Below are 57671 nucleotides of genomic sequence, written 5' to 3'. Positions count from 1 at the left end.
CCCTTGACGTTGAAGGAGAACCGGCCCGGCTGGTAGCCGCGCACCTTCGCCTCGGTGGTGGACGCGAACAGGGTACGGATCTTGTCGAACACCCCTGTGTAGGTAGCCGGGTTGGAACGCGGCGTGCGGCCGATCGGCGACTGGTCGACCTGGACGAGCTTGTCGAGCTGGTCGAGTCCGTTGATGCGGGTGTGCCGTCCCGGCACCTGTCGCGCGCCGTTGAGCTTGTTGGCCATCACGGTGGCGAGGATGTCGTTGACGAGCGTCGACTTCCCGGAGCCGGAGACACCGGTGATGCAGGTGAGCACGCCGAGCGGGAACGACACGTCGATCTCGCGCAGGTTGTTCTCGCGGGCACCGACGACGGTGACCTGCCGCCCCTTGTCGACGGGCCGGCGAACCGCCGGAATCTCGATCTCCTCACGCCCGGACAGATAGGCCCCGGTGAGCGAGTCGGGATTGTCGAGCAGCTCCTTGTAGGTGCCGCTGTGCACGACCTTGCCACCGTGCTCACCCGCGCGGGGGCCGATGTCGACGACCCAGTCGGAGGCGCGGACGGTGTCCTCGTCGTGTTCGACGACGATGAGAGTGTTGCCGAGATCGCGCAGCCGGGTGAGGGTGTCGATGAGGCGACGGTTGTCGCGCTGGTGCAGACCGATGGACGGCTCGTCGAGCACGTACAGCACGCCGACGAGACCGGAGCCGATCTGGGTGGCGAGACGGATACGTTGCGCTTCACCGCCGGAGAGGGTGCCCGCCGCGCGCGACAGGGTGAGGTAGTCGAGTCCGACGTCGAGCAGGAAGCCGAGCCGGGCCTGGATCTCCTTGAGGACCTGCCCGGCGATGGCTGCCTCCCGCGTGCCCAGGACGAGACCGTCGAGGAAGCGCGCGCACTCGGCGATCGACAAATCGCTCACCTCGGCGATGGACATCGCGCCGAAGTCGCCCGCGCTGACCGTCACGGCCAGGATCTCGGGGCGCAACCGCGCACCGGCGCAGGCCGGACACGGGATCTCCCGCATATAGCCTTCGTAGCGTTCCTTGGCCTGGTCGGATTCGGATTGTTCGAGGCGGCGGTGCAGGAACGGCATGACGCCTTCGAATTCGGCGTAGTACGAGCGGACGCGGCCGTAGCGGTTCTTGTATCGCACGTGCACCTGCTCGGTGCTGCCTTCCAGCACGGCCTTGCGCACCTTGGCGGGCAGCTTCCGCCACGGGGTGTCGATGTCGAATCCGAGCGCATCGGCCAGACCGGACAGCAACCGGCCGAAGTACTCGGCGCTCTGGCCCATCGACCACGGGGCGATCGCGCCGTCGGCCAGGCTCAGATCCGGGTCGGGAACGACGAGATCGGGGTCGACCTCCTTGCGCACGCCCAGGCCGGCGCACTCGGGGCACGCACCGTACGGCGAGTTGAACGAGAACGACCGTGGTTCGAGTTCGTCGATGGACAGCGGGTGCGAGTTGGGGCACGCGAGCGTCTCGGAGAACCGGCGTTCGCGGTCGGGTGCGTCCTCCTCGCGATCGACGAAGTCGAGCACGACGACCCCTTCGGCGAGCCGGAGCGCGGTCTCGATGGAGTCGGTGAGGCGCTGCTGCGCGCTGGGCTTGACGGCGAGGCGGTCGACGACGACCTCGATGTCGTGCTTCTCCTGCTTCTTGAGCTTCGGCGGATCGGACAGGGTGTGGACCACCCCGTCGACACGCACGCGGGAGTAACCCTGGATGGTGAGCTGCTCGAACAGGTCGACGAACTCGCCCTTGCGGGTACGCACGACGGGCGCGAGGACCTGGAAGCGGGCACCGGGCTCCATCTCGAGCACCTGGTCGACGATCTGCTGCGGCGTCTGCCGGGAGATCTGCTCACCGCACACCGGACAGTGCGGGGTTCCGGCGCGGGCGTAGAGCAGACGCAGGTAGTCGTAGACCTCGGTGATGGTGCCGACGGTGGACCGCGGGTTGCGGTTGGTGGACTTCTGGTCGATCGACACCGCGGGCGAAAGACCCTCGATGAAATCGACGTCCGGCTTGTCCATCTGCCCGAGGAACTGACGGGCATAGGCCGACAGAGACTCGACATAGCGCCGTTGCCCCTCGGCGAAGATGGTGTCGAACGCGAGGCTCGACTTGCCCGAACCCGACAGTCCGGTGAACACGATCAGACTGTCGCGCGGCAGATCCAGGTCGACACCACGCAGGTTGTGTTCCCTGGCTCCTCGCACGATCAGGCGGTCTGCCACGCCACATCCTTCCTGTAGACAAGGCCGCAGTTCGGCCCTCAGCCATGGTAGGCGCGGGTACCGACACGTTTCCGTGCCGAAGAACCACGCCCCGTCGACGAACCACGCGTCCGGTGCTCATGCGCGCGCACGCGAAGGTAGGTTGACTGCATGACGCAGCAGCCCGTGATCATCGAGGACACCTACACCGGCGACGTCACTCCCGGCGGACCCGCGCAACGCCGAAGGATTCCCGGAGCGAGCATCGTCAAACTCGCCGTCGGCGAGATGAACAACAACACCTATCTCGTCACCGACGACACGACCGGCAAGTCCGTGTTCATCGATGCCGCAAACGAACCCGAACGACTCGTGCAGTTCCTCCGCGACAACGCACCGGAACTCGAGCTGATCGTCACCACCCACCAGCACTGGGATCACTGGCAGGGCCTCGAGCGGGTGGCCGCGGCGACCGGTGTGCCGACGGCGGCGCACGAGCTCGATGCCGCTCCCCTGCCGGTGACGCCCGAGCGGATCCTGACCGAGGGCGACACCGTGCAGATCGGTGAGCTGAATCTCGAGGTGATCCACCTCTCAGGACACACCCCGGGGTCGGTCGCACTGGTCCTCACGGAACAGGGCACGGGCCGCGCGCACATCTTCACCGGCGACTCCCTGTTCCCCGGCGGGGTCGGCAAGACCCCGGACGACGATGCATTCCGCTCTCTGCTCGGCGACGTCGAGGCGAAGATCTTCGACCGGTTCGACGACGAGACGATCTTCTATCCCGGGCACGGCAAGGACTCGACCCTCGGAGCCGAGCGTCCGCATCTCGGAGAGTGGCGTGAGCGCGGCTGGTGATCTGTTCTGCATACAGGAACTCTCCGATGACGGACACCCCAGCCGACGCCGTCTGGCACGGGGGGTCGAAGCCGCCCTGAGCCCGGAGGTGTGCAACCGCCTCGACCGAGACAAGACAACACTGCTCGACGAGCAGCCGGCCCGCTCGATCGAGGCACGCATCCGGCCTGAATCGTCAAGGGGATTGCGCCATCCCAGTACCGAGATCCTGTCGGAGATCCCGACCGGCATCCTGCGGTACCCGATCCCCGGTATGTACGGAGGCTTCTCGATCGAGCCGATGCGCGGTTGTTTGTTCGTCGGAAGTTCCAGTCGTACGGGAGCCGATTCGGGCGAATCACATGTGGTGACCACCTCCGGATTCCTGCTGGTGGAGGAATCCGAGTGAAGCGATGGACGCTACGGTCACCCAGGAGCATGCGTACCGGTCATTGAGGCAATTCACTCGCGTGCGCGTTCCGTACCCGGAGCCGATGCACCGTTCTCCGCCTCGACCTCCTCGGTCCTGCCCGGGTGTTCGTCGGCCATGTCTGCGAAGGCCGTTCCCGAGACCATCCCGTTCGTCCCCGGCACGACCGTGGTCGGCCGAACCCCCGGCTCGTACATCCGGTCGATCTCCTCGGCCTTCTCCCGTGCCTGTCGTTTCTCTTCGTCGTCGAGCGTGTCCCAGCGGGTCGGCTCCTCTGCGTCGGTCATGTCCGGTCCCCCTTTCCACTACGCGGCACCGACCCGCGCGGGTCGATTCGGGTGCGTCCGTTCCAGGGTGCTCCCCGTCGCGGCATCCCGGAGGGCGAACCGGTATCGAAGTTCGCCGGAACCATCCTGGACAGGAGCGCTGCGAGTACGCTCGAAACCCATGACGAGCTCGCTCGCTCGAGCACGAAGGCGCTGACACCGTGGCGAATCTCGTACTCGGGCCGGTACTCCGGCACATCGGCGACACGGACGCCACGATCTGGGTGGAGACGTCCGCACCCTGCACGGTCGAGGTGCTCGGCAGTGCGGAGCGTACGTGGACCGTCGCGGGCCATCACTACGCGCTCGTCGTCGTCCGAGAGCTCGAACCCGGATCGGAGACGCCCTACGAGGTGCGGGTGGACGGACACCTCGTGTGGCCGCCGGCCGGTGACGCGCCCCCCTCGATCCGGACCTCGGGGGACGACACCGACACCTTCGTGCTCGCCTTCGGTTCGTGCCGCGTGGCGTCGGAGAGCGCGGAACCGACGGCCGTCCTGGGGAAGGACGCGCTCGTCGCGTACGCGCAGCGCATGCGTTCTCTGCCCACCGACGAATGGCCCGATGCCCTCTTGCTGCTCGGCGATCAGGTGTACGCCGACGAGTTGTCACAGGAGATGAAGCAGCGGGTCGGTGAGCGGCACGATCTGTCGGAACCACCTGGGGCGCAGGTACGCGACTTCGAGGAGTACACCTGGCTGTACCACCGGTCGTGGTCCGAAGACGACGTCCGGTGGCTGTTGTCGAACGTGCCGACGTCGATGATCTTCGACGACCACGACGTGCACGACGACTGGAACACCTCCTACTCGTGGCGCAGGGAAATGGAATCGTCCGCGTGGTGGGAGGAACGCATCGTCGGGGCACTCGCGTCGTACTGGATCCATCAGCATCTCGGGAACCTCTCCCCCGACGAGCTGGACGAGGAGCCGCTCTACGGGCGGGTGCGGAACTGTACCGGTGACGCCGAGCCCATTCTGCGCGCCTTCGCATCCGGTGCCGACGAAGAAGCGGACGGGGCTCCGGGTGCGCGGTGGTCCTACCGCCGTGATTTCGGGTCGGTGCGTCTGCTGGTGATCGACTCGCGGTGCGGGCGGGTGCTCGCGCCCGAGCGGCGGGACATGGTGTCCGATCCGGAGTTCGACTGGATCGAGCAGCAGACCGACGGCGACTACGACCATCTGCTGGTCGGCACGTCGCTGCCGTGGCTGCTCCCCCGCGCGATGCACGACCTCGAGGCGTGGGACGAGAAACTCGCGTCCGGTGTGCGAGGTGACCACTGGGCTCGCTGGGCCGAGAAACTTCGTCGTGCTGCGGACCTCGAACACTGGTCGGCCTTCCGCGACTCTTTCGAGCGACTCGGACGCCTGCTGCGGGACGTCGCCGCCGGACGGCGCGCCGGGACGTCCGGTCGTGCGCCCGCGACGATCTGTGTCCTCTCGGGCGACGTGCACCATGCGTATGCCGCCCGTGTCCGGTTCGGGACACCGACCGCCGGTGCGGTCTACCAGCTGACCTGTTCACCGTTGCACAACCATGTCCCCGCAGCCGTCCGGGTCGCCTTCCGCGCTGCATGGAGCCGCACGGCGGAGCATGTCGTGCGGCTACTGCTGGGTCGCGTGACGGCCGTTCCCGTCGCGTCGTTCTCGTGGTCGAGGGTGTCGGGTCCGACTTTCGGAAACCAGATCGCCACGCTCCGGACGCACGGTCGCGTCGCACATCTGACCGTCGAGCGAAGCATCGACACCGCAGCAGGTACGCATCTGTTCGAGAAGGTCGCGGAGTTGCTGTTGACCTCCGAGGATCGGCCGCCCCGGATCTCGCCGGCAGGCGCGGCGGGCCGGCTGTCGAAGTGAGACGTGAGAACGGCATCCCACCGGTGAGGAATTCCGTTATTCAATGCTTTCCGTACCATCCGAAATATCGGCCGGTGCCCTTCGTCCCTGCTTCGCGCATATTCCCGTGACTCCCGGGGTACCTGTGTCAAGGTTTGGAAACACAGCCGACCACGGGAGGAACCACATGCTCGTCCGGAGAATCGCGCGGCCCATGCTCGCGTCCATCTTCATCGCAGGGGGCATCGACGCCCTGCGGAAGCCCGAGCCGAAGGCAGGGGCTGCGCAGCCCGGGCTCGATCAGGCTGTGAACGCGCTGCCGGCATCGATCACCGACCGGCTCCCCAGCAATCCCGAGACTCTCGTACAGATCAACGCCGCCGTCCAGATCGGCGCCGGCACCCTGTTCGCCCTCGGCAAGGCACCGCGTCTGTCCGCTCTCGCCCTGATCGGCAGCCTCGTGCCGACCACCGTTGCGGGCCACGACTTCTGGAACGCCGAGAACCCGGAGGCCCGCGCCCAGCAGCGCACTCAGCTCATCAAGAACGTGAGCCTGATGGGCGGACTGCTCATCGCGGCCGTCGACACCGAGGGCAAGCCGTCGCTCGGCTGGCGAGGCCGCCGTGCCGCGCGAGCCGCGCAGAAGTCGGTGGCCGCCGCCCTGCCGGGCCACTCCTCGGACGGGCACACGGCGGAGGCGCTGCACACGGTCGCCGAACGGGTGAAGGCACTGACAGAGGAGGCCGGCGAGCAAGGTGGCCATCTCCTGGAGATCGCCAAGGAGCGTGGGCCGGAAATCGCGGAGGTGGCGCGCGAACGCGGCAGCGGACTGCTCGAGGTCGCCCGCGACCGCGGTCCGGTGCTGACCGAGCGGGCGCGCGATCGCAGCGCCGAGATCCTCGGTGTGGCCCGCGAACGCGCTCCCGAACTCGCCGAAGGCGCCCGTGAACGCGGCACCGAGCTGCTCGAGCTTGCGCGGGAGCGTACCCCCGAGATCGCCGACGCCGCCCGCAAGCGCGGCTCGAAGCTGTGGGACACGACGGTCGATCGCAGCTCGGAGTGGGCGAAGCTCGCCGAGGAACAGTCCGCGATCCTCAACGCCCGGGCGCACGTCGCCGCGGAGAAGGCGCGCTTGCGTGCCGAGGCTGCGCGCAAGCAGGGCACGAAGGCGGAGAAGAAGCTGGCGAAGAACATCAGGGCGCTCGAGAAGAACATCGAGAAGAAGAAGTAATCGAGTACGGCACAGCAGTGGGGGGGGGGGGGGGGGGGGGGCGCCCCCCCCCCCCGGGGGGGCCCGCGCCCGCGTGCATGTCTAGGTAGTCAGATCCTGGTAGTCGGGGTGTTCGGTGACGAACTTGTCGACGTACGAGCAGATCGCGACGATGCGCTTGCCGCGTTCGCGGACGTCGTCGAGAGCGAAACCGACGAGTGTGCCCCCGAGTCCCTGCCCGGAGTAGCCCTTGTCGATCTCGGTGTGGTCGAAGACGAGGCGACCGTCGTCGTCGGGGTGGTACTGCGTGTACCCGATGACGGCGTCGTCGTCCCGGACTTCGTAACGTTGCTTCTCGGCGTTGTGCACCACGGTCACGGACGAATCGCTCATGGTCTTCCTCTCCACCGACGACGGGCTGGTGTGTCCCACAGCATAGAGAAACGGGCCGCGGCGCAGTGCCGCGGCCCGTTCCGTCGTGCCGGGTTATTCCGGCGGAGAGATGTGCTGAGCGAGGTACAACGGCTCACCGAGCTGCTCGATCAGATCGAGCTGGGTTTCGAGGTAGTCGATGTGTTCCTCCTCGTCGGCGAGGATCTCCTCGAAGATGTTGGCCGAGGTGATGTCGCTGACCGAGCGCATGTACTCCGATCCCTTCCGGAGCCGGTCGCGGGCCTCGATCTCCACCTGCAGGTCGGCCTCGAGCATCTCCTTGACGGTCTGGCCCAGACGCAACGCCCCGAGGCGCTGGTAGTTGGGGAGCCCGTCGAGATACAGGATCCGATCGGTGAGTCTCTCGGCGTGACGCATCTCGTCGAACGACTCGTCGCGGGTGTGCTTCGCGAGTTTCGCCCATCCGCGGTTGTCCTGCATCTTCGAATGCAGGAAGTACTGGTTGATCGCGGTGAGCTCGGCAGTGAGTTGTTCGTTGAGCAACTCGATGACCTTCTTGTCGCCCTTCATGGCACCTCCCGGGGTGAACCATCAGGTTTACCGCCGGGTAGGGGCTGGCTACACGGCGGTCTCGAGTTCGATGGTCTCATTCCGCCGGCGTGCCTGCCGGATGATCGCCGAGATGTTCCGGACGCAGCTGCCGCAATCGGTGCCGGCGCGGCACTTGGCACTCACCTCGCGGGTGCATCGTGCGCCCGCGGCCACCTCGGCCTCGATGTGGTGGTGGGTAAGAGCGTGGCAACTGCAGACGATCATCAGAGCCACCTTTCTGCGACCGAGGGAACACTCACTTAGGTAGTCCAAACCTTACACCGGCTTAGGCTAGCCTAGCTTGTGAGCGTAGTCACAGAACGAGGGGTGCGGATCGGTGTTGTGCCCAGTTCCCCGCCAGGGTGTGTCACAGCGGTTGCTGTTGTTGCATCTGTTGCGACACCACCTGGTTGATCCGCTGTAGTCCCGGCGACGTGAGGCCCGGGATCTGGTTCTCGATCGTGCGCACCAGCGGTGAATCGTCGAGGACCTTCTCGCTGGACTGGATCAGGACGGTGCCCGCACCGGTGAAATCGAACTGCCGCTCCTCGCCCGACTGCACCCCGAAACGGCGCGCCCCGGCAGAGACGAAGCCTGTGATCCACGATTCGTCGTAGTGGTGGCTGGGGGACGGACAGTCGGCCCATCCGACCAGCGCCTCCGGATCCACCCGCAGTGGCGGTTCGGCGAACATCACCGGGCCGTTCGACGACGCGAGGAACCGGCCCGTGCCGATCAGGGTGAGGAAGCCCGGCACGATCGACTGGTTCAACGACAGGCCCGGCTCGAACGCGAGCAGGTTCGCCTGACGGATGGTGAGGTTGCCGTCGTCGAGGTCGTAGGAGTTGATGTCGTAACCGCGGTCGCCGAGGATCAGCTTCCCGGAGCCCTCGGCGACGACGTAATCGCCGAGGTAGAGCGGCGCCGAGAACTGCTGCGCCACCATCTGCAGCAGGCCGCCCTGCAAACCGTGGGTGAGCGCCGAGAACTGCATCTGCCCGTAGTAGGCGATCATCGCGCCCTTCGACAGGAACCACGGCGACTGCAGGTCGATGCAGTAGGCGTACGAGTTACCGGGCACGTTGTCGCTGCCCGTGAAGCTCGAGGGATTCAGGACGGTACTCACAGTTTCTCCTCCGATGCCTGCACGTAGACGATTCCCTGACCGGTGCACTCGAGTTGCATGGCCTCCCCGCCGGTGCGCCCGACGTTCCGCCAGCTCATCGAGGACTTCAGCTCGGTGCGGACCGGGCCGTAGGACGCCACGAACGCCTGCGGGTCGACGACCACCGGAGTCGGGCCCCCCACCTGCAGCTCGAACACTCCGCCGTGGGCGAGCAGCACCGCCGCACCCTGGCCGGTCAGCTGGGTGGTGAACATGCCCGTGCCGGTCATCGCGCCGGTGGCCGCGCCCCGCAGCGCACCGAACAGACCCCCACCGCCACCGCCGCCACCGGAAGCCGCGGCCACCGAGACGACGGCGGACTGCAGTCCGGGTGTGTGAGCGAGCAGGCGGGAGGCCTCCACGCGCAGTTCCCCGCCGGCGGACATGTCGACGATGTGCGTCTCTAGTCCGCGGAAGCCGTAGTGCACGACACCGTCGCCCTGCGCGAGCATCGTGGCCTCGTGCTCGCCTTGCAGCATGCGCCCCGCCATGCCGGCGAGTCCGCCGAGGCCGGGCGCACCCCCGGCCCCGCCGGGAACGCCGTGAGGGGAGAACCGCACGTTGCCGGTGTAGAACAGCATCGCGCCGCGCCGCGCCACGACGGGACCGGACTGCCGCAGGTCGACACGGACGACCTTGCCGTTGATCTTCGTGAAGCTCATCTGTTCCTACCGTTCCGCCGGCTGGATGGAGACGACGCCCACGCCGTCCCATTTCAGGGAGAACGCCTCGCCGCTGCCCTGACCGATGGCCGAGCGCCACGACACGTCGGTGACGAACGACTGCGAGAGTTGGCCTTTCGCACACACGAAGGCGTCGGGATCGACGACGAGCGGATACTGTGGCGACACCTCGAGATGGATGAGCGGACCCCCGGCCGACAGCAACGCGACCTGTCCGGTGCCGGTGACGGTGGTGGTGAACAGCCCCTGCCCGCTCATGCCGCCACGCAGGCCTGCGAAGGTGACGTTGGTGTTCAGGTTTCCGCTCAGGGCGAGCAGCTGCTCGGATTCGACCTGCAGGGTCTCGTTGTTCAACTCCAGGATCGTGACGTCCTGCGCCTGGTGCGCGAGATACACGACGCCCGTGCCGGCGCATTCCATGAGGGACAGGCCCTCGCCGGTCGCGCGTTGCCGCAGACCGGCGAGAACGCCTTCGCCACCGCCGAACCCGGCGGACTTGAAAGTGATCTGTCCCTCGTAGGCCACCATCGACCCGGACAGTGCCCGGACCGCGGAACTACTGAGCCGAGCCTCGATGACCCGTTTCGATTTCACGAGCAGTTGCATGGGGCAAGACGATAGCCGGAAAAGACTTCGGTGGAGTGGACCCCGGGTCGCGGGTCCACTCCACCGAAATGGTTCAGCAGACCTACAGGCCGAGATCCTTGGCGATGATCGTCTTCATGACCTCGCTGGTGCCGCCGTAGATGCGGCTGACACGGGTGTCCGCGTACAGGCGCGCGATGGGGTATTCGGTGATGTATCCGTACCCACCGTGCAGTTGCAGGCACTTGTCGATGATGCGGCCGGCCGCCTCGGTCGAGAACAGCTTCGCGCGGGCCGCGTCGGCCACCGACAGCTCACCGCGGTCGTTGAGTTCGATCGCGTTGTCGACCATGATCTGCATCGCCTGCAGTTCCGTCGAGCACTCGGCGAGCACGAACTTGGAATTCTGGAACGAGGCGACGGGCTTGCCGAAAACCTTGCGCTCCTTGGTGTATGCGATCGCGTGCTGGATGGCGGCCGCGGCGGTGGCGGCAGCACCGAACGCGATCGTCAGGCGTTCCTGGGCGAGGTTCTGCGTCAGGTACGAGAAGGCCTCACCCTCCTTGCCGAGCAGATCGGTGACGGGCACCTTCACGTCGTCGAACGACAGTTCGGCGGTGTCGGAGGCCTTGAGGCCGATCTTGTCGAGCTTGCGTCCGACGGAGAAACCTTCGGAGGTGGTGTCGACGACCAGGATCGACAGGCCACCGCGACGGTTGTCGGGATCGAACGGAGTCGTCCGGCACACCACGAGGATGCGATCGGCGAGGGCCCCGCCCGTGATGAACGTCTTCGCGCCGTTGACGACGTAGTGGCTGCCGTCCTCCGACAGCTTCGCGGTGGTCGCGATGTTGGCGAGGTCGGAACCGGTGCCGGGCTCGGTCATTGCGATCGCGAACATCAGCTCGCCCGAAGCGAATCCGGGGATCCACCGTTGCTTCTGTTCGTCGGTGGCGTTCTCCATGAGGTACGGCAGGATCAGGTTCGAGTGCACCGAGTACGAGCCGAACGTCACACCGGCAGCGGAGGTTTCCTCGGCGACGACAACGTTGAACTTGAGTGACGACTCGCCGCCGCCACCGAACTCCTCGGGCGCCTGGATTCCGAGGATGCCCAGTTCGCCGAGGCGGTTGTAGAACGTGCGCGGCGGGTGGCCGGCGTCTTCCCACTCGTGGTAGACGGGAGTGACTTCCTTGGCGATGAAGTCGCGCACCGTCTGCCGGAACGCCTCGTGATCCTCGTCGAATACCGTACGCTTCACGCGTTGTCCTTCCGGATGTATAGGTATGGAAACCGATCCAATTGCGGCGCAATCTATTACAGTGCGTAGCTGCGGAGGATGCCCTTGCCGATGATGGTCTTCTGGATCTCGCTGGTGCCCTCACCGATCAGCAGGAAGGGAGCCTCGCGCATGAGACGTTCGATCTCGTACTCCTTGGAGTAGCCGTAGCCGCCGTGGATGCGGAAACTGGCCTGGGTGACCTCGGAGCAGTACTCGCTGGTGAGGTACTTCGCCATGCCGGCGGCGACGTCGTTGCGCTCACCCGAGTCCTTCAGGCGGGCGGCGTTGACCATCATCAGGTGGGCCGCCTCGACCTTGGTGGCCATCTCCGCGAGGGAGAACGAGATCGCCTGGTGCTGGGCGATGGGTTTGCCGAAGGTGGTGCGCTGCTGGGCGTACCGCGCGGCGAGCTCGAAGGCGCGGATCGCGACACCGCAGGCACGCGCCGAGACGTTGACGCGGCCGATCTCGACGCCGTCCATCATCTGGAAGAAGCCCTTGCCGGGCTCACCGCCGAGGATCGAATCGGCCGATGCCTTGTAGTTGTCGAAGACGAGTTCGGTGGTGTCGATGCCCTTGTAGCCCATCTTGTCGATCTTGCCGGGGATGGTGACGCCCGGGACGACCTCACCGAAGCCGGCGGGCTTCTCGACCAGGAAGGTGGTCAGGTTCTGGTGCGGCTTGTCGGAACCTTCCTCGGTCTTCACCAGGACGGCGACGAGGGTGGAGCTGCCGCCGTTGGTCAGCCACATCTTCTGGCCGTTGATGACGTAATCGCCGTCGGCGTCGCGCTCGGCCTTGGTGCGGATGGCAGCGACGTCGGAGCCGAGTTCGGGCTCGGACATCGAGAACGCGCCGCGGACCTCGCCGGTGGCCATGCGCGGCAGGTAGTACCGCTTCTGCGCTTCGGTGCCGTGCCGGCGGATCATGTACGCGACGATGAAGTGCGTGTTGACGACACCCGAGACGCTCATCCAGCCGCGGGCGAGTTCTTCGACGCACAGCGCGTAGGTCAGCAGCGACTCGCCGAGTCCGCCGTACTCTTCGGGGATCATCAGCCCGAACAGGCCCATCTCGCGCATCTGGTCGACGATGGCCTGCGGGTAGGTGTCCGAGTGCTCGAGTTCCTGAGCGTTCGGGATGATCTCGCGGTCGACGAAGGTGCGGACCGTGTCGAGGATCTCGGACTGGAATTCCGTCAGACCGAGGGTCTGGGCGAGGCGGGTCATGCGTGCTCTTTCGGGGAGATGCGGATGGTGCCGGATGCTGCGAGGGCGTCGACCTCGTCGTCGGTCAGCCCGAGATGTTCGGTGAGCACCTCGGCGGTGTCGTCGCCGTTGGCCGGCGCGGGACGGACCTCGGGGTACCGGCCGTCGAAGGACATCGGGGTGCTCGGTGCGTGGTAGCTGCCGATGCGCGGCTGGTCGAGCTTGTGGAACATCGGGTTGTCGGTCACGCGCGGGTCGGCGGCGAGCTCGGCGAAGGTGCGGTAGCGCTCGTGCAGGATCGAGGTGCCGGCCAGGGTCTTCTCGACCTCGTCGGCGGTGTGGCGGGAGAACCAGGCGCCGAACAGGCTGTTCAGCACGTGGCGGTGTTCGAACCGGGTGCCCTCGTCGCGGAAGTCCACGCCCAGTGCGGATTCGAGGGCTGCCACGGCGTCGGCGGTGCCGGTGAGCCCGGTGAGATCGCGGAAATGTCGCGGCGTGAGCGCGACGATCATGAAGCGTGCGCCGTCGCTGGTGGCGAAGTCGCCGCCGTAGGTGCCGTAGACGGAGTTGCCGACCTTCTCCCGGACGGGACGGCCGAGCTGGGCCTCGGCGATGTAGCCGAGATTGCCGACGGTCGCGAACGCGACGTCCTCGAGCGGAAGCACGACCTTCGTTCCGGCACCGGTGATCTCGCGGCGATAGACGGCCGAGGCGACCGACAGGGCGGCGTACAGGCCGCACGAGACGTCCCAGGCGGGCAGCACGTGGTTGACCGGGGTCGAGACGTTCTCGGCGCCGGTGACCTGCGGGAAGCCCGCGGCGGCGTTGACGGTGTAGTCGACGGCACCGGTGCCGTCGGCGCGACCGAGGACCTGCACGTGGATCAGGTCGGGGCGGATCGCGGCGAGCTCGTCGTAGTCGAGCCACGAGCGACCGGCAGCGTTGGTGACCAGCACGCCGGCATCGATGATCAGGTCACGGATCAGCTTCTGCGCGTCCGCATTACGGAAATCCGCTGCGAACGACCGCTTGCCCTTGTTCAGGCCGGCCCAGTAGATCGACTCGTTGTCGTCGGTGACCGGCCAGCGACGGTAGTCGGCGGCACCGCCGATCGGGTCGACCCGGATCACGTCGGCGCCGAGCGCGGCCAGGGTCATGCCGCACAGGGGTGCGGCCACGAAGCTGGACACCTCGACCACGCGCACTCCCGCGAGGGGTGCAGTGGACGAGGGCAGCTCGTCGGTGGAAGCGGTGGAATTCATGCTGGGCTCACTCGTCGTCGCAGATTGTTTCGGGCACAGTCAGCATGCCCAGGTTCTGCCGCCGGGAACAGCGCCGATCGGCTATCGCTCGGTTAGCGCAGACCAATACTCGATGCGGACCGAACCCGCCCGGTGAGGGGTCATAGGTTTCAGTGATCGATTCGTTCATCTTCCGCTCTTTGTGTCGGGTGACCTGGCTCACGTTCAATACATGCAGACGCCAGGCGTGACGTTCTTCCGACAGCGACATGCAGATTGTTCGCAAGTCGGCCATCCCGCTCGAGTTCTGAAGGGACTCTCAGTGACCACAGGCGAAATCGCGCACGACAAGTCGGCCACCGCCGACGGACCCGGCCGGCCGGTGACCGGCTCGACACCTCTCGTGACCCCGGGCCGCGCGTGGAGCATGACCGGCCTGGTCATCTTCCTCTACGTCGTCAACTACGCCGACAAGGCCGTCCTCGGCATCATCGCCCAGCCTCTGGCGCGTGAGCTCGGCATGAGCTCCTCCCAGATCGGCCTGGTCGGTTCGCTGTTCTTCGTCACATTCACCGTCGGCGGATTCTTCGCCGGGCCGCTGAACAAGTACATGACCCTCCGCTGGGCCCTGCTGGCCCTCGGCCTGATCTGGTCGGTGGTCATGCTGCCGCTCGTCGTCAGCGCGAGCTTCGCGATGCTGGTGGTCACCCGCATGCTGCTCGGTCTCGCCGAAGGACCGAGTTCGGCACTCATGCACACCGCCGCGTACTCGTGGCACCCGCCGGCCAAGCGTGGCCTGCCCGGCGCCTTCCTGGCCGGTTCCGCCTCGGTTGCCAAGATCGCCCTCGCTCCCGTCCTGACCTTCATCACCGTCGAGTGGGGATGGCGTGCCGCGCTGATCTCGCTGTCGATCCTCGGTGCGGTCTGGATGGGCTGCTGGCTCCTCGGCTGGAAGGAAGGCCCCTACACCAGCAAGGCCGTCAAGGGCGCCGCGACCGCCGCCTCCGCCGTGCAGACCGAACCGTCCGTGCCGTGGCGCAGGATCTTCCTCACCCGCACCTTCCTCAGCTGTGCGATCCTGATCATGGTCGTCTACGCGTTGACCACCGTCGTCCTGACCTGGCTGCCGTCCTACTTCGAGGTCGGTCTCGGCTACAGCGCTCTGCAGGCCGGCTCGATGTTCGCCCTGCCGTCCATCATCGGACTGTTCCTCATGATCAGCTCGGGCACGGTCACCGACCGTCTCAGCGCCAAGGGTTACCGTTCGCGGGTCGTCCGCATCATCGTGCCCGCCGTCGGCGTGCTCATCTGCGGTGCCATCCTGGTCTTCCTCCCCTCCATCGGCACGCCGGGTCTCGCCGTCGCAGTCGTCTCCATCGGTTACGGATTCGGTGCCATCGCGTTCCCGCTCATCAACGCCGCGATCTCCGAGCTGTGCCCGCCGCAGCAGACCGCGGGCACGATGGGGGTCTTCCTCGCGCTGATGGCCGTCGGCGGTCTGGTCGCCCCCTACGGCACGGGTGTCCTCGTCGACAACGCCGCCACTGCGGCGGAGGGTTACGCAACGGCCTTCCAGGTCATCGGTGCACTCGGTGCGCTCGCCGCGGTCCTGGTCCTGTTCCTCGCGAACCCGGAGCGCGATCGCAAGATCATCCGGGCCGCGGCCTGACCAGTTCGGCATAGCTTCCACCTAACGGAAGCTTCCGCCGAAAGACTTTCCCCTACCGGCCGGGTGCATGGTCTCCTCGACTGTGAGGACCACCACCCGGCCGGTCGTCGTTTCCCATCACGGTTGCCCGGCAGCCGTGTCCCGCAACAGCAAAGGACCGATTCGCATGCGCGATGCCGTGATCGTCGACGCCGTCCGTTCTCCCATCGGACGTCGCGGTGGTGCACTGTCCGAGATCCACCCCGTCAACCTGTCCGCACACGTGCTGACCGTGCTGGCCGAGCGGACCGGCCTCGACCCCGCCACGATCGACGACGTCCAGTGGGGTTGCGTGAGCCAGGTCGGCGACCAGGCCGGAATCGTCTCGCGCAGCGCCGTGTTCGCGGCCGGATGGCCGGTCACCGTGCCCGCCACCACGATCAACCGCGCGTGCGGATCGAGCCAGCAGGCCGTGTCCTTCGCCGCCGCGACCGTCATCTCCGGACAGAACGACGTCGTGATCGCCGGTGGTGTCGAGTCCATGAGCCGCGTGCCGATGGGCAGCGCCGGCAAGGACGGCCGGCCCTTCCCGCAGAACGTGCTCGACCGCTTCGAGGTCGCGGGCTTCAGCCAGGGCATCGGGGCGGAGATGATCGCGGAGAAGTGGGGTTTCTCCCGCACGCAGCTCGACGAATTCTCGCTGCGCTCGCACGAACTGTCCGCGGCCGCCACCGACGCGGGCGCGTTCACCGGACAGATCGCCCCGGTCGGCGACTTCGCCACCGACGAGGGCATCCGCCGCGGCGGAAGCCTCGAGTCACTCGCCGAGCTCAGGACCGTCTTCAAGGAGGACGGGGTGATCCACGCCGGCAACTCCTCGCAGATCTCCGACGGCGCCGGCGCCCTGCTCATCACCACCAGCGAATACGCTGCGGCACAAGGCTGGACCCCGCTCGCCCGCATCCACACCGCCGTCGTCGCCGCCGACGACCCGGTCGTCATGCTCACCGGCCCGATCCCCGCCACCGAGAAGGCACTGAAGCGTTCCGGCCTGTCCATCGACGACATCGGCGCCTTCGAGATCAACGAGGCGTTCGCACCGGTGCCGCTCGCATGGCAGGTCGAGACCGGCGCGAAGCCCGACCGCCTCAACCCACTCGGCGGCGCGATCGGTGTCGGTCACCCGCTCGGCGGATCCGGTGCCATCCTCATGACCCGCCTCGTGCACCACATGCGCGACAACGGCATCCGTTACGGACTGCAGTCGATGTGCGAAGCCGGCGGCATGGCCAACGCCACCATCCTCGAAGTGCTCTGATTCGAAAGCTCTCCGAGCCGTCCTGATTCCACTTCGTCACCCAGCTGCTACGAACTCGAAGGAAGCACAATGGAACTCAAAGGTCTGTCCGTCGCCGTCACCGGCGGAGCATCCGGTCTCGGCCTCGCCACCGCACGTCGCGTCCTGGCGACCGGTGGCAACGTCACTCTCATCGACCTCCCCGGCTCGAACGGTGAGGAGATCGCGAAGGAACTCGGCGACGGCGCCGTCTTCGCCCCCGGCGACGTGACCGATTCGGAGCAGTTCGCGGCAGCACTGGATGTCGCGCACGAGCGCGGCGGTCTGCGCGGTGTCGTGCACTGCGCCGGCGCCGGACGCAAGATGCGTGTCCTCGACAAGGAGGGCAAGGCCGGTTCGCTCGAGGATTTCGAGTTCGTGATCCGCCTCAACCTCATCGGCTCGTTCAACGCGCTGCGTCTCGGCGCCGAGCGCATGGCCGAGCTCGACCTCATCGAGGACGAGCGCGGCGCCGTCGTCATGACCGCCTCCGTCGCGGCCTTCGAGGGCCAGATCGGCCAGATCAACTACTCGGCATCCAAGGCCGGCATCGTCGGCATGACGATCGTCGCCGCACGCGACCTCGCCAGCAAGGGCATCCGCGTCAACACCATCGCCCCGGGCATCATGGACACCCCGCTGCTCGCCCGTCTACGCGACGACGTCCGCAAGTCGCTCGAGGCGACGGTGCCCAACCCGTCCCGTCTGGGCAGACCCGACGAGTTCGGCCGCCTCGCGACCGACATCCTCGAGAACGGCTACCTCAACGGTGAGACCGTCCGCCTCGACGGCGCCATCCGTATGGCACCGCGTTGAGCCGGGCGTCGACCATGACTTCGGCTTCCGATCTCGCACAGCGAAGGCTGTCGTACCCGGCGACGACGATGGCGGTGTGGGCGCCGAGCCTCGCCGCCGTCTACGGCGACCGGCCGGCAGTGATCGACGGCGACCGGGTCCTCACCTACAACGACCTCGACGCACGGTCGGCGCAGTTCGCGAGCGTGCTCCACGAGGCCGGGGTGCGAGCCCGCGACGTCGTTCTCCTGCACCTGGGCAACTGCGTCGAGTTCCACATCGCCTACTACGGCGCGCTCCGGGTGGGGGCGGCGGTCACGCTGGTCAATCCGCTCCAGCCCGAACCCGGTCTGCGGCGCCAGATCGAGGAGACCTCCGCGGTCGCGGCGGTCACCGGTGCCGCGCAACTCGACACCTTGCTCCGAGCCGCGGAGGGGACGAGTGTGCGCTTGATCGCAGTCGTCTCCGACGAGGCGGTGAACGGCTCCCGTGCCGTGCATTTCGGTGATGCACTGGAAGAACGCCCCACGACATTCGAGCCGGTCGTCACCGGCCCGGACGACATTGCGCACATCGCGTATACCGGTGGCACGACCGGCGTTTCGAAGGGAGTGCGGGTACTGCAGCGCAACGTCGTCGGAAACGTCACCCAGATGTGTGCGTGGCGAGCCGGCCATCAGCTGGTCGCCGACGTCGACGGGCGGATCTCGCTCGAACCGATCGACGATCTGGACGTTGCCGGCGTCGTCCCGGCCCACGGGGCCACGATCGTGGTATCCCCGCTGTTCCATGCACACGCGTTGATCAACACGTCGTTCCTCCTCGCCTGCGGCCTGACCCAGGTACTTGCCGGACGGTTCGAGCCGGGGCACATGCTCGCTCTGATCGAGCAGTACGAAGCCAGTTACATCACGGGCAGTCCCGCCATGTGGCATGCGCTCGCCGAGCACCCCGATGGCGCTGTCCGGGATCTGTCGACCGTGCGGGTTGTCGCGTCCGGTGCGGCGCCGATCGACCACGTGACCCTCGAAAGTCTCGAGCGCGCATTCCCCAATGCGCGTATCGCCGAGGGGTACGGGCTGACCGAGGGCACGTGTGTGGTCACGGCGATGCCGCTCGTCGTCGGCACCGAATACCGCCTCGGCAGCGTCGGACTGCCGATCTTCGACACCGAGGTGCAGATTCGCGCGCAGGGCGACCCGTCGGTCGTCCTCGGGCCGGACGAGCGGGGAGAACTGTGGGTGCGTGGCCCCCAGGTCACCGGCGGTTACCTCGGGCATCCGGACATCACAGCCGAGCAGTACGTCGACGGCTGGCTCGCGACCGGCGACATCGCCTATGTGGACGCCGACGGTTACGTGTTCATCGCCGACCGGGCGAAGGACATGTTGATCTACAAGGGCTACAACGTGTATCCACGTGAGCTCGAGGAGATTCTGGTGACGCACCCGAAGGTGTCCACCGCCGCGGTGGTGGGTCGTGACGTCGGTGCCGTGGGCCAGGAGCCCGTCGCCTTCGTCGTCCCGATTGCCGGCGAGGATGTCGACGAGGAGGAGCTGAAGGCGTTCGTCGCCGAACGTGTCGTGCCCTACAAGAAGATTCGCGAGGTAGTGATGGTCGAGGCCCTTCCGACCTCCGCTGCGGGCAAGATCCTCAAGACGGATCTGCGTTCGCGCCTGACGGTTTCCTGACACCGCCCGAACACGCCCCCGGCATCGAATGCCGGGGGCGTGTTCGTATCTGCGTCAGGAGTTCTTCTTCTGCTCCTGCTTCACGAGGCCGCCTCCGATGATCAGGCGCTGGATCTCGCTGGTGCCCTCGTACAGACGCAGCAGACGCACGTCGCGATAGATCCGCTCGACCGGCACCTCACGCATGTAACCGGTGCCACCGTGGATCTGCACCGCCAGATCGGCGACCTTGCCGACCATCTCGGTGCAGTACAGCTTCGCCACCGACGGCGCGATACGGCGGTCGGTCTCCTCGACCCACGCCTTGGCAGCGTCGCGGACGAGGGCGCGGCCGGCCATGACGCCGGTCTGCTGGTCGGCGATCATCGCCTGCACCAACTGGAAGTTGCCGATGGGGTTGCCGCCCTGCGTGGCGGTCGCGGCGTAGGTGACGGACTCGTCGAGGGCGCGCTGGGCCTGCCCGACAGACAGCGCGGCGATGTGCACGCGGCCGCGGGCGAGGGAGACCATCGCGGCCTTGTACCCGACGTCCTCGCTGCCCCCGACGAGCGCGGAGTTCGGCACGCGTACGTCGTCGAAGTGCACGTCTGCGGTCCAGGCACCTTCCTGGCCCATCTTGGCGTCCTTGTTGCCCACCCGAACGCCGGGGGTGTCGGCGGGGACGAGGAAGACGGCGATGCCGGTGCCGTTCTCGTCGGCCGGTCGGGTGCGGGCGAACACGACGAACAGGTTCGCAAGCGGAGCGTTGGTGATGAACCGCTTCTCACCGGTGATCACCCAGTCGTCGCCGTCGCGCACGGCCTTGGTGCGCAGACCCGACGGGTTCGAACCGGCGCCCGGTTCCGTCAGGGCGAAGGAGGCCACGACGTCGCCGGACGCGATGCCCTCGAGCCACTGCTCCTTCTGCTCGTCGGTGCCGAAGTTGACGAGCACCTGACCGGCGATGCCGTTGTTGGTGCCGAACATCGAGCGCAGCGACAAGGTGGTGTAGCCCAGCTCCATCGCGAGTTCCGCGTCCTGCTGCAGATTCAGACCGAGGCCGCCCCACTGCTGCGGGATGGCGTAGCCGAACAGACCCATGTCCTTCGCGGCCTGGCGGATGTCCTCGGGAACCGCATCGGTCTCGGCGATCTCCTGCTCGCGCGGCACGACCACGTTGCGCACGAACGCGCGGGTCTGCGCGAGGATCTCGCGGAAGTCGTCTTCGTCGACCTCGGGGGACGGGATGGAGAGTGTCATGTCTACAACCTTCGTGTGGTCGCCGGGAGGTGTCCAATACGAATGGCGCCATTCCCGTATAGGCATTCTCGATGGATGAGGGCCGCTCTACCGGCCGGTTCGCCGTTATATTCGGAAACATCGACATATTCGGGGGCCGTCGCGTGCCCCATCGAAAGGAATCTCGGATGTCTCTGTTGGAGAACCGTACCGCCGTGATCACCGGTGGCGCTCAGGGAATCGGCTTCGCCATCGCGCAGGAGTTCGTCGACGCCGGCGCTCGTGTCGTGATCGGCGACCTCGATCTCGACGCCGCGAACGCCGCTGCGGAGAAACTCGGCGGCCGCGACGTGGCCCGCGCGGTGCGCGCCGACGTCGTCGAGTCCGCCGACTGGGACACCCTCCTCGCCGAGGCCGTCGACGGTTTCGGTTCGCTCGACGTGGTGGTCAACAACGCCGGTATCACCCGCGACGCCACGATGCGCACGATGACCGAAGAAGACTTCGACCTGGTCGTCTCGGTACACCTGAAGGGCACCTGGCACGGCACCCGCAAGGCCTCCGCGATCATGCGTGAGGCCAAGCGCGGCGCGATCGTCAACATCTCCTCGCTGTCCGGCAAGGTCGGCATGGTCGGCCAGACCAACTACTCCGCCGCCAAGGCGGGCATCGTCGGCCTGACCAAGGCCGCCGCCAAGGAGATGGCGCACCACGGCGTGCGGGTCAACGCGATCCAGCCCGGCCTGATCCGATCGGCGATGACCGAGGCGATGCCGCAGAAGGCATGGGATCAGAAGATGAGCGAGATCCCGATGGGCCGTCCCGGCGAGGTCGACGAGATTGCCTCCGTCGCACTGTTCCTCGCATCCGATATGTCCTCCTACATGACCGGCACCGTCCTCGAGGTCACCGGCGGCCGCTTCATGTGACGGTCCACCCCGTCACCCGTTCACTTTCGAAAGGTCATCATGCGCGAAGTTGTCATCTGCGAGCCGGTCCGTACCCCGATCGGCCGCTACGGTGGAATGTTCAAGTCCCTCACCGCAGTCGACCTCGGTGTCGCGGCGCTGAAGGGCCTGCTCGAGCGCACCGGTGTTGCCCCCGAACAGGTTCAGGACGTCATCCTCGGTCACTGCAACGGCAACAGCGAGGCCCCGGCCATCGGCCGCGTCGTGGCCCTCGACGCCGGTCTGCCGATCACGGTGCCCGGCATGCACATCGATCGTCGTTGCGGTTCGGGGCTGCAGGCCGTCGTCCAGGCCGCCTTCCAGGTCGGTAACGGCGACCACGATCTCGTCGTCGCCGGTGGTACCGAGTCGATGAGCAACGCGGCGTTCTACTCCACCGACATCCGCTGGGGTGGCGCCCGCACCGGTGTGCAGATGCACGACGGTCTGGTCCGTGCCCGCTCGACCGCCGGCGGCCGCTTCTACCCGGTGCCCGGCGGCATGATCGAGACCGCCGAGAACTTGCGTCGCGAGTACTCGATCTCCCGCGACGAACAGGACGAGCTGGCCCTGAACTCACACCTGCGTGCCGTCCACGCCCAGAAGAACGGGATCCTCGCCGAGGAGATCATCCCCGTCACGGTCAGCAGCCGTAGGGGCGACGAGGTCATCGACACCGACGAGCACCCGCGCCCGGACATCAGCCTGGAGACCCTGGCCCAGCTGAAGCCGATCATGGGTAAGCAGGACCCCGAGGCCACCGTCACCGCCGGCAACGCCAGCGGCCAGAACGACGCCGCCTCCATGGCGATCGTCACCACCCCGGAGAAGGCCGCCGAGCTGGGCCTGACCCCGCTGGTGCGGTTCGTCTCCTGGGGTGTCGCCGGTGTCGAGCCCAAGGTCATGGGCATCGGACCCGTACCGGCCACCGAGGTCGCCCTCGCCAAGGCCGGGATCACCCTCGCGGATGTCGATCTCATCGAGCTCAACGAGGCATTCGCCGCGCAGGCCCTCGCCGTGACCCGCGAGTGGAAATTCGGCAAGGCCGACTTCGAGCGCACCAACGTCCACGGCTCCGGCATCTCGCTCGGCCACCCGGTGGGCGCGACCGGCGGACGCATGCTCGCCACCCTCGCCCGCGAGCTGCAGCGTCGCGAGGCCCGCTACGGCCTCGAAACCATGTGCATCGGTGGCGGCCAGGGGCTGGCCGCGATCTTCGAGCGCGTCGCGTAAGCAGTCGGTTCCCGGTTCGGGGAGGTTGCGTCCGGTTCTCTCGAAGAACCCGGACCCAGCCTCCCCGAACTTCTTTCGTCGCAGATGACCGGACTGGGGAGGACGTCGAGTTGTCCACAACCGACCCTCGACGCGGCGTCCGGAGGCGAGTCGCGCCCGGCATGCTCGGCGCGTGATCGGCTTCGACGAACCGTTCTCGGGACGAGTGGCATTCGCTGCCGGCGTTCCGGCGGGCGCTGCTATCCGGTGCGGAGGAGATAGAAGCGGAAGAACCCGAAGTCCTCGATGGGCAGCACGTCGACCTCCGTGAAACCGGCGTCGAGCGCATAGCGGCGCAGGGTATCGGGCCGCATGACCGTGCCCGTCGCGGCGCTCGGTGTGTGGCTCATGCCGTCGGGGAGGCAGATGGTGAGGCTGTAGCCGTACATGAGCCGTTCGACGTCGTCGCCGGGTGCGGTGAAGGTGTCGGCGACTGCTTCGTCCATGACGATCATGATGCCGCCGGGTGCGAGTGAACGCCGTACGGCAGCCAGCACCTCGACCGGCCGCGGCATGTCGTGGACGCACTCGAATGCGAAGGCCGCACGGAAGTTTCCTTCCGGGAGTTCGGACGCATCGCACTGCGTGAACGTGACCCGTTGCGCCACATCGTCGTTCTCCGCGAGATTCGATCGGGCGAGTTCGACCGACGGCGCATCGATGTCGAAGCCGAACACCTTCGCATCCGGATAGGTCCGCGCGATCGTGATCGTGGACCATCCTCCGCCGCATCCGATGTCGGCGATCCGCGCACCGGTTTCACCGAGCACCCGGTCGATCTCGGGCACCGAGCGTAGAACGTCGGGCAACACCTGCTCGAACAACGGTCTGTTCGCGTCGGCCTGCGATTCGCACACGTCGCGGCCGAACCGGCTCCAACTCACCCCACCGCCGTCCCGGTACGCCTCGAGCAGGCCGGGCAGTTGCATCGTCGCACCGACGATCATCCGGGCGAGCGGCGCCATGTACGTGAGGCTGTGCGGATCGGTGAGTACGTCGCGGCCGGCCGGAGAGAGACCGAAACGCGGTGGATCACCGTCGTCGACGTCGAGCAGACCGGTGACGGCCTGCTGTTCGAGCCACTCACGGGCGTACCGCGGATGGGTTCCGGTGCGTGCGGCCAGTTCGTCGGCGGTGGCAGGTCCGTCGTCGACGAGGCTGCGATACCAGCCGAGACGGTCGCCGATCAGGATCGACAGGGTGTCCATGGTGCCGAGGACGGAATCGAGGACGCGCTGCGCGAAGCCGTCGGCGGAGTCGAGGTGGAGCGGCGAACTCGTCGAAGTGGACATACGGATCATCTCCCGAGGACGGAAATGGGCGTCGTACCCACTTATCGTCGCGCCCCGATCCCCGGATGTCACCGCCCGGCGGACTCACTCGTCCGGGACGGTCTCCCCGGACGCTCCCACGAAGTCGACGAATGCGCGTCCCGCCCTCGACAGTGACACCGGGTCGAACACCATTCCGTACGACTGCGCGAAGGTCGGCTCACACGGGCGGACCACCGCGATGTCCTGCACCGACTCGGCGAGAGAACGTTCGACGAACGACCCGCCCAGGCCTGCGAGCACCATCGGCAGGCGGGCTTCGCGATGGTCGGTGAGCACCGAGATGGGTCGCCGTACCTCGGCCCGTCGCATCGCGTAGTCGATCGCGTCGCTCACCGAACCGCCGCCGCGCGGCACGAACACCATCGGAATGTCGGGGAGTTCGGCCAACGACAGCGGTCCGGGTGGCAGATCGGTGCCGGGCGGATAGGCGAGCCAGTATTCGGTCTGGCCGAGTTCGATGATCTCGAGCCCCACCTCGTCCTCGACGGGCAGGTGGGTGACGACGAATTCGCAGTGACCGTCGTGGATGACCGACGCGGTGGATTCCTCGGTCCGCAGGTCGCCGAGTCGCGCGGTGACCTTGGGGTGGCGGCGCCGGAACTCGGAGACCAGGTCGACGATCGGTCCGGTCGCGAGGGCGGGGAACACCATGAGATCCAGGCGGCCGGTCACTTCCGTCGTGGACACGGTGAGCAGTTCTTCGACGGCGTTCACATCGCGCAGGATCTGCCGGCTCGGACCGATGAGAGCCTTACCCGCTGCGGTGAGCACCATGCCGCGTCCGATGCGATGGAACAGCCGCACTCCGAGCTCGCGTTCGAGACTGCGCAGCGCCTGGGAAACGGTGGGCTGGGCGACCCCGAGCTCGGCGGCCGCGCCGTTGATGCCGTCGTTCTCCACGACGGCGAGGAAATACTCGACCTGACGGAACTCCATGTCGTCACGCTTCCCACGGGGCGGCGGTAGTGGTCTCCACGAACGCGGCGGCAGCGGGGGAGAGATCCCCGGGGCGCACCACCAACCCGATGGGCCGCCGGAGGGGCGGGTCCAGCGATCGGACGACCGCACCGGGGATCTGCTTCTCGGCGACGCGACGCGGAACGACCGTTCCGGCGGTGCCCCGCTCGACGAACTGCCACAGAGCTGCCTGGTTGGCGCAGTCGACGACGACGTTCTGTGCCCCCAGCAGTTCGCCGGTGCGCGCCGCGCTCGCACGGGAGCCGAGGTCGAGGACGAGTGGGAAGTCGCGGACCTGGGCTCGGGTGACCGGGTCGGGCACATCGGTGGCGAGGTCGGGATGCAGGGCGAGCACCATCTCCTGCTCGAGAATCGGGATGGTGATCATGCCGGCGTGCTCGACCGACAGATCGGTGATGCCGATCTCCGCCTCGCCGCGGCGCAACGCCGCGTGCACCCCGGGCGGTCCTTCCGCGTCGTTCACCCGCACGGTCAGGTTGGGATAGCGCGTGCGGAAGCGCTGGACGAATTCGATGACCGGATGGATCGAGAACGTGGCGTAGGTGACGATCTCGACGCGGCCCGCTTCGAGATCGCGCACCGCCGCGACCTTCTGTTTCGCCCGTTCGACGTCGGCGAGGATCCGGCGCGCGGCGACGTCGAGGACGCGACCGTCCTCGGTCAGGGTGAGCCGCCGACCGGTGCGGTCGAACAGGGTGGTGTCGAGGCGCCGTTCGAGGGTGCGGATGGCCTGCGACAACGACGGCTGCGAAATATAAAGAGCCTGAGCAGCCTTCGTGATCCCGCCGTGGTCGACGACGGCCACGAAATAGGTCACGAGGTGCAAGTCCACCCGATTATCGTAGGCGACGGCCTCAATCGCCCCGGACCGAACCGTCAGGAAGGGGTGTCACCGGCACCCGCCATCCTCCGGTGGCCCTGCTCGAGCATCCGCGCCGACATGTTCACCGGGAGCGCGTCGGGTTCGACGACTTCGGTCACCGGCCCCGGGCGTAGGCATCCTCGGCGCGCGCGGACGGAGTCGTCGTTCCGGGTCGCTCCGAACGTCGGTGCGACCAGCACGTCCGACATGTCTACTCGCCCTTCCAGACCGGAGCGCGCTTCTCGGCGAACGCCCGGGCGCCTTCCTTGGCGTCGGCCGAGGCGAAGACCGGATCGATGAACGTGCGTTGCGCGACGAAGGCGTCGGGGTCGGTGTAGCCGGCGGCCATCGCGACGACCTGTTTGGTCGCCTTCACCGCGAGGGGGCCGTTCGCTGCGACGCGAGCGGCGAGTTCCTTTGCCACCGTCAGTGCTTCGCCGGGTTCGGTGACGCGGTTGACCAGACCGTGGTGATGGGCGACCTCGGCGGTGAGCGGATCACCGGTGATGGCCAGCTCCATCGCGAGGGGGTAGGGCAGGATCTTGGGCAGACGCAGCAGGCCACCGGCCGCCGCGGCGAGTCCGCGCTTGACCTCGGGGATGCCGAATTTCGCGTCGCGCGACGCGACGATCAGGTCGGCGGAGAGCGCGAGTTCGCATCCACCGGCCAGGGCCCAGCCTTCGACGGCGGCGATGAGCGGCTTGCTCGGCGGTGCCTCGGTGATGCCGCCGAAGCCGCGGCCGGGGATCGACGGCTTCTCGCCGCGCGCGAACGCCTTCAGGTCCATCCCGGCGCAGAATGTTCCGCCGGCACCGGTGAGGATGCCGATGGTCAGGTCGGGGCGTGCCTCGAACTCGTCGATGGCCGCGGCCAGTGCCTCCGACACCTCGAGGTTCACGGCGTTCTTGGCCTCGGGGCGGTTGAGAGTGAACACCGCGACGCCGTCGGCGAATTCGGTGAGGACAACGCTCATGTCAGTTTTCCTTCGTACGGGTCGGAGCGGAGAGAGTCCAGCGGGCGGGAGTTCCACCGTCGGAACGGATGTCGCCTCGGTCGGCGAGGACGATGAGATGAGCCTGTGTTTCGCGGACGGCGAGTCGCTGCAGTCGCGGGGTCATCACGTCGATGGGGCGCGACCATGTGACGCGGGTCGTGATCTCCCATGCGGTCGATTCGGGACGGGCCGCGACGGCCTCGCGGATCTCGTCGAGGCGGACCTCGTGGTGATCCATGAGTTGGCGTGCGCGCTCGGTGATTCCGCGGAACCGGTACTCGTGGGCGGGCAGTACCTCGCAGTCGGGCAGTGCCGTCGTCGCGTGCAACGACAACAGGTAGCGGTGCAACGGGTCGACCAGTTCGCCGGGGCCCGAGGAGATGTTGGGACTGATGCGCGGAAGCATGTGGTCGCCGCTGAACAGCAGGTCGCGGTCGCGGTCGACGAACGCGAGGTGTCCGGGCGTGTGGCCGGGGGTCCACACCGCCTCGATGTTCCATCCGGGAACATCCAGCCGATCACCTTGTGCGAGAACAATATCTGCGCTCTTCCCTTCCGGGAAACGTACGAGTTCGAAGCGGGCCGCCTCGACGACCTCGGGTGGGGCACCCAGCCCGGTGAGATCCACGCGCCACGCTTCCTCGTCGGCGGCGACGTCCTCCGGTGTGAAGTGCCCGAGGGCGGCGGCGTCGGCGGCGTGCATCGCGATGACGGCGCCGGTCGTCTCCTTCAACCGGGGTGCCAGGCCGAAATGGTCGGGATGCAGGTGGGTGATCGCGGCGTAGCGCACGTCGGTGATGTGATGGCCGGTCCCGGCGACACCGGCCACGAGGGCATCCCACGACTCCTCGGTGTCCATACCGAGGTCGATCAGGGCGAGGCCGTCGTCGAGGGCGAGCGCGTAGGACAGCACGTACCGCAGCGGGTTCTTCGGCATCGGGACCGGGATCGACCACAGTCCGGGCCGTACCTCTTCGACCGGTGGCAGTACGCCGGCCGCCCACGCTTCACGCTGGACGGTACCGAGATCCTCGGTGACGATCATGGCGTCGTTCCTTCCCGTGCGGGAGCGAACTCGTCGCGCAGTGTGCGCTTGAGGACCTTGCCGCTCGCGTTGCGGGGCAGCTCGTCGACGAAGTGGATGTGCCGGGGCTTCTTGTACGACGCCAGACGTTCGAGGGTGAACTCGAGGAGTTCGGCCTCGGTCGGTGCCTCGGCTCCGGGCGCGACCCGCACGACGGCGGTCACGGCTTCGCCCCAGCGGTCGTCCGGGACTCCCACCACCGCGACCTCGGCGACGGAAGGGTGTTCGGAGATGACCGATTCGACCTCGATCGGGTAGACGTTCTCCCCGCCGGAGATGATCATGTCCTTCACGCGGTCGGTGACGAACAGGTAGCCGTCCTCGTCGATGTGCCCGGCATCTCCTGTGCGCAGGAAACCGTCCTCGGTGAACAGCTCGGCGTTCTCGGCCTCGCGCCGCCAATAACCCGGCGTGTTGTTGCGTGACCGGCTCACGATCTCGCCGGTTTCGCCCTGGGGGAGCGGTTCACCGGTGGCGAGGTCGCGGATCTGGACCTCCATGCCCGGCAGTCCGGTGCCGGCCGAGCGAAGGAGGTAGGAGCGCGGACCGTGCGGGTCGTGGTCGTCGGCACGCAGCGCGGTGAGAGCGCCCATCGTCTCGGTCATTCCGTAGCGTTGCACGAACCGGCAACCGAGGGTGTCCATGGCGCGGGCGAGGTGCGTGGGCGTGATGGGGGAGGCGCCGTAGGCGACGAGGTGCAGGCTCGACAGATCGTAGTCCGGCAGGTCGGGCATCTCGACGAGCATGTTGATCACCGATGGCACGAGGAAGGCATGGGTGATGCCGTGTTCGGAGATGGCGGCCGCCACCGCATCCGGGCGCATCTCGCCGAGCAGCACCAGATGCAGTCCGGCGGAGAGCGACGTGCTCATCCACCCGACGCCGGCGATGTGGAACAGAGGTAGCGCGTCGAGTGAGACCGAGTCCTCGGTGAATTCGTACAGCGCGAAGCTCTGTGGTTCGTTGAACAGGTTGTGATGCGTCGCCACAACGCCTTTGGGGCGTCCGGTGGTGCCCGAAGTGTAGAGCTGCAGCACTTCGGTCCGCGGGTCGTCACCGAAACCGGGGTCGATGCCGTCGCCTGAGGCGACGAAGTCGTCCCACGACCGTGCGCCGGGAACGGAGGACGCGTCACCGACCACGACGATCTGCACACCGGGCAGCCCCTCGCCGGCGGCGCGCGCGGAGACGGCGAACTCGTCCTCGACGATCAACACGTCGAGCTGCGCGTCGCCGGCGATGTCGGCGATCTCGCCTGGATTCAGGCGCCAGTTGAGCGGAGTGAACACCAGACCGGCCTTGGCGCAACCGACGAACGAGGCCGCACCGGGAAGGCCCATGCGCAGCAGTGCGCCCACGCGCCTGGAGGTGACCGGAACCGTCGTGAGCGCCGAGGCGACCCGGTTGGTGAGGGCGTCGAACTCGGAACAGGTGAGTGTCGTGCTGCCGGAGCTGACCGCCGCGCGATCCGGATGCTCTACTGCCAGCTGCCGAATTCGGTTGGGAAGGTGCAACCTGCTCACATCACGCTCCTGATCGACACGGCCGACGCGCGGACATGCCGCCCGCGCCGGTCCAGTCGATCACGAGAGTGACTACTGCCACAAAGACCTGCGGCCGCACGAAACGTTAGGACAAACCTATGGTCCGGAACGATCGAACTCGGGGACCGCCGATCACTCCTGCAGAGAGTTTCCGCCCAGCGCGCCGCGCAGATGCTCGGTCTCTGCGGGCAGGCTGTCGGGTGTGAACGCCCAACGGCCTTCCGTCCACGGATCGGTCAGTTGTCCGTCCGCGGGCAGGTGCTGGGCTTCGCCCCGAAGGATCTGCACGACCGGATCGTCGTCGTCCGGTGGATCGCCCGCGAGGACGATCGAGATACGGCCGTCACCACCGGCTCTCGTGATCCGGACGATCTGCAGCAGGTCGTCGTGCTCGTAGCCGTACGGGAACCCGGCGAGGACGACGAGCACCGGCGACACCGGCAGCCCTCCGTCGACCTGTTGCGCGAGCGCGTCCAACTCTGCGGCATCGGCCAGGCCCCGGAGCTTCGCCGGGACCTGTGCCCGCTCGTGAACGGGCGGCCCGGCGAATCTCGCTGCGGTGAGAGGTTCGAGTTCGGGCAGGGTCCGCCCGGGATCGACGAGGTGCAACAGTGTGCCGGGCCGAGCGGCGAGCAGCCGCACGACCAGAGACGAGACGACGGGAGCGAGTTCGGTGGGTTCGCCCTCGAGCCACAAGGGACGGACGAGCGGCGCCGGCAGGCACAACGGAATATGCAACAGCCCGCGATCCGCCGCCACATCACCTACGCGCACACCGTCGCTCGGCGTGAGGGATCGGATCCAGGCGGGAGAGCTCCAGGAGGCGAGAGCCGGCGGCAGGGCCGCATCGACGGCGAGCAGTTCCGCGGCCAGCACTGCACTGTCGTTCCGGTAGCGTGTTTCGGCGGCGTCCACGAGTTCGTCGTAGCGCTGTTGCGCACGTTGTCTCGACCGTTCGGCCTCGGGGCCGGTACGGCGGGCGGGGTCGGTTACCGCCGCCGAGAGTTCGTCGTCGAGTCGCAGCCGGGCGAACTCGAGGCTCGACGTGCATGCGGCCGCCGAACGCGCGGCGTCCTCGAAGATCCGCCACAGCAGTTCGAGCGGCTCGAGTCCGACGGCCGGGGCGGGCGCCGTTTCCGAGTCGGAGGTCTTCTCCGGGGAGTCGTCCGCGTCGACCCCGTGGGCGGTGAACATCTCGACGAGTCCGCCGGTGTAACCCTGGCCGAGGGCGCGCACCTTCCACACGCCGTTACGGCGGTAGATCTCCCAGCACAGCAAAGCCGTCTCGCCGGCGGCCCCCGGTTCCACGTGAAACGTCGCGAGTACCGTGCCGGCCGCATCGGACAGGGAGGTCGACACCGCAGCGGGTCGTTCGCAGCCGACCGCGCACAGCACACGTGCGCCGGGACGGACGGCGTCGACGTCGACGACGATCACCCCGTCCTCGAGCCGGACGCCTGTCGTCCTCGATCGGTTGCAGAACACGACGTCGTCGGAGGAACCGACCTGCAGGTGGTCGTCCACGACGAACGCGCACACGTCCAGCGGGACGGCGGCGGACGCCATGACACGGACCGTGCTGGTCGCCAGCGGGGCATTCTGTCCCGCTGTGAAACGCTCGCCCACGGGCTACGAGACCAGGAACCGGCCCAGTTGCGGCGCGGCCTCACCGGGATGCTTCGCCTGTATGCCCTCACCGATGGCCTGCAGCTTCCACTCGCTGCCCTGGCGGTAGACCTTCGCCATCACCATCCCCGTGAACGGCATGCCGCCCTGCAGCGTGTAGCGGGCGAGCTCGGTGTCGATCGTGCCGTCGACGAGGCGGCAGAATGCGTTCTGCACCTGCTCGAAGGTGTGGCCCTTGTAGGAGGTCACGATGAACATCACCGTGGTGACGTGGACGGGGACGCGGGTGAGGTCGACGAGCATGACCTCGTCGTCGCCCTCGCCGGCACCGGTGAGATTGTCGCCCTGGTGCCGGACCGATCCGTCCTTCGACTGCAGCTGGCCGTAGTACACGACGTCGGCGATCTGGTTGTCGGCGAACATCACGGCCGAGGCGTCGAGGTCGATGTCGGCGGAGCGATTGCCGAACAGGCCGCGCTTCTCGACCGGATCCCAGCCGAGACCCATGCGCAGGAAGGTCAGCGCGACGCCGCCGTCCTTGCGCAGGGTGACTTTCTGACCCTTCACCAGGCTCACCGGACGGTTCTTCGTCAGACTGACCTCGGCGGGCTGTGCAGGCTGTGCCGGAGGCGGGGTGTGTGCCGGAGGCGGGGTCGGCTGCACCGGCGGAGGGGGCGTGGCAGCGACGGGCTGCGGTGCGGCCGCCGGCTGACCGGGAGCGTCGTCGACGCTGACGCCGTGGTCGGTCACCAGCGCCGCGAATCCGCCCGCATATCCCTGCCCCACGGCGCGGACCTTCCACGCACCCTGACGCCGGTACAGCTCCAGCGCGATGACGATGGATTCGCTGCTCAGTCCGTCGATCCGGTACTCGTACAGCACGGTTCCACTGCTGTCGGACACCCGCGCGGTGGGCGGCGCGAACCGGCCGAAGTTGCTCGACGCGTCGTCGAGAGTGATCACGGCGCGCACCTGATCGATGTCGGCGGGCACCTGCGCGAGCGACACGGCGAGCGACGCGGCCTGACCGGGCGCCCCGGAAACGAGGCGCACGCCCGGTCCCGTGGGCTGGTTGAAGAAGACGAAGTCGGCGTCGGAACGCACCTTGCCGTCGGCCTTGACGAGCAGTGCGGACAGATCGGCAGGGGTGGTCAGCTCGAGCGAGACGACGACGTCGGACGCGGTGATCGGTCCGTTCTGACCCTTGGAGAGCGGAGTCGGCAAGAGATGTGTCCTCACTGTGTCGGTGACCGGGCGCCTTCTACTCTACGAAGCGGCCGGAAGACGAGCGGATCGGGCGAACCAGGCGAGGATCTCCTCCCCGGCCGTGACGCCCGCAGCGCCGGTCACCGACACCGTCGGGTGGCACCAGTCCATCAGTTCGAGTTCGCCGTGACGAGGCCGGATCGCGGCATCCGCGGCCTTGAGCATCTCCGCGTCGAGCGCGCCGTCGCCCGCGGCCAGGACGGGCGCATCGTCCGTGAGCACCCCCCGATCTCGGAGCCTGCGGCGCACCTCCGCCACCGCGCGGCTCTTGCACACGCTGTTCGGCATCGTGTAGATCTTGCGGCCCTGCTGCGACGCGTTCCAGCCCCGCGCCGAACACCAGTCGTGCCAGTCGTCGAGGAATCCGGCAGGTTGCGCTGCGACGTCGACGACGAGATAGCAGAACAACTCGTCCGCGATGCGGAACTTCGACACCCAGTCCTCGGAGATGCGACTGCGCAGTTCGGTCGTGATCTCGTCGAGGCTCGCACCCCCCTCACGTACCGCCGACTCCACGGTTCTGCGCCAGAGTGGGTCGAGATGTCCGTCCTCGAGGATCGACCCACCGTTGCTCGCGATGGCGTACCGCCACGGGCCGCCGGGGAGGTCGATGCGGCGGAACTGTTCGGGTGTGCGCGTGGTCGTCGGTACCACCGCCGCCTCGTCGGCGAGGGCACGTAGTTGTCGGGCTGCGCCGTCGGTGACGTACGACAGCGGTGCACCCTCGTAGTACTCGACACACAGCAGGTCCTGCGTGGCGAACTGGTCGCCGGTCATCGCGGCGCGCGAATAGATGAGGGTGCGGTCGAGGTCGGTGGCGACCAGTGCAGGCACAGGGGTGTTCACGGCAGGTCCTTGATCAGTCCCATACAGGAGTAGGCGAGGTCCGGGACCTCCTCGACGGGGACGTTCCGGGCAGCCGCGAGCATGCGGATGTGGGCGTGTTCGTCCGACGTGATGTCGCGCACCAGAACCTTCCAGGGAACGCGGCGCAACAGCACACGAGTCGTCTCCCCGACACCGGGTTTGACGAAGTTGACGCTCGAGATTCCGTACTGTGCCCGTACTCGTTCGACGGACTCCCAGCCGGCCCAGGTGGGCGTGCGGTCGGAATCGAGCACCGCCCGTGCGGCCGAGTCGACGTCCCCGCACGTGTCGAACTCCGCGGTCACAGCGTCGAGCAAGTGATTCGACACGTCGTCGGAAGCCAGCTCGGAGTAGAACTTCGCCCCGTGGAACTCGCCGGGGCCGATCAGCGTGTCGTTGAGGACCGTCCGTGACACCAAGCCGGAGACGGTGGAGTTCAGGCAGGCCGAGGCGATGAGGAAGTCGTCGCGCGTGCCGTAGGTGCGTACGCAGTGGCCGGGGTCCGCGAGCACGGCGAGATCGTCGGACAGGCCGGGGCCGCCGCGCGCGGCGTATTCGGCGAGGGCGGCGGACAGTTCGCGTGCGATCGCGCCCTTACCGGTCCAGCCGTCGACGAAGACGACGGATTCGGGGTCGTGTCGCTCGGTAACGTAATCCAGGGCAGCGCAGTCGATTCCGCGCCCGCGAACGATCGATGCCGTGTAGTGCGGCAGCGACAGGCCGTGCCGACGCAACGCCCACCGGCGGATCAGGATGCCGATGGGGGTGCCCGCCCGCGCGAGCGACACGAGGGTCAGGTCCGTCCCGCGTTCGGCGAGAAGCAGTTCGGTGACCGTGCCCACCGCATGCGCCAACCGGCCGGCTGTCGTGGCCAGTGCCTTGTCGAACAGTTCGCGATAGGCGGCGTCGGGCTGGTACTCGATCGGCAGGGACTCGGCGTAGTGCGCGAGACCCGCCTGGATCCGTGCCTCGCGTTCGGCGATGTCGCCCTCGAGGTCGACGTGGGAGAGGTCCTCGAGCAGCCACGTCACCTCGTCGGGTGCGTAGGAGCCGAACTCGGGTCCGGTGAGCGGCACGGTCATGAAATCTCCCTGTGGGTGCGCAGCACCGTCGGATCGGTTGCGGGCACGACCGCGACGAGGACGTCCTCGCCGGCTGCGGTGAGCACGTCGAGAACACCTCCCGGTGCGTGGAGGCGGTCGGTGTCGGCGGGCGAATCGATCACGAGGATCAGCTCGGGCCGGACCTCGGTCGGGGTGGGCCACTGCGCGTTGTAGAGATAGCGCGGCACCTCGTTCTCGAACTCGGTGTCGATGTGTTCGGGTGCGGTGAAGCGGAATCCGCGACGCAGCGGATATCCGTCGATGTCCATCACGTAGGCGGGGGATCGGGTCGTGGTCTGGAACCGCGTGGGCGTGCCGCGTTCGGTGAGTGTGTCGGCCAGCCGGAGCGGAAGGTACATCAGTTCCTCGTGTCCGATGACGACGGCAGGTCGCTGTGCGTCCCGCACATCGGTGATCGTGTCGGCGAGCGTTGCCAGAGCCGTGTCGAATCCCTCTGCGTCGGTTCGCAACATCCCGTGCCGGCCACCGTCCGGCACGTGCGAGGGCCAGGGCGCACGAACGAACCGGACGTCGCCGCGTCGATCACCCTCCGGATTGAGGGCAGGTTCGGGCAACGACGCGACCCGCGCGACGAGATCGTCGGGCACGACGGAGTATCCACTCACCAGGCTCACGTGTTCGATGGTCGCGCCGAGTTCCGCTGCGACCTCCTCGGTCCGGAGGCGGTCCTGCTCCGAACGCATGTCGACGAGGGAGGCGAGCACGTACCGACCGCGAGGACGGTCGCGGTGCAGTGCGCGGATCGCGTCGAGAGCCGTTGCTCCCGTCGAGATCTCGTCGTCCACGAGAACGAGCGGCGCAGGGTTGGCGAACAGCGCGCCGGAGGTCGGTTGGAGCAGGTGGAAGGTGGCGTGCGAGTGCCCTTCCTCGAAACCGGTGAGCACCTCCGCTCCGGGGACACGCCGCCGCGTCGAATGCAGGTAACACGCCGCGGCGAGGGCGTCGGCCACGCAGTGTCCCAGACCCGTTGCCGTCTCGGCGAACCCGAGAACGACCGCATCGGACGACGCGTCGCCCAGCAGCTCGGCGACGAGCTCACCGAGACGGTGGCCGGCACCGCGGACCACCGCGGGCTCCGTGGGGATGTGCTTACCGAGCACCGTGGAGACCAGCAGGTGTGCTCGACGCGGATTGCGTCGCAGTCCCGGCCGGACGAGTTCGGGCACGGTGTATCCGCACGACGAGTCGACGTGTTGGAACGCAAGGCCGAGCTCTGCTGTGGCCCAAGGAGTATCGAGCAGGTAGGTCATCGGTCCACCAGCGCCGTCAGCAGGTCGACGAAGGTGATCCCCTTGCGCGTGACACCGAACACCGACGCGCGCACCAGGGTCTGCTCGGCCCAGGTGCGGTGCGGGCGGCGTTCGTTCATCTTGTTGCCGTATCCCGATGCCTGCACACCCCCGGTGTCGCGATCGAGGATGTCGGTCGCATCGTGGTACTCCTCGTGCGTGACGGCCGACAAGGCGTGCACCGCAGCGACATGCGACGGGTGGATGACCGTCTTGCCCTGGATCCCGTTGGCCCGGTCGAGGGCGATCTCGCGCAGCAGGCCGTCGAGATCGCGGCTGACGAGTTGCTGGCGGAACAGCACGGCATCCTGTTCCTCGAACGGTGTCGAACGCAGCATCGGCCGAAACATGCGCTCGTGGTCGGCGAAATACTCCCAGACGGGTCCGGTGATGACGAAACCCGTTCCGTCGGTCCGTCCGAGATGGTTCACCACATCGGCGATCACATCGACGACGACCCGCACGTCGTAGATCGTCAGGTCGCGGTCGCGCCGGATCCCGAAGGTGGCACACATGTCGGTCGCCCCGAGCCGGACGGCAAGGATGCGGTCGCGGTGTTCGGCGAGAATCCCGGAGATCGCACGCAACTCGTCGTCCCGGGTCTCGCGATGCACGACCTCCGCCGATTCGATGACGGGCATCGCATAGAGATGGCGGCCGAGCAGGACCGATGCCGCGGCGACCACCTCGAGGAAGGCGGGACCGGTGCGTGCGGTGAACTTCGGCACCACGAATCCGGTGAGCACGGTCTTGCCGGCGCCGAGCATGGACGCCACCCGCTCGATGCCGTCGGCGGTGCGCACACGAACGAACAACATCATCGTCGACGGTCCGTTCGCGGCGAGGGCGTCGAGGGTCGCGACGGCGTTCCGCAGGCCCTGCTCGACTTCGTCGTCGGCGACGGCGTCCTCGAGGTCGAGCACCATCGAGGTCACGCCTTCGGCGCCGCGCCTGGTGATCGTCGCGACGAGATCACCGCGCGTCGCGGGTACATACAGCGTGGCACCGAGAGCGGTCGCCAGACGGTCGCGGTTGTCGCCGTGCCCGAACGGCTCGGGACGGTGCAGGAACAATTCCTCCGACGTCGCGCCGTCGAGATGCCGGAAGTGCTGCATGGCGCGCACTTCGGTAAGCGTGGCCCCCCTCATACGTTCTCGGTCCGTCCTCTCATTCGATCGACCACTCCTGCGATGAAGGTCGACACCGCATCCAAATCTCTGACGTAGGCCCAGTAGTCGGGGTGCACACCGGTGAGTGCGTCGACGGCCCTGTCGATCCGGCTCAACTGCGAGTCGAGGACGGAACCCCATTCTGCGGCCAGTCCGCGTTGCACTGCCAGGTGTTGTGCGTCACGGAGACGGAACCGTACCTCGTCGACCTTGGCCCCCGGATTCTGTCGGACGGAGCGCAGGGTCGCGAGTCGTGAGGTCACGGCGTCGACCAGTTCTTCGGCGCGGGACAGTTCGGCGCGGATCGCCGCAACCAGCGCGAGCGCGTCCTCGGGCCTGCCCTCCTTCGCTGCCGCGCGAGCGTGCGTGAGCTGGTCTTCCGCGCGAGCGAGAAGCTCTCGCGCCCGCGTCTCGTTGCCGGACAGATCCGCGGAACTGGCGGCGTTGAACTCCCTGAGCAGCGCGGAGAAAGCGGGCGCGAGGCCCTCGGCTCGTGTCCGGACTGCTCCGAGCCGGGTGGTGACCGAGGCGAGGGTGCGTGCGGCCTCGTCGCGGCGGCCCGGAGCCTGCGCGAGCGCGGTGCGGAGGACCGCCGTCGCTTCTTCGACCCGAAGGGCGGCCGTGCGGGTCGCGCCCACTCCGTGCGCCGCATCGAGACTGTTCAGCGCCTTCTCGAGTGCGTCGGTGGCCGCGCGCACCGATGGATAGTGAGCAAAGGCCACGAAGTCGGGTTGCTGCGTCGCGGCGAGAACGCCCTGCGCTTCGGTGCGTATCCGGTGCGCGAGCTCGGGCACGGTGTTCGCCACGGCCGTCATGTGCTCGAGGTGACCCTGATTGTTTCCGAAGAATTCATCAAGTGTTCGTATTGCTTCGGAAATCTGGTGCAACGCCTGCTCGTAGGCGGGCGCAGGAGCGAGCGGTCGGTCCGGATCCGTCACTGCCAGCTGAAGATACGTCTCCCCGGCGCGATAACACACCTGCCGGATCGGATCCCACTCACGGAGCAGATGCCGTTCGGGTTCGAACTCGTGGGACGCGGCGACACCGGCCTCGATGACGGACTGGCGCTTGTCCATGTCGAGGAACGCCGCGACCATCGCATCGTGTGCACGACGAGCCGCGGGATCTTCCGCATATTCCCCGCCGAACAGGCGGCGCGTCCATCGGCTCGCCACAGAACCGAATGGTACTGGGCGCACGTCCACCCGGCCGACGCGTCGCCTTTCCGCCGGTCGGAACCGTGGTCCGTACGTCTCGGGGAATCACTGCGCGGGACCGGGCATAGTGGATATGGGCGTACCCCACGACAACAACTAGTGTGGGGAGACACGCACACCGCGCGTGCCCTACACCGGTACGTCGACCGTTGGAACGATCGAAAGGACCCCGCATGGGCGTCAGCTTGACCAAGGGCGGAAACGTCTCCCTCACCAAGGAAGCTCCGAACCTGACGGCAGTGTCCGTCGGCCTGGGCTGGGACGTTCGCACCACCACCGGCACCGACTTCGACCTCGACGCCAGCGCCATCGCGACCGGGGCGGACAAGAAGGTCGTCTCCGACCAGCACTTCGTCTTCTTCAACAACCTCAAGTCGCCCGACGGCGCGATCGAGCACGTCGGCGACAACCGCACCGGTGAGGGCGAAGGCGACGACGAGATCATCAATGTCGACCTCGCCGCCACCCCGGCGAACATCGAGAGCATCTTCTTCCCGGTCTCGATCTACGATGCCGACGCCCGCAGCCAGTCGTTCGGCCAGGTCCGCAACGCGTACATCCGCGTCGTCGACCGCGCGAACGGCAACGAACTCGCTCGCTACGACCTGACCGAGGACGCCTCGACCGAGACCGCCATGGTGTTCGGCGAGCTGTACCGCAACGGTGCGGAGTGGAAGTTCCGTGCCATCGGCCAGGGCTACGCGTCCGGCCTCGCGGGCATCGCTCGCGACTACGGCGTCAACGTCTAGTTCGTCGCTCCGGTTCCGGCTTCGGTCGCCGCACCGAAGCCGGAACCGATCTGCAGTAACCACCCTGCAACGCCCTGATTCCGATTAGAAAGGCCACGCTTCGTGGTTCTGCGAATATTCGGTCCGTCGATGGTCGTCACCGTTGTCTCTCTGGTGGTGGCGTTCCTCTACGGCGGCCCACAAGCTCTGTTCCTCTGCGTGATCCTCGGCATCCTCGAGGTCTCGTTGTCGTTCGACAATGCGGTCATCAACGCCACCGTGCTGCGGCGGATGAGCGAGTTCTGGCAGAAGATCTTCCTCACCATCGGCATCCTCATCGCCGTCTTCGGTATGCGTCTGATCTTCCCCCTCGCGATCGTGTGGATCGCGTCCGGGCTCGGTCCCATCGCGGCACTGGACCTGGCGCTCAACCCGCCGGCCGACGGCGCCGCCTACTTCCCGGACGGCAGCCCCAGCTACGAGACCCTGATCACCGACGCGCATCCGCAGATCGCAGCGTTCGGCGGCATGTTCCTGCTGATGCTGTTCCTGCACTTCATCCTCGAAGACCGCGAGATCAAGTGGCTCGAATGGCTCGAGCGTCCCCTCGCGAAGGCCGGCAAGCTCGAGCAACTCGAGGTTGTCGTCGCGACGGTGCTGCTGCTCATCACCGCCACCGTCATCGCCCCGGACGACAAGGTCTCGACCGTCATGATCGCCGGCGCACTCGGCATGATCACCTACATCGCGGTCAACGGACTCGGCGAGATGTTCCACATCCCCGAGGAAGGCGAAGAGACCGGCGGCGGCCCGAGCGGCCTCGCCAAGGCCACCGGTAAGGCCGGCTTCTTCCTGTTCCTCTACCTCGAGGTGCTCGACGCGTCGTTCTCGTTCGACGGTGTCATCGGCGCCTTCGCCATCACGTCCGACCCGATCATCATCGCCCTGGGCCTCGGCTTCATCGGCGCGATGTTCGTCCGCTCGATCACCATCTTCCTGGTGCGCAAGGGCACGCTGTCCGACTACGTGTACCTCGAGCACGGTGCCCACTGGGCCATCGGTGCGCTGGCACTGATCCTGCTGTACTCGATCGGTACGCACGTGCCGGAGGTCGTCACCGGCCTGGTCGGTGTCGCCCTGATCGGTGCGGCGTTCGCCTCGAGCATCTACCGCAACCGCAAGATCGCGGCGCGGGAAGGCGAAGATGCTGTGAAGACCACCATCCCCTGATCTTCGACAGTTCGAATCACATGCCGATGGGAGCCCTCGATCCGACATCTCGGATCGGGGGCTCCCATCGCTTTTCCGTATCACACGCGCATTCGCGCAGCCACTCCCACGAAAGGCTCGACATGGCCATCGACTACAACAAGAAGCCCGAGCAGAACGCCGGCGGCATCAACCTGAGCAAGATCAACCTCACCAAGGAATCACCCACCGTCAGCCTCTCCAAGGCCGGATCGGGCCGAGGTGTGACGCGGGTGAACCTCAACTGGTCGCGCGGTGAGCAGAAGAAGGGCTTCCTTGCGAAGCTCACCGGCGCGAGCGGTGGCGTGGACCTCGACCTCGGTTGCCTCTTCGAACTCGCCGACGGTTCCAAGGGCGTCATTCAGGCCCTCGGCAACAGCTTCGGCGCGCTGAACACCGCGCCCTACATCCACCTCGACGGCGACGACCGCACCGGTTCGAGCACCGGCGGCGAGAACATGTCCGTCAACCTCGAACGTCCCGAACTGTTCAAGCGCGTGCTGATCTTCGCGATGATCTACGAGGGTGCCCCCAACTGGGCCGCCGTGGACGGCGTCGTCACCCTCACCCCGCCGTCCGGCCCGCAGATCGAGGTTCGCCTGGACTCGCCCAACAACGGCGCGCGGATCTGCGCGATCGCGATGCTGCAGAACACCGGGCAGGGCATCACCGTCGAACGCCTCGTCCAGTACATCGACGGCAGCCAGTCCGACCTCGACCGCGCCTTCGGGTGGGGCATGCAGTGGCAGGCGGGGCGTAAGTAGCTCTACTGCGGATTTCCCGGTCGAAGGAGCGGGGCACAGGAGATCCCGTCGGCGCGTGCCGGCGGGATCTCGGTGGTTACGACGTGTGCCGCTCCTACGGGGCGAGATGTCGGCTGTCGAACTCCCTGATCGTTCTTGCTTCACCGCGAGGTGCAGTGACCTTGATCGGCGGTACAGCGGCCGCCGGTCCGTCCTCCCACAACCGCGCGACCTTGCGCCGGTAGATCCGGCCGAATGTCTGCATGATGACGAAGCGGGGCACAGCAGGGACGACGTGAAGGATCACGTCGCGATCTTCCGTGGTCGCGCCATCGACGATCCACGGTGCTTCGGCCCCCAGTTCGACGACGCCCTTCGGCTTCACGAAGTACTCGTTCTCGACGTCGCGGTATTCGGATGCGGTGATGGTCGCGGCGACGACCGGCATCATCTCCAGTTCCTCACGCTGTAGATGGGGCAACAGGACCTCGTTCAGTTCGGCCAGGGTGTCGAGTACGCGTGTCCGTGTAGACGCGTCCCGACCGTATGCGCGGCCGGCGCCTTCCAGGGCGATCATCGCGGGGGCGATCCGACGGTGGTCGGCCTCCATACGAACGAGCAGAGCCCCCGCAGAGGGATTCTTCGCACGGATCAGGGGCCACAGTCCGGCATCCTCCGCGCTGTGATGCAGACGTAGGGCGTGCATGAGCCACACGACGTGATCGGCGAGCGCGAGTCGACGTTTCCCCTTCGGATACGGTTCGGTCTGCAGCGTCATCCGGATTCGTTCCAGGTCGCGCCGCAGGGCGCTGTGGACGATTCCCATGCTTCGTGTATCGGCGGGCTCATGTCGATCGATGTTCACGGCCCTCTCCTGTTCGTCGTACGCGTCGAGCGGTGATGAACGGATTTGTTCGGTAACCAATGGATTACGTCTATCCGGGAGGTCGACACGTTCTCTGATGATCGGTGTGTGCCGCGCGGTCGCACCGAAGCGTGCACGGCACGGGGGAACTTGCTGCATCACGACCTCAGCGACTCCGGGATCTGATGGCACGCTGTGCTGGAGTGAACCTGATACATTCAGTTCAATCAGGTTGTACTCGAATTATCGGAGCGGGAATGGCCGAAGTCAAGAGGCCGTACGATGCGTCCGGCAGGCAGGCGCAGGCCCGAGTGCGACGTCGCGCCGTGGTCGTGGCCGCCCAGGAACTGTTCGAACGCGACGGTTTCCGGGCCACCACCCTCGCCGCGGTCGCCAACCGCGCGGGTGTCTCGGTGAAGGGCTTGTACAAGAGTTTCGGCAGTAAGGCGGCTCTGGCCAAGGCGGTCTTCGATGTCGTGATCGCCGGTGACGACGAGCCGATATCGGTTGCCGAGCGTCCGGAACAGCAGGCGATGCTCGCCGAACCGGATGTGCGTCGCAAGATCGACATGTTCACCCACGCCCTGGCACATCGGCAGCACCGTTCGGCCAAGGTTCAGATCCTCATTCGCGACGGACGGCACGTGGACGACTCGCTCGACCCGGTCTGGCAGCAACTGAGCGAAGAAGGTTCGGCCGCAGCGACAATGGTCGGCGCGCATCTGATGGCGACGGGGCAACTCCGCGACGACATCGAACTCGACGAGGTTCGCGATGTGCTGTGGAACTACCTGATGATCAACACCTACGAAGCGTTGGTCCTCGAACGGGGGTGGGCACTGGACCGGTACGCGGACTGGTTGGCGCGCACAGTCATTGCCTCCCTCTGCCCGCAGGGATGAGGGCTTCGAGGAAGTCCTCGGTCCGGAGGGAATCAGCTTCGGTGGAGAGCGAGGACCGGAATAGTACGCACTCCGCGCGTCTTCTTCTCGTACTCGGCGAAACCGGGATAGCGGCGGGCCTGCTCGGCATAGAGGCGGTCGCGCTCTGCGCCGGTGATCTCTACTACCGTGACCTCGAAGGTCTCGGTGCCGATCTCGACCTCTGCCCGTCCCGCGGTAGTGAAATTGTAGTACCAGGCGGATGGGAGGGAGCGCCCCCTTTGCTCGCGAAGATGTAGACGGTCGCGTCGTCCTCCGGGTCCGGCAGATACAGCGTCGGAGTCACCGTCTCGCGACCGCTCTTGCGGCCACGATGGTGCACGAGCACCATGGGCGCTCCTTCGAAGTTGCCACCGACACGGCCTTCGTTTGCCCTGAATTCGGCGATCACCTGCGTGTTCCAGTCGTCGGACGTACTCATGGGACAAATCCTTCTGACTACTGCGGGCAGCTACGAATCACCCTGAGACGATCGGTACCAGAGGTCTGTCCGAACGAGGAACTTCAGGTGATCGAGGTCGGCGGTCGCTATGAAGGAGCCGGGCAGTGGAGTTTATCGCCGCTGGGCGAGTCGGTGAGGGCCTGGCACACGATCAATGGGTGCCCGGACGAGAGGCCGCCGTCGAACGTGGTGTACTCGAGGATGAAGTGGCCCGACGGCAGGATGCGAAATTTCTCGACCCCACGAGTTTCCCTCGCGCATTGTGTCGGTCTCGCGTGTCGCGCGATTCTGCGCTCGTAGTACGCATCTCGAGGAAGAGAGCGCGGACGTCGACCGAGCCGGTGTGGTCGAGAGCAAGTCGGAGATTCATGACGCAGGACGTGGTTGCGCGCTCTGATCGGTGAAGAAACGGCTCCAGAAGGGGTCGAGAAAGTCATACACCCGAGGTTGGCGACGCATTCGAATTCGCTGTCGAGCGCTCCGTCAAGTTCGTTGTACGCGGGAACGTCCAACCAGCGGTTGGCGAATCTTCGTGAGTTCATGCGGAAGAAGGCCTGACAGATCATCACCCGCGAACCCTTGTTGCACAACGTCGATAGTGACAGTCCGGTCCCGGCCGCACGCTCGGTTAAGGCATGACGATGGTATCGAGAAAGCGAAAGTTGTTGCCGCGAAATTTATTCCATCATCCGGCAAGGTATCTTCTGCATCAGAAGCGGGCCAATCGGTTCAGATGGGGACGGAAAGAGCCGGCAGAACTCAGTTTCCGGGCGGAAAGAACAGGGCCGGAGATGCGCGCTCGGTATGCATGCGCCGAATGTGTTCGATGGCGTGCTAATTGCCATTAGCGCACCATCGCGCCCGAAACCCCTGCTGAGCGCGTTTTCCGGTGGGAACCTGTCCAAACGGGGCGGTAGGCTCCCGGTTCGTGCCCGACGACCTGGTGATGCGCCATCCGGACCCCTCTGACGCCTCCGTGCCGACCGCCTCGGAGCGCGCCACGCCGTCCGTGCCGGCCTTGCCGGCCGAGACCCTCACGCAGGTGGCCGGGACAGCGGCGCGGTCGCGCTCGGAGTCGACCCGCCGGAACTATGCCGCCGACTGGCAGCGCTTCACCGCGTGGTGTGCGCGGGAAGGGCACAGCCCGTTGCCGGCGCATCCGCTCACCGTCGCCGCCTACCTCCTGGGCGCCGCCGCAACCGTCACGGAGGCGGGGGAGCGGGCCTACTCCCCGGCCACCCTGGCACGGTGGGTCGCCGGGATCGGCTTCCACCACCGCCGGGCCGGCCATCCCGCTCCCGGCAGTGACGAGCTCGTTGCCGCGACCCTGTCTGGGATCCGCCGCGATTACGCGACGGCGGGCGAGCGGCCCCGCACTCCCCGGGCGCCGCTGCTGACCGCCGACATCGTCACCATCGTCGAAAAGATGCGCGCCGACAGCGGCAGTGGGCAGACGAGGTCCTCGAACGCCGCGACAGCGCGATCCTGCTGCTCGGCTTCGCGGGGGCGTTCCGCCGCAGCGAACTCGTCGCGCAGGCCTGCAGTGACGTCTCGCTGCACCGGCTCGACGGCCTGCACATCAAGCTCCGGAAATCGAAGACCGACCAGGAGGGGCGGGGGAGTGTCCGGGCCCTGCCGTTCACCCACTCGCACACGAGTTGTCCGCCGTGTGCGTGGCTGCGGTGGGCGCAGGTCGTCGCCGCATTCGACGCCGGGGGCCGGCCCGCCGTCATCCGCCTGCTCCGCACGGCCGAACCGTTCGAAGCGCACGTGTGCCGCGGGTCGCGGCCGCGCATGGTGCCGAGCTCGCCGCTGTTGCGGTCGATCCGCAAGAACGGCAACCTCTCCGGCACCGCCCTCTCGGGGGCGGCGGTGCACAAGGCCATCCGCCGCCGCGCCGCGCAGGCCGGCTACGACCCCGGGATCGTCCAGCAGCTCGGTGGGCATTCGCTGCGGGCCGGGTTCGTCACCCAGGCCTTCCGCAACGGCGCGAGCGCGCACGCGATCATGCGCCAGACCGGGCACAGCACCCCCGCCATGCTCGAAACCTACGCCCGCGAACACGCACCCCTGATCGGGAACGCTGTGACGAACCTCGGATTGTGACCGCGATGGTCACCGGACGAGAAGCTGCTCGCCGCAACGAGGTTCACGATGCCGACTCGGGCCTGCGCATCCCGGTCCGCTACCGCCATGACTGGGCGCTGTTCGCGGACTGGTGCACCGCCGCCGATCGCAATCCGATCCCCGCCGCCGCGGAGACCCTGGCGTTGTTCCTGCGCGAGCATCCCGCCGCGGTCGCGACGCAGCGACGGCGGCTGTCGGCGATCAACGCCGTCCACACCGGGCACGGCTATCCCGCCCCGGGGCGCACCGAGACGGTGCGCCGGCACCTCGACACGACCCGCGCTTCGCGTCTCGACCGGCACGCACGGCTACTGTTGCAGCGCGCCGCAGAGCTGCCCACCGAGGGGTGGCCGAGCGGACTGTTCGGCCGCCGCGACGCCCTGCTGCTGGTCCTCGCCGCCACCGGCATGAGCTTTACCGACATCACCCGGCTGCGCCGCCGCGACCTCCGCCTCGACGGCAACACCCTGGTGGCCACGACCCGGGCCGGTGAACGATTCCGCCTCCCACCGGATCCCGAGACCGGGGACAACCCCGCGGTCTCGATCTACCGGCGGTGGTCGGAGATCCAGACGTTCCTCGACCTGTACCCGGGCACACATCTGTTGCGCCATCACCTCACCGACCCCATCGACATCGTCGCGGATCCGCTCGATGCAGAGCAGGCCCGCCAGCCGCTGCTGTGTCCGATCGACCGCTGGGGCCACCTCCCCTACGCACAACCGATGACCCCGCAGTCGGTGTCGATGCTGGTGCGGACACACCTCTCGGGTCGTGCCCCGGTGCGTCGAGCGCTACCTGTCCCCCAACTGGACGACGTTGATACCTGGGTCGAGCCGGAGATCGAACTCGACTCCGGTTACTACGAGCGCGGAACCGCTGCCCGCAGCCGCGATCATGAGGCACTCGAAGACCTCACCGACGTCTTCGACGAGATCGAAGCCCGTGCCGATGCGCTCCTCGAGAACCTGATGGGGGTGTTCGAGGGACTGTAGAGCGCGGTGAGCAGATCACCGACCCACCCAATCGGCGCCGCGATTCATCACTGCTCGTGAAGCTCGTAGAGACGAGATGTCCGATACGCGTGTCACTATCCCCATATGCGCGGTGACCGTTTCGACGACAGGATCCATCGGATTGTGGAGAGGGCGAAGGCGTATACAACGGACCCTTCGGCACCGAAGAAACACCACTTCGTTCCGCGCTCCTACCTGGCGCGTTTCGCGGTCAATGGTCAAGTACGTCGAACGCTGGTTGATACCGGACAGCAGCGGAATCTGGGTTTGAAGGGAGTCGGCTACCTTGAGGACTTCTATCGTCTCGAAGCGCCGGACATCGATCCCGACAGGACACCGCCGCTGTTCACCGAAGTCCTTCTGGGGGCATTGGAAGACGACGCCAAGCGCGATATCGACACGCTGTTGCTCTACGAGCCCGGGATCATCACGAACTCCTCGATGATCACCGACATGTCTTTCTACCTTGCTGCCCAGCACGTACGAGGACGAGCGTTTCGTGAGGAGCAGGAAGTACTCATCCAGTGGAATGACACACAAGACCCGATCGAACTCTCCACTATTCTTGCCCGATTCCACCTCGTCTTGACCGGAGGCAATCCTGATGACGAAGCACTCGTGGCTGCACGCGCCGAACAGATCAGAAGCACGCAACCGATCAGTGCGGACCTCAAGGCACAGGCGCTGCAACTGATGTTGCAGCAGTGGTTTCCCTTGGTGCTCACTTTCGCGGGGCTGAAATGGGCGATCTACCACACCGAAGCTCCTTTGCTCACCAGCGATGAGCCCGTGGTACTGATCGGGACACCGGGCACGGACCGGACCGAGAAACCGGGACTGCTGACCACTGGCGTCGTCGTGTTCCCGATCAGCCCAGACCGCCTGCTTACATTGTTCAACCCCGCGTTGATGCCGCCGCCCCGCTATCCGTTCATCCTCACCGCGTCCGAGGTCGACCAGATCAACGCCGAACTGATGGCCACCGCTGAGAGGGAGGTGTACGAGCGTCCCAGCGACAGGGTGGCCGCTGCCATCATTGTGCCGTCACGCATCACTGGAAAACCCCTGGTCGACCCGGAAGGAAAGGTACTCACCCGCTATCGCAAACCGACACGATGGGCGAGCGTTGCAGAGCCACCCGCTCCACCCGTTCCGCGATGGTTCCAACCGGAAGACTGGGGCAACCCTTCCAGCGGTACGGGCTGTCAGGTCCTCAGTTGCGGCCACGGCGTCGATATGCCTGTTCAGCTACCCGAACTCGTCGAGCACGTCAAAGACAACCCCTTCTCCTACTACGAGTCCTATGCATACGTGTGCGCTGATCACTACAAGTCTCTTCGCGCAGAACTGGACAAGTCTGTCCCGAGGTACACGGTCGATCTCCGCTGGCGAAACCCGGACACCAATCGACGTGAATTGCGGATCCGATACCCCAAAGAATGCCCAGGTTGATCTGCTCTTGCAGCGATGACGCCCGATAGATTCCCTCGTTGTATTCGAGGGTCTCGACGACCGATCAGGTCCTCGATCCGCAGAGCGCCGCGCTGAAGGCCGCGCGGTGCTTGCGGATCTGGACCGAGACCGCCTGCCGTGCCACGACCGCACGACCGTAACTCGACGACCTGTTCTCACACCCTCGGTCCGGGATACCGTGGTGGTGTGGCGGCTCGATCGACTCGGCCGGTTCCTGCCCCGCTCGCCGAGTTCGAACTCAACCTCATCCGCGAACGCACCTCGGCCGGTCTCGCCGCGGCCCGAGCTCGGGGTCGGTCGCACGACGCTATATCGGCATCTGAAGTGGGACCGTCAGGTAATCGGTGGATCTGGTTCTGACACATGGGATTAGTTGCTGGTCGGAGTGATGCGTCCTTCGAAGGTGATCGCGAAAGCGTTCAAAGCTCCTTTCCACCGTGATGTCCATCGTGCGCGTCCCTTGCCGGTCGGGTCCAGAGCACGAGTGGCCAGATACAGACACTTGAGCGCGGCCTGCTCGTTCGGGAAATGCCCACGGGCCCGGATCGCCCGCCGGTACCGGGCGTTGAGCGACTCGATCGCGTTCGTCGAGCAGATCACCCGGCGGATCTCGACGTCGTAGTCGAGAAACGGCACAAACTCCGACCAGCTGTTTTCCCACATCCGGACGATCGCCGGATAGCGCGGACCCCACTTGCCGGCGAACTCGCCGAACCGTTCCTTCGCCGCCGCCTCGGTCGGAGCAGTGTAGGTCGGCCGCAGATCCCGGGACATCTCCTCCCAATACTGCCGGGCGGCATACCGGAAGGTGTTGCGTAGCAGATGGATCAGGCAGGTCTGCACCACCGTCGGCGGCCACACGGTGGTGATCGCCTAGGGCAGACCTTTGAGCCCGTCGCAGACGGCGATGCACACGTCCTCGACACCGCGGTTCTTGATCTCGGTGAGCACCGCCAACCAGAACTTCGCGCCCTCACCACCGTCGCCGGCCCACAAGCCGAGGATGTCGCGTTCCCCTGCGGTGGTGACCCCCACCGCCACGTAAACCGGCCAATTGGCGACTTGACCATCGCGGATCTTGACGTGGATCGCATCGATGAACAGCACCGGATACACCGGGTCGAGCGGCCGGACAGACCATTCGGCCATCTCGGCAAGGACCTTGTCGGTGATCTTGCTGATCGTCTCCTTCGACACCGTCGCGCCGTAGACGTCGTCGAAGTGCGCAGCGATTTCACCGGTGGTCAGGCCTTTCGCCGACAGCGACAAGATGATCTCGTCGACCCCGGTCAGGCGCCGTCGGCGTTTCTTGACGATCTGCGGATCGAAGGAGGCATCGGTGTCTCGCGGGACCTGGATCTGCACCGGGCCGATCTCGGTCAGCACGGTTTTGCTGCGCCGGCCGTTGCGGGAGTTGCCGCTGTTTCGCCCTTCTACCTGGTGTTTCTCGTATCCGAGGTGCTCGTCCATCTCCGCTTCGAGGGCGGTTTCGAGCACGGTGGCGGTGAGTTGGTTGAGTAGTCCGTTCGGGCCGACCAGCTCGACGCCGTCGGCTTTGGCTTGGGCGAGCAATTGCTGCGCCAGCTGCTGGGGATCGATCTTCGGCTGATCCATAGGATCGAGTGTTTCGGTCATGATCGTGCCTTCTCGCCAAGCAAGCTCGGCGTGTCGGCCAAAACCAGATCAACCTTTATTCCGACAGTCCCTCTGAAGTAGAGCTGGCGGAACGGGCCGGCCACTGACGCGAGTGCCGGTGCTGCATGGCAGGTTAGCGATAGGTGGCCGCATTCCGATGGATGGAGCGGTGTGGGCTACCAGCTCGCATCGGGCGTCTCGCTATCACGCGTAGGTACGGTCCCAGTCTCGTTCTGCCGCCAGGGTGTAACGCACTCCTATCGAGGATTCACGGCATGGAGGCGACATCGAGGACCATCCCCGCCTGCTCGGGACGATTCGTGTAACCGAGTTCGGTGAAATATTCGTTCGCGACAGACGCCGTGATGGTCTCCGCCCCGAGGTCCGCGAGCATGTGCGTGAGGCGATGTGCGAGTTGAGCAGCCACTGTCTCCGGGGTGCCGGGCACGGTTTCGAGCACGTCCACGTGGGCGGTGGCCTGGCCCGACCAGCGAGCCGCGGCATGCCCGACATACGGGCGCCCGACCTCGTTGTTCACGTTGGCCTGGATCCACACCGCGAGTGCACCGGTGTTCTTCCATTCGAGCGGCCGGTCGATGTCGAGGCCCTCGCGGGCGAGCCACGCCCCGGAGCGTTCGTGCAGCGCGACCTCGCTGATCCAATATTCCTGACCGGCCGGGGCGGAAGGCGGAGCCGAGATGTAGATGGTGTCGCCGTCGCGGCGTCGGGTACCGCGCACCAGCAGACCTGTACACAGCTCCTCTTGCCATCCCGAGATCATGGTGCCGGCGACGGCGGCGGGGGTGTGCCAGGGCGGACCGGCAAGCTCGTCGCCCGTCTGGGGTGGATGCATGGTCACCGCGAAGGTGTTCGGGTTGCGCGCCCACTTGAAGTACACCACCACGTGGTCGAGTTCGACGTGTAGTCGGACCGGGCGGAACTGCGTGGCGATCCTGCCGCGGACCCGGATACCGTTGCGCAGTGCGCGCACCGTCTCGGCCGCGGTGTCGGTGAGCCGGTCGACGGGCACACCGGTGACCTCCAGGCGCCAGCCGCCGTCGGGTTCGGTGTCGGGATGGCGGATGCCTGCGGTCGGGGCGTACGGGCCGACCCGGGCAATGTGCTCGAGCAGTTCCCTCGATTCGGCATCCGGATCGAGTTTGCGGGCGTCGATGACTTTGAGCCACACCCGGTTCCAGGCGATGTTGTCCGGGGCCAGCACCGGGGTGCCGTCCGAGGCGACGAACACCACGAACAGCGGCTGGATGTAGCTCAGGCTGGTGCGCATGCGCCGGTCCACATCGGTCCGGCGGATCATTTGGTACGCATAATCCGACCAGTGCCGGCCGAGCACCGCACGCGCCCACGCTTCCGGCTCGACGGCCGGGTACTCGTGGACCAGATCGGAGCCCGCTGCCCGCCGGTCGGGATACTTATCGGGATAGCCCTGCACATGGATCCGCACGCACACCGGCCTCATATCCGCAGGGAAGGATCCCAGCTCGTCGGCGTCCTCATAGCTGTAGCTGACCTGGATCCGCAGGTGTGGCGTCGTCAAGGACGGCCCCTCGACAGGATGGGTGTCGAGCAGTATCGACTGGCGATATGGGGGCTCTCCGGTGGCGGCGAGGCCGCGGAGCAGGTCACGGTAGACCGCGATGGGTTCTGCGAACCGCGTGGTGAGCAGTTCGGTCATGGCGGCGCGGTCAAGGGCGCCACCGGACTCAGCAGGCGGAGTCATTCTTTCGACGAAGTGTCAGCATGGCGCCCACGATATCCCGTCGTGCGACAAACCCCGGGGCTCGAACGAGTGGATGTGTCCGCGCTTGGGGACACGAGGGCTTCTCCATCTCTTCCCTAGAGAACATCCCATGCGATTTTGTTCGTCGACACGAATCAAGCGTGGAGACGAGTCTCTTCTGTGCTGCTCAACCATCGTCTAACAGCACATGCACGGGCGCCCGAAGATGGAGAAGATCGGTTTGCGGTCGGCGGCTGTGTCGATCACTTGGCACCGCGGGTTGTATCGGCATAGCACCTACGGGATGGGGCGCTCGCCTTTGTCGATCCGCTGTTTGCGCAGGAGGTACTCGTCTTCTGAGATCTCCGCCAGAGCGGGCACGACAGGGCCGGCCCACCCACCGTCGATGGTGTGGGGGGCAGTAGCCGACGGCAAAGCTTGCGGGCTCGTCCTCGAGACCGACCCAGTCCACCAGGATGTGCTGCATCGCAGGACTGGTGATCCGGCCTGGATGGCCGTGGAACAGCATCGGAGGCTGCGTTTGTGGGTTGAGGATGTCGCGGTCGGTGTCGGGGCCGCGATAGGCCACGGGAACACCCTGGCGTACGCGCGTCGTCGCGATTGCTTCGTCCTCTCCCAGCTCAAGCTTTCCGCCGGTGACTCTCGAATTGCGTACCTTGGGTCCACCGCCCACCCGTGCGACCCCTCTGTGATCGGCGCGCATGTAGTCCATCATCGGGAGATGACTTCCCGAGGCATCGTCCGATTCTGGAACAGCGAGGACGGGTGGGGCGTCATCGACTGCGAACAGACCCCCGGCGGTTGCTGGGTGCACTTCAGCGAGGTCGAGGTCGAGGGCTTCAGAAAACTCACTCCTGGCCGACACGTCACCTTCGAGTGGCAGCAAACGAGCGGTCCGGTGGAGGGCTTCGCGTTTGTGGCGGTGCGCGTGCACCCGGTCGACGATAAGTGACGATCGTCGTCTCACACCGGGAATCGGGTGCGCTCCAGCGCAGGTGACCGTCGCGGGTTACTGCCCGTAGGGGCACGGCGGTAGCGGGTTGATCTCGTCGCTGTCCCAGGTGACCTTCCTGAGGTTGCTGGTGTCGATGACCTCCAGGCCCGGGTGCGCGGCCAGCGCCAGGGCGCAGTCGGTGGCGACGAACCATGCCCGGTCCTGCGGCCACCACAGGTTCGGCCCCCACCATCCGAGAGTGCGCACCGCATCGCGCACCGTGCCGTGCACCAGAAAGTTGTCCCGGTGCGGGAGGCTGACCCGCGGCCCGGATGCGGGAAGATGCAGGGCTTGGTCGGCGCGGCCTTCCCAGAACACGCACCAGCACTCGTCCGGGGTGCTGGTGTGCTCGATGAGAACGTCGACGAGGGCCGCGAATTGGTCTTCCGGTATATCACCTTCGTCGGGTTCCTGGTCCCAAATGGTGCCGCGGCCGTCCCCGACACCGCGGTGGATATCCGGCCTGCAGCAGCGAACCCCACTCGACGGTCTGGTGGATCACCCCGCCTGTATGGGCGGCGACCTCGGCCCAGCGCACCGGAATCTGCTGGCCCCTTCCCGTCCGCGCACCCCGCAGCTGTTCGGCATGGGCCTACGCCCCATTGCAGGCAACGGAATTACCTGGCCCGACCTCGACAACGTCCCGGATGAAGCGAACGCGCTCCCACCCGGCGTCCGAGATCAGCTGCGCACCGTCGTGTCGCAGTACCTCGAGGAAGCGCTGCTTCGCGCCGGACCCTCGACCTACTGTGAACTCGGCTTTGACCTCACCGACTCGGCTTTCGGCGAACAATTGGTCGATTTCGTTAATCTGGTGGCTGACACTCTCGAGCACCACAACATCATTGGTGAGGCCATCGACGTTGCCGTTCGCGCAACCAATTTCAGTGACATCCGCCCCGCGCTGACGACTGCGCTGGGCAGTCTCGGGATCACCTACGAGCAGTTCGAGAACGACCACACCGTTTCCGATCGGATCCGCTTCGTCGACGACCTCCCCACCCGCTATGTCACCAACGTTCTCCGCAGCGCCAAACACCGCCAGAAGCAGCAGAAATGGGAACCACACGACTTCGTCGACATCGTCGCGTTGCCGGTCGCCGCCGTCTACTGCGACGTCGTCGTCACCGAGAAGCAATGGGTACACCAGATGCGGCAAGGCAAGATCCACGAGCGCTACTCGACCCGCATACTGTCAAACGTCAACGAGCTCATCGACGTGATCGTCTCGGCGTCGGTGACCTGACGCCCCACCTACCACCGCCGACAACGAAGATGCCGCCGCTTCGATCTCGAGGAGAAGTCCCCGATAGCCCGCCGGGAATGCGCGACAGGAACCCCGAGCCGCTAACTTCGGCGATTGCGAACTTCAGACCTTGCGGTATCGACGGGACGGCACGGCGACCGAGTCGTCCTCGTTCGACGAGCGCCGAACGAGCTGGTCGTTACCATGAGGTATGGAACGCCATGTTCGATCGAACTCGTCCCTCGATACGGGAAGCGCTGAAGGACCGAAGATTCGATCGCGAATCGGACGACTGATCCGATGGACGAGTTTTCGCCTTCGCCACCTCATGGATGATCGAAAGCCCAGCGGATATTCGAGCATTGCGCCACGGCGTCCGGACGGCACCCGTGGACCGATCTTTCCCTTCAACTCGAGCGGCGGCGGTGCCGGCTCCGGTGGGGCCTAGATCAGCGCTCGGTATTCGATCCGGGGCGGGCGTAGCTGCATCTCACTCCGTCGAGGCCTCTCCAATACGATGCCCGGATGCAGCGACCGGCTGAACCGAACGAAGAAGTCGTCTCGGTGCTTGCGTGAGCCGTTGATCTGCTGGTCGACCCCTGGTTGGTGGATGCTGCGCAGGTCCGCCCGGCGGGACTTCCAGCCCATGCCGTCGGCGACCGCGTTGACGAACTCTCGACAGCTTCATCAACGTCTTCCGCACCGAATGCGGTCGCGCGCAATATCCTTCCTCGGCAGCTCAACGCGACGCGATGAGTTTCATGGCGACCCTCGAGCAGCAAGTCGCCCGCTTCGTCGAGGACGCGAAGCGAGACCTGCGGTCGGCAGGTTTCACCACCACCCCCTGGGACAACTGAAACCCCGCCTCGAGGCCAGGCGGCCAGCACCAGTAAGGGTTCGACTGCGCTTCTACACGATCTTCCGACCTGACTGGTTCGCGCTGTAGGCCGGGGCCCGTTGAGCCAGTGGGTGGGCAACGAGCTGGTCGATTGCGGTGGAGGCACGCATCCACGCCTCGACCTCGCCGGAAAAGCGGCCGACGAGAACTCGGCAGTCTTCGATAATGCCGGCCGGACTGTGACGGAGTTGAATGCCCTGCGCCTGACCGGGTTGAGGAAACCCGAACACCACGCTCTCGCAATGGTTGACGCGGTTTCGTGCCCAGTTCAGCCGCTGGCACCTCTTCTGTGTCTGGGCCATCGTCCATACCGCTGCGGATGGCTGTCGAGCGCCGTTGAAGCACCCATCCAGTGCCGGTGTCCACAAGGTCGCTTCGTGGTCGACATCGCGCGGTGCTCGGAGCAGCGCGGTCCAGAAACCGAGCATCAATGCGGCCACCACTTTGTCCGCGGGTGGGCGAGGCGTAGGCCGAGCGCCGGGCTTTCGCCGTGGCGGGTTCAGTGTGTCATACGCGTCGCGGACTTTCTTCTGTGCGTCCTGGGACAATCCCGCGCCGGTGGCGTTGTCGAACCAGCGGTCCCCGTATGCGGCTTTGAGCGCTACGTGCATCTGTTGTCGCAGCACCAGTTCGACGATGCGAAAGTGTCCGTGAATGTGCGAGGCCAGGCGCGCATCGAGTAGATACAACTCCAGCGCCGGCCCCTCGTGACCCTGGCATGCTCTGCGGAACGGTTTGAGGCGAGAACCGGCCGTGACCGCGATCAAGGCGGCTTGCTGCGTCGGCGTGGGTTGTTCGAGCACGGGCCAGACGCTACACTGGGTGTCATATTCCCGGCTCGGACCGGGTTTTCGAAGCCGTCGTCGCCCGTCAGGGAACGGCGGTTTCCCTTTTTCTTGCCTCGGATTCTTCTTTTCGGCGGGTTGACGTAAGAGTTCGCTATCGGCGTGCGAGGCGTGTACGCGGCGCATGCATCGCACGCACCGCGCGTATGGCGTGTGGGGGCGGCCCGGCTTCCTGACGGTCTCGGTGTTCGTCGGCTGCGTCCGCGCCGGGTATCTCATTCGGGTCGCGCTACGCGCCGGACTCGTCACTGTCTGGCGATGTGAAAGCTTCCTCGTCCACACCGGGCTGATCGATACCTGGAAGGCTCCAGAGCGCGAGCTCCGGCGCTTGGCGATCCCGGATTCGATCCGGCTTGAAGAGATAGAAATAAGGGTCATCGCCTGGCCGAAATCTCACCTTGAACCCTTTTGCTTCTCCCGCGTCCAGAGCTGCGAGAGCTTCCTCGCTATTCAAGGCAACCGCATGAGGATGGAATGCTCCTACCTGGCCAAGATCCAGTTCACGAGTTCCCAATCGCAGGATGAACTCCTGGACAGGGAAACTAACCCTGCCGCCCTCGACGAGCAGGGCTCGTACGTCCGGAGAGTCGGTGCCACTGAGTCCGAGGATTCCGGTAGGTGCCTCCGGCGATGCGACCATATATCCCTCGATCAGGATGCGGGCCACCCGGAGATTGACTCGTTCCAGAGGAGTTAGCTCATCGGGAATGACGAAGCGGGTGTTGCAGTACTCCTGCACTATGGCGAGGTCACGCGCTAGCCCGTACATCTGGGTGAGATAGGCGTCGGCATCGTCCCTTGTCACCTCGTCATGAGCAGCCAGCGACCAAAGAAGGTGACCGTCGATGTAGGTCCTGCACACTCCGGGCGTTCGCAATGCACGCACAAGGTCGATCACCCGCAGCGCATCCGTCGGGCGGATACGACGGAAGTTGTACGAGATCTGTACATCTCCGGGAAGCGCCTTGTTGTTGAGGGGATAGTGCAACTCCACCTCGGCATGTCCGTAGAACCTGATCTTTAGTGTGACTCCGATGCTGCCTTCGTTGATGTAGGTGACTTCCCCTTCAAAGACTGACTCTTGTTCATCGACGCCGATGAACCTGAGTTCGGCTACTGCCCCCACGTGAGGACTGTCGCTGAGCGGTTCCAGGTGAACTTCGACGTTGCTGTGTTGTCCGGCGAGCAGCTCGGGTCCGCTGATGGTCAGCTGAAGAACGACCTTTGGTGGAAGAACGACGCGTCCCGATGCTCCATACCTGAGAGCCTGCTCGAACTGACGTTGCACCTCAGTGTGCTCATCCCCGAAACTGCCGGTGATCGTGGCGGTTATAGGGCTTTTGATATGAGCGTCTGGATCTTTCGGGCGGGCTGTATACGTCACCTGGTTGCCCCGGCGAGCGAAGTCAACGGCCCAGTAGAGGTCTGCCGAGTCCGCGAGGTCTCCCAGACCGGAGACGCGTTCAGTCAGAGAGTCGATCCCCCCAAGTAAGGTTGCTGTCTCCAACCTATAGAGTTCGACATCTGACCTCATTTGCTCGCGCCCGAGATAGGCATAGACGTCCGGGTTCTCGACCGCGAGAAGATCGAGCCCGACACGATCGAGAATGCTGATCTTCGGTGGCTTCGGCGGCATCAGCGCCACCGGTGCGCAGCACATCGCCCGCAGTGATCAGCGGATCGGCCAACAGTACTGGCTCGCTGATCTCCGCGGTGCGCCACAGGGTCGGGTCGGCCGGGACCTGCACGGCTAGTGTGTGTTCGGCCTCGGTGGCGGGACTGAAGTCGGCGGCGCTCAGGTCGACGAACCGATCGGTGTAAAGCAGCGCCCGGGACGGCAGCCGCCACGGGGAGTACACATCGGCCGCGGCATCGCCGCTGACCAACACTGCCACATCCTGCCGGGCGCAGAAGTCAACAACGGCGGTGGCCTGGGCGATCACCGGATCCAGGCCGTACCAATAGGTCACAGCGCCACCGGGACCGGGATAGCCGGCCAGATACTCCTCGAGCAACTCCTCGGGGGATGCGGCGAGCCAACCGTGCTCGGTGCGCCGCACCGTCTGTAGCTGTTTCAGGGCGAGTGAGACCCCCTGCTGGGAGACCCCCAGCATCTCGGCGAGCCGGTGTTGGGTTTGCGCCCTATCCGAGAGCAGCAGGACCCGGGCGAGTGCCCAGCGCACCCAGGGTTTGCGGCCCCGGGCAGCAGGTGCGGCAGGGGATGTAGGGGTTGCGGTTTCGGTCACGTCGTAGCGCGCGCCGGCGAATACGAGTAGGTCTTCGTCCACGGCGATGACATCGATTTCGCCGTTTGTCGCGAGAGTGCGCAGATGCGCCGTGGCGTGTGGGGTTACCACGAGCGCGCGCCGGGCTGGGCCCGGTTCGGCGAGCAGCCGGGCGAGGACCGTGGGGGTGGGTGGCCGCCGGGATATGCGCACC

At 66.4% G+C, this 57671-nt stretch carries 49 protein-coding genes and 4 pseudogenes (1 of these 53 running past the window's edge); 20 read left to right on the top strand and 33 right to left on the bottom strand.

The genetic code is table 11. The features are described from left to right. Window positions 1-2240, bottom strand: the 5' portion of a protein-coding gene (gene uvrA, locus PV766_RS21050; protein WP_421097796.1) for an excinuclease ABC subunit UvrA. It extends 781 nt beyond the left edge of the window; 2240 of the gene's 3021 nt are visible here — the first part of the coding sequence; the start codon lies at window positions 2238-2240; its stop codon lies off the left edge, out of view. Window positions 2241-2390: 150 nt separating this feature from the next. Here uvrA and PV766_RS21045 point away from each other — a divergent pair, with 150 nt between their 5' ends. Together PV766_RS21045 and PV766_RS21040 are read left to right on the top strand one after the other, a co-directional pair. Then, the gene (locus PV766_RS21045; RefSeq protein ID WP_016934935.1) at window positions 2391-3080 is read left to right on the top strand and encodes an MBL fold metallo-hydrolase; all 690 of its coding nucleotides are present in this window, start codon (window positions 2391-2393) and stop codon (window positions 3078-3080) included. Further along, a complete protein-coding gene (locus PV766_RS21040; protein WP_421097795.1) occupies window positions 3064-3468 on the top strand; it encodes a hypothetical protein in 405 nt (134 codons plus the stop codon). Before PV766_RS21045 ends, PV766_RS21040 begins: the two co-directional genes overlap by 17 nt. Before the next feature lie 53 nt (window positions 3469-3521). On the opposite strand, the gene PV766_RS21035 is transcribed toward PV766_RS21040, so the two are convergent. Continuing rightward, entirely contained in the window at window positions 3522-3776 is a 255-nt protein-coding gene (locus PV766_RS21035; RefSeq protein ID WP_016934933.1) for a hypothetical protein, read from the bottom strand. Between the two features lie 200 nt (window positions 3777-3976). Here PV766_RS21035 and PV766_RS21030 point away from each other — a divergent pair, with 200 nt between their 5' ends. Next, the gene (locus PV766_RS21030) at window positions 3977-5671 is read left to right on the top strand and encodes an alkaline phosphatase D family protein (protein WP_421097794.1); all 1695 of its coding nucleotides are present in this window, start codon (window positions 3977-3979) and stop codon (window positions 5669-5671) included. Between the two features lie 166 nt (window positions 5672-5837). Beyond that, window positions 5838-6881 carry a DoxX family protein gene (locus PV766_RS21025; protein ID WP_207213489.1) on the top strand — a complete coding sequence of 348 codons (1044 nt, stop codon included), beginning with the start codon at window positions 5838-5840 and terminating at the stop codon, window positions 6879-6881. Window positions 6882-6962: 81 nt separating this feature from the next. Here the strand turns inward: PV766_RS21025 and PV766_RS21020 are convergent, their stop codons facing one another. The 10 genes from PV766_RS21020 to PV766_RS20975 all read right to left on the bottom strand — a co-directional run bounded on the left by PV766_RS21020 (window position 6963) and on the right by PV766_RS20975 (window position 14303). Beyond that, window positions 6963-7253 (bottom strand): GNAT family N-acetyltransferase, encoded by a 291-nt coding sequence (locus tag PV766_RS21020; protein ID WP_064062375.1) that lies wholly within the window; start codon window positions 7251-7253, stop codon window positions 6963-6965. A 93-nt stretch (window positions 7254-7346) separates the two neighbouring features. Continuing rightward, window positions 7347-7823: a bacterioferritin gene (gene bfr / locus PV766_RS21015; protein WP_016931957.1), complete on the bottom strand. Its 477-nt coding sequence runs from the start codon at window positions 7821-7823 to the stop codon at window positions 7347-7349. A gap of 48 nt (window positions 7824-7871) precedes the next feature. Then, window positions 7872-8069 carry a (2Fe-2S)-binding protein gene (locus PV766_RS21010; RefSeq protein WP_033097528.1) on the bottom strand — a complete coding sequence of 66 codons (198 nt, stop codon included), beginning with the start codon at window positions 8067-8069 and terminating at the stop codon, window positions 7872-7874. Window positions 8070-8211: 142 nt separating this feature from the next. Beyond that, on the bottom strand, window positions 8212-8970 hold the full coding sequence (locus tag PV766_RS21005) for an AIM24 family protein (protein WP_371053459.1): 759 nt from the start codon (window positions 8968-8970) through the stop codon (window positions 8212-8214). Beyond that, the gene (locus PV766_RS21000) at window positions 8967-9671 is read right to left on the bottom strand and encodes an AIM24 family protein (protein WP_129975214.1); all 705 of its coding nucleotides are present in this window, start codon (window positions 9669-9671) and stop codon (window positions 8967-8969) included. Before PV766_RS21000 ends, PV766_RS21005 begins: the two co-directional genes overlap by 4 nt. A 6-nt stretch (window positions 9672-9677) precedes the next feature. Continuing rightward, the gene (locus PV766_RS20995) at window positions 9678-10298 is read right to left on the bottom strand and encodes an AIM24 family protein (RefSeq protein ID WP_064062378.1); all 621 of its coding nucleotides are present in this window, start codon (window positions 10296-10298) and stop codon (window positions 9678-9680) included. Window positions 10299-10380: 82 nt separating this feature from the next. Beyond that, window positions 10381-11538 (bottom strand): acyl-CoA dehydrogenase family protein, encoded by a 1158-nt coding sequence (locus PV766_RS20990; RefSeq protein ID WP_064062379.1) that lies wholly within the window; start codon window positions 11536-11538, stop codon window positions 10381-10383. Between the two features lie 56 nt (window positions 11539-11594). Further along, a complete protein-coding gene (locus PV766_RS20985) occupies window positions 11595-12788 on the bottom strand; it encodes an acyl-CoA dehydrogenase family protein (RefSeq protein ID WP_421097793.1) in 1194 nt (397 codons plus the stop codon). Then, on the bottom strand, window positions 12785-14029 hold the full coding sequence (locus PV766_RS20980) for a CoA transferase (RefSeq protein WP_255161862.1): 1245 nt from the start codon (window positions 14027-14029) through the stop codon (window positions 12785-12787). The genes PV766_RS20985 and PV766_RS20980 overlap by 4 nt, the downstream gene beginning before the upstream one ends. A 7-nt stretch (window positions 14030-14036) precedes the next feature. Beyond that, the gene (locus PV766_RS20975; protein WP_255161861.1) at window positions 14037-14303 is read right to left on the bottom strand and encodes a hypothetical protein; all 267 of its coding nucleotides are present in this window, start codon (window positions 14301-14303) and stop codon (window positions 14037-14039) included. Window positions 14304-14330: 27 nt separating this feature from the next. On the opposite strand from PV766_RS20975, the gene PV766_RS20970 reads away from it, so the two are divergent. The 4 genes from PV766_RS20970 to PV766_RS20955 all read left to right on the top strand — a co-directional run bounded on the left by PV766_RS20970 (window position 14331) and on the right by PV766_RS20955 (window position 19478). Next, on the top strand, window positions 14331-15677 hold the full coding sequence (locus PV766_RS20970; protein WP_255161860.1) for an MFS transporter: 1347 nt from the start codon (window positions 14331-14333) through the stop codon (window positions 15675-15677). Between the two features lie 166 nt (window positions 15678-15843). Beyond that, window positions 15844-16974: a thiolase family protein gene (locus PV766_RS20965; RefSeq protein ID WP_129975220.1), complete on the top strand. Its 1131-nt coding sequence runs from the start codon at window positions 15844-15846 to the stop codon at window positions 16972-16974. Window positions 16975-17043: 69 nt separating this feature from the next. Then, a complete protein-coding gene (locus PV766_RS20960) occupies window positions 17044-17808 on the top strand; it encodes an SDR family NAD(P)-dependent oxidoreductase (RefSeq protein WP_255161859.1) in 765 nt (254 codons plus the stop codon). A gap of 14 nt (window positions 17809-17822) precedes the next feature. Further along, window positions 17823-19478 (top strand): class I adenylate-forming enzyme family protein, encoded by a 1656-nt coding sequence (locus tag PV766_RS20955; RefSeq protein WP_255161857.1) that lies wholly within the window; start codon window positions 17823-17825, stop codon window positions 19476-19478. A 54-nt stretch (window positions 19479-19532) separates the two neighbouring features. Here the strand turns inward: PV766_RS20955 and PV766_RS20950 are convergent, their stop codons facing one another. Then, a complete protein-coding gene (locus tag PV766_RS20950; RefSeq protein ID WP_064062386.1) occupies window positions 19533-20717 on the bottom strand; it encodes an acyl-CoA dehydrogenase family protein in 1185 nt (394 codons plus the stop codon). Window positions 20718-20884: 167 nt separating this feature from the next. Between PV766_RS20950 and fabG the strand changes: the two genes are divergently transcribed. Both fabG and PV766_RS20940 read left to right on the top strand, forming a co-directional pair. Beyond that, window positions 20885-21625 carry a 3-oxoacyl-ACP reductase FabG gene (gene fabG, locus PV766_RS20945; protein WP_064062387.1) on the top strand — a complete coding sequence of 247 codons (741 nt, stop codon included), beginning with the start codon at window positions 20885-20887 and terminating at the stop codon, window positions 21623-21625. 39 nt (window positions 21626-21664) lie between these two features. After that, window positions 21665-22876 carry an acetyl-CoA C-acetyltransferase gene (locus PV766_RS20940; protein ID WP_129975224.1) on the top strand — a complete coding sequence of 404 codons (1212 nt, stop codon included), beginning with the start codon at window positions 21665-21667 and terminating at the stop codon, window positions 22874-22876. Between the two features lie 239 nt (window positions 22877-23115). Here PV766_RS20940 and PV766_RS20935 read toward each other — a convergent pair whose 3' ends face one another. From PV766_RS20935 to PV766_RS20875, 13 genes are all read right to left on the bottom strand, one after another. Then, a complete protein-coding gene (locus PV766_RS20935; protein WP_371053461.1) occupies window positions 23116-24216 on the bottom strand; it encodes a methyltransferase domain-containing protein in 1101 nt (366 codons plus the stop codon). A gap of 75 nt (window positions 24217-24291) precedes the next feature. Beyond that, on the bottom strand, window positions 24292-25185 hold the full coding sequence (locus PV766_RS20930) for a LysR family transcriptional regulator (protein ID WP_064062390.1): 894 nt from the start codon (window positions 25183-25185) through the stop codon (window positions 24292-24294). A 4-nt stretch (window positions 25186-25189) separates the two neighbouring features. Beyond that, window positions 25190-26059, bottom strand: a complete 870-nt coding sequence (locus PV766_RS20925; protein ID WP_129975228.1) for a LysR family transcriptional regulator — start codon at window positions 26057-26059, stop codon at window positions 25190-25192. 241 nt (window positions 26060-26300) lie between these two features. Continuing rightward, window positions 26301-27062 carry a crotonase/enoyl-CoA hydratase family protein gene (locus PV766_RS20920; protein ID WP_129975230.1) on the bottom strand — a complete coding sequence of 254 codons (762 nt, stop codon included), beginning with the start codon at window positions 27060-27062 and terminating at the stop codon, window positions 26301-26303. 1 nt (window position 27063) lies between these two features. Further along, on the bottom strand, window positions 27064-28128 hold the full coding sequence (locus PV766_RS20915; protein ID WP_421097792.1) for an MBL fold metallo-hydrolase: 1065 nt from the start codon (window positions 28126-28128) through the stop codon (window positions 27064-27066). Further along, window positions 28125-29690 (bottom strand): AMP-binding protein, encoded by a 1566-nt coding sequence (locus PV766_RS20910; RefSeq protein WP_129975234.1) that lies wholly within the window; start codon window positions 29688-29690, stop codon window positions 28125-28127. The genes PV766_RS20915 and PV766_RS20910 overlap by 4 nt, the downstream gene beginning before the upstream one ends. A 153-nt stretch (window positions 29691-29843) precedes the next feature. Then, window positions 29844-31277: a TerD family protein gene (locus PV766_RS20905; RefSeq protein WP_421097791.1), complete on the bottom strand. Its 1434-nt coding sequence runs from the start codon at window positions 31275-31277 to the stop codon at window positions 29844-29846. A gap of 63 nt (window positions 31278-31340) precedes the next feature. Beyond that, window positions 31341-32561: a TerD family protein gene (locus tag PV766_RS20900; protein ID WP_421097790.1), complete on the bottom strand. Its 1221-nt coding sequence runs from the start codon at window positions 32559-32561 to the stop codon at window positions 31341-31343. Between the two features lie 42 nt (window positions 32562-32603). Then, window positions 32604-33437, bottom strand: coding sequence for a hypothetical protein (locus PV766_RS20895; protein ID WP_064062520.1), 834 nt, complete (start codon window positions 33435-33437; stop codon window positions 32604-32606). A gap of 8 nt (window positions 33438-33445) precedes the next feature. After that, window positions 33446-34552 (bottom strand): cysteine protease StiP family protein, encoded by a 1107-nt coding sequence (locus PV766_RS20890; protein WP_064062398.1) that lies wholly within the window; start codon window positions 34550-34552, stop codon window positions 33446-33448. Next, window positions 34549-35844: a phosphoribosyltransferase family protein gene (locus tag PV766_RS20885; RefSeq protein ID WP_421097789.1), complete on the bottom strand. Its 1296-nt coding sequence runs from the start codon at window positions 35842-35844 to the stop codon at window positions 34549-34551. Before PV766_RS20885 ends, PV766_RS20890 begins: the two co-directional genes overlap by 4 nt. After that, a complete protein-coding gene (locus PV766_RS20880) occupies window positions 35841-36998 on the bottom strand; it encodes an HpcH/HpaI aldolase/citrate lyase family protein (protein WP_421097803.1) in 1158 nt (385 codons plus the stop codon). Before PV766_RS20880 ends, PV766_RS20885 begins: the two co-directional genes overlap by 4 nt. A gap of 29 nt (window positions 36999-37027) precedes the next feature. Further along, entirely contained in the window at window positions 37028-38149 is a 1122-nt protein-coding gene (locus PV766_RS20875) for a hypothetical protein (protein WP_129975925.1), read from the bottom strand. Between the two features lie 293 nt (window positions 38150-38442). Between PV766_RS20875 and PV766_RS20870 the strand changes: the two genes are divergently transcribed. From PV766_RS20870 to PV766_RS20860, 3 genes are all read left to right on the top strand, one after another. Continuing rightward, entirely contained in the window at window positions 38443-39018 is a 576-nt protein-coding gene (locus PV766_RS20870; RefSeq protein WP_064062400.1) for a TerD family protein, read from the top strand. Window positions 39019-39120: 102 nt separating this feature from the next. After that, window positions 39121-40227 (top strand): DUF475 domain-containing protein, encoded by a 1107-nt coding sequence (locus tag PV766_RS20865; protein ID WP_016932206.1) that lies wholly within the window; start codon window positions 39121-39123, stop codon window positions 40225-40227. Window positions 40228-40349: 122 nt separating this feature from the next. Beyond that, on the top strand, window positions 40350-41009 hold the full coding sequence (locus PV766_RS20860; protein WP_016932205.1) for a TerD family protein: 660 nt from the start codon (window positions 40350-40352) through the stop codon (window positions 41007-41009). A 94-nt stretch (window positions 41010-41103) separates the two neighbouring features. Here PV766_RS20860 and PV766_RS20855 read toward each other — a convergent pair whose 3' ends face one another. Further along, window positions 41104-41814, bottom strand: a complete 711-nt coding sequence (locus PV766_RS20855) for a hemerythrin domain-containing protein (protein WP_421097788.1) — start codon at window positions 41812-41814, stop codon at window positions 41104-41106. Window positions 41815-42110: 296 nt separating this feature from the next. On the opposite strand from PV766_RS20855, the gene PV766_RS20850 reads away from it, so the two are divergent. Further along, window positions 42111-42755, top strand: a complete 645-nt coding sequence (locus tag PV766_RS20850) for a TetR/AcrR family transcriptional regulator (protein WP_016932203.1) — start codon at window positions 42111-42113, stop codon at window positions 42753-42755. 32 nt (window positions 42756-42787) lie between these two features. Here the strand turns inward: PV766_RS20850 and PV766_RS20845 are convergent. Beyond that, window positions 42788-43215, bottom strand: a pseudogene (locus PV766_RS20845) (nitroreductase family deazaflavin-dependent oxidoreductase). A 967-nt stretch (window positions 43216-44182) separates the two neighbouring features. On the opposite strand from PV766_RS20845, the pseudogene PV766_RS20840 reads away from it, so the two are divergent. From PV766_RS20840 to PV766_RS20825, 4 genes and pseudogenes are all read left to right on the top strand, one after another. Then, a pseudogene (locus PV766_RS20840) lies at window positions 44183-45342 on the top strand (site-specific integrase). A gap of 5 nt (window positions 45343-45347) precedes the next feature. Beyond that, the gene (locus PV766_RS20835; RefSeq protein WP_421097787.1) at window positions 45348-46358 is read left to right on the top strand and encodes a hypothetical protein; all 1011 of its coding nucleotides are present in this window, start codon (window positions 45348-45350) and stop codon (window positions 46356-46358) included. A gap of 105 nt (window positions 46359-46463) precedes the next feature. Then, a complete protein-coding gene (locus PV766_RS20830; RefSeq protein ID WP_421097786.1) occupies window positions 46464-47831 on the top strand; it encodes a DUF4238 domain-containing protein in 1368 nt (455 codons plus the stop codon). Between the two features lie 29 nt (window positions 47832-47860). Beyond that, window positions 47861-48149 (top strand): annotated as a pseudogene (locus PV766_RS20825) (recombinase family protein); the annotation flags it as partial. A 72-nt stretch (window positions 48150-48221) separates the two neighbouring features. Here the strand turns inward: PV766_RS20825 and PV766_RS20820 are convergent. Together PV766_RS20820 and PV766_RS20815 are read right to left on the bottom strand one after the other, a co-directional pair. Next, window positions 48222-49487: pseudogene (locus PV766_RS20820) on the bottom strand (IS256 family transposase). Between the two features lie 268 nt (window positions 49488-49755). After that, window positions 49756-51228: a hypothetical protein gene (locus PV766_RS20815; protein ID WP_421097785.1), complete on the bottom strand. Its 1473-nt coding sequence runs from the start codon at window positions 51226-51228 to the stop codon at window positions 49756-49758. 511 nt (window positions 51229-51739) lie between these two features. Between PV766_RS20815 and PV766_RS20810 the strand changes: the two genes are divergently transcribed. Then, a complete protein-coding gene (locus PV766_RS20810; protein WP_421097784.1) occupies window positions 51740-52201 on the top strand; it encodes a cold-shock protein in 462 nt (153 codons plus the stop codon). Window positions 52202-52258: 57 nt separating this feature from the next. On the opposite strand, the gene PV766_RS20805 is transcribed toward PV766_RS20810, so the two are convergent. Then, a complete protein-coding gene (locus PV766_RS20805) occupies window positions 52259-52561 on the bottom strand; it encodes a hypothetical protein (protein ID WP_421097783.1) in 303 nt (100 codons plus the stop codon). Window positions 52562-52754: 193 nt separating this feature from the next. Between PV766_RS20805 and PV766_RS20800 the strand changes: the two genes are divergently transcribed. Beyond that, window positions 52755-53489, top strand: coding sequence for a hypothetical protein (locus PV766_RS20800; RefSeq protein WP_421097782.1), 735 nt, complete (start codon window positions 52755-52757; stop codon window positions 53487-53489). A gap of 909 nt (window positions 53490-54398) precedes the next feature. On the opposite strand, the gene PV766_RS20795 is transcribed toward PV766_RS20800, so the two are convergent. Both PV766_RS20795 and PV766_RS20790 read right to left on the bottom strand, forming a co-directional pair. Beyond that, entirely contained in the window at window positions 54399-55190 is a 792-nt protein-coding gene (locus PV766_RS20795) for a hypothetical protein (RefSeq protein WP_421097781.1), read from the bottom strand. Window positions 55191-55461: 271 nt separating this feature from the next. Further along, the gene (locus tag PV766_RS20790) at window positions 55462-56877 is read right to left on the bottom strand and encodes a hypothetical protein (RefSeq protein ID WP_421097780.1); all 1416 of its coding nucleotides are present in this window, start codon (window positions 56875-56877) and stop codon (window positions 55462-55464) included. Window positions 56878-57671: the final 794 nt, after the last annotated feature.

Origin of the sequence: Rhodococcus sp. As11 (assembly GCF_048957735.1) — a bacterium.
Taxonomy (GTDB): Bacteria; Actinomycetota; Actinomycetes; order Mycobacteriales; family Mycobacteriaceae; genus Rhodococcus; species Rhodococcus gordoniae.
This window is presented reverse-complemented; position numbering and strand designations above follow the sequence as displayed.

Excerpts from the sequence above, each read along its gene's own strand:
- PV766_RS20905 (WP_421097791.1), bottom strand. The coding sequence starts at position 31,277 with ATGGCGTCCGCCGCCGTCCCGCTGGACGTGTGCGCGTTCGTCGTGGAC.
- PV766_RS20830 (WP_421097786.1), top strand. The coding sequence starts at position 46,464 with ATGCGCGGTGACCGTTTCGACGACAGGATCCATCGGATTGTGGAGAGG.
- PV766_RS21035 (WP_016934933.1), bottom strand. The coding sequence starts at position 3,776 with ATGACCGACGCAGAGGAGCCGACCCGCTGGGACACGCTCGACGACGAA.
- PV766_RS20855 (WP_421097788.1), bottom strand. The coding sequence starts at position 41,814 with ATGGGAATCGTCCACAGCGCCCTGCGGCGCGACCTGGAACGAATCCGG.
- fabG (WP_064062387.1), top strand. The coding sequence starts at position 20,885 with ATGTCTCTGTTGGAGAACCGTACCGCCGTGATCACCGGTGGCGCTCAG.
- PV766_RS20930 (WP_064062390.1), bottom strand. The coding sequence starts at position 25,185 with ATGGAGTTCCGTCAGGTCGAGTATTTCCTCGCCGTCGTGGAGAACGAC.
- PV766_RS20985 (WP_421097793.1), bottom strand. The coding sequence starts at position 12,788 with ATGACCCGCCTCGCCCAGACCCTCGGTCTGACGGAATTCCAGTCCGAG.
- PV766_RS21010 (WP_033097528.1), bottom strand. The coding sequence starts at position 8,069 with ATGATCGTCTGCAGTTGCCACGCTCTTACCCACCACCACATCGAGGCC.
- PV766_RS20810 (WP_421097784.1), top strand. The coding sequence starts at position 51,740 with ATGGCCGTGGAACAGCATCGGAGGCTGCGTTTGTGGGTTGAGGATGTC.
- PV766_RS21045 (WP_016934935.1), top strand. The coding sequence starts at position 2,391 with ATGACGCAGCAGCCCGTGATCATCGAGGACACCTACACCGGCGACGTC.
- PV766_RS20860 (WP_016932205.1), top strand. The coding sequence starts at position 40,350 with ATGGCCATCGACTACAACAAGAAGCCCGAGCAGAACGCCGGCGGCATC.
- PV766_RS20815 (WP_421097785.1), bottom strand. The coding sequence starts at position 51,228 with ATGACTCCGCCTGCTGAGTCCGGTGGCGCCCTTGACCGCGCCGCCATG.
- PV766_RS20995 (WP_064062378.1), bottom strand. The coding sequence starts at position 10,298 with ATGCAACTGCTCGTGAAATCGAAACGGGTCATCGAGGCTCGGCTCAGT.
- PV766_RS20880 (WP_421097803.1), bottom strand. The coding sequence starts at position 36,998 with ATGCAGCACTTCCGGCATCTCGACGGCGCGACGTCGGAGGAATTGTTC.
- PV766_RS20850 (WP_016932203.1), top strand. The coding sequence starts at position 42,111 with ATGGCCGAAGTCAAGAGGCCGTACGATGCGTCCGGCAGGCAGGCGCAG.
- PV766_RS20940 (WP_129975224.1), top strand. The coding sequence starts at position 21,665 with ATGCGCGAAGTTGTCATCTGCGAGCCGGTCCGTACCCCGATCGGCCGC.
- PV766_RS20875 (WP_129975925.1), bottom strand. The coding sequence starts at position 38,149 with ATGGTCGCGGCGTTCCTCGACATGGACAAGCGCCAGTCCGTCATCGAG.
- PV766_RS20955 (WP_255161857.1), top strand. The coding sequence starts at position 17,823 with ATGACTTCGGCTTCCGATCTCGCACAGCGAAGGCTGTCGTACCCGGCG.
- PV766_RS20935 (WP_371053461.1), bottom strand. The coding sequence starts at position 24,216 with ATGATCCGTATGTCCACTTCGACGAGTTCGCCGCTCCACCTCGACTCC.
- PV766_RS21025 (WP_207213489.1), top strand. The coding sequence starts at position 5,838 with ATGCTCGTCCGGAGAATCGCGCGGCCCATGCTCGCGTCCATCTTCATC.
- PV766_RS20980 (WP_255161862.1), bottom strand. The coding sequence starts at position 14,029 with ATGAATTCCACCGCTTCCACCGACGAGCTGCCCTCGTCCACTGCACCC.
- bfr (WP_016931957.1), bottom strand. The coding sequence starts at position 7,823 with ATGAAGGGCGACAAGAAGGTCATCGAGTTGCTCAACGAACAACTCACT.
- PV766_RS20835 (WP_421097787.1), top strand. The coding sequence starts at position 45,348 with ATGGTCACCGGACGAGAAGCTGCTCGCCGCAACGAGGTTCACGATGCC.
- PV766_RS21020 (WP_064062375.1), bottom strand. The coding sequence starts at position 7,253 with ATGAGCGATTCGTCCGTGACCGTGGTGCACAACGCCGAGAAGCAACGT.
- PV766_RS20915 (WP_421097792.1), bottom strand. The coding sequence starts at position 28,128 with ATGATCGTCACCGAGGATCTCGGTACCGTCCAGCGTGAAGCGTGGGCG.
- PV766_RS20975 (WP_255161861.1), bottom strand. The coding sequence starts at position 14,303 with ATGGCCGACTTGCGAACAATCTGCATGTCGCTGTCGGAAGAACGTCAC.
- PV766_RS20920 (WP_129975230.1), bottom strand. The coding sequence starts at position 27,062 with ATGAGCGTTGTCCTCACCGAATTCGCCGACGGCGTCGCGGTGTTCACT.
- PV766_RS20890 (WP_064062398.1), bottom strand. The coding sequence starts at position 34,552 with ATGACCGTGCCGCTCACCGGACCCGAGTTCGGCTCCTACGCACCCGAC.
- PV766_RS20950 (WP_064062386.1), bottom strand. The coding sequence starts at position 20,717 with ATGACACTCTCCATCCCGTCCCCCGAGGTCGACGAAGACGACTTCCGC.
- PV766_RS20870 (WP_064062400.1), top strand. The coding sequence starts at position 38,443 with ATGGGCGTCAGCTTGACCAAGGGCGGAAACGTCTCCCTCACCAAGGAA.
- PV766_RS20885 (WP_421097789.1), bottom strand. The coding sequence starts at position 35,844 with ATGACCTACCTGCTCGATACTCCTTGGGCCACAGCAGAGCTCGGCCTT.
- PV766_RS20965 (WP_129975220.1), top strand. The coding sequence starts at position 15,844 with ATGCGCGATGCCGTGATCGTCGACGCCGTCCGTTCTCCCATCGGACGT.
- PV766_RS21000 (WP_129975214.1), bottom strand. The coding sequence starts at position 9,671 with ATGAGCTTCACGAAGATCAACGGCAAGGTCGTCCGTGTCGACCTGCGG.
- PV766_RS20800 (WP_421097782.1), top strand. The coding sequence starts at position 52,755 with ATGGGCGGCGACCTCGGCCCAGCGCACCGGAATCTGCTGGCCCCTTCC.
- PV766_RS20960 (WP_255161859.1), top strand. The coding sequence starts at position 17,044 with ATGGAACTCAAAGGTCTGTCCGTCGCCGTCACCGGCGGAGCATCCGGT.